This window comes from Haloferax marinisediminis (genome assembly GCF_009674585.1).
Lineage (GTDB): Archaea > Halobacteriota > Halobacteria > Halobacteriales > Haloferacaceae > Haloferax > Haloferax marinisediminis.
Window position 1 is genome coordinate 1 of sequence record NZ_WKJP01000005.1, and the last position, 56854, is coordinate 56854.

Below are 56854 nucleotides of genomic sequence, written 5' to 3' on the forward strand. Positions count from 1 at the left end.
ATGCCTTTCCACGAGCGGGAGTTCATGAGTGGAACCCGCGGCACGATGGCCGTCGACTGGGAACAACGAATCGACGTGAAGCGAATGCGCGAAGAACGCAAAAACCGGGCCTTGAAGCGCATGCGTGATGCTGGACTCAGCAGTATGCTCCTCATCGACGACCCAAACATCCGCTACGTGACCGGTCTGGCGATGACCGGCGGGTCTGGTGCGGACCACTACTCACTCCTCATGGAGGACGGAAACGTCGTCCACTGGGACACCGCAGACCACGCGAGCAACCAGAAGTACAACTGCCCGTGGTTGAACGACATTCGCTACGCCTGTCCCGGACTGGGGAACGTTCCGCGAGCGTCCGGTCGCGATTCGGCCCGGTCGTTCCTCATCGACAAGATGGCGCAGACCGTCGTCGATGCGCTCGACGAGTACGACCTGTCGAACGAGCCAATGGGCATCGATTCAGGCCACACAGGACTCCTCAACGCGTTCGAGTCGGAGGGCATCGACGTTCGTCCCGCCGAGACCGCGCGTGTGATGGAAGACGCCCGCAAGACGAAGACTGAAGACGAAATCGAGTGTCTTCGGCAGGTCGCTGCCATCTGCGAAGCAGGATTCCAAGCTATCGTCGACAACGCGAAACCGGGCAAGCGCGAGTCAGAGGTGTGGGGCGACGCCGTCCGCGAACTCTGGCGACACGGTGCGATGGCACAAGGTGGGTACATTACCTCGGGGCCGAACACGTGGCCCAAACATCAGGCGAACACCACCGACCGAATGATTCGCCCCGGAGACCTCGTCTACGCCGACTTCTACAACATCGGCTACCTCGGCTACCGCTCGTGCTACTATCGGACGTTCTCGATGGGCGAACCGACCCAAGAACAGAAAGACGCCTACGACACCGCTCGTGACAACCTCTACGCCGTCCTCGACGAAATTGAACCGGGGAAGACTACCGACGAGATTGCGATGGCGTTCCCCGACATGGAGGGTGAGCACGCAGACTGGTACGGTGCCGACGAGCACTGGCAGATGACGACGAACCACTGGGCACACGGACTCGGCCTCCAACTGTACGAAGTCCCGCTCATCTGGCGTGGACTCTCGCCAGACCACCCCATCGAGATCGAGGAGGGAATGACGATGGCAGTCGAGACGCAGGAACCCGCTGGCCGACAGGGTGTGCGCGTCGAAGAGATGGTCGTCGTCCGCGACGACGGCGTCGAACTCCTCAGCCAGTGGCCGGTCGAAGAGATAACCGTCATCGACCACTGAGCAATCGGCACTGCTCGGTTCGAATTTCGAGTTTCGAACGGGGTATCGAATTAGGGCGTCACAGATATATTTTATATTTGTCACAGTTAGGTAACTGAGTCTTTTCAAACACAATAGACAACTATACAATTTTTACAATTTGTAAAAATTGTGGACTTATAGTGCCTTTCAACGCGTTTTCACGCACACTCAAAACTGTAGAACGATAGCATAGGCCAGTATATGTATATTTGAATATACTGATACTATTCTGAGTAGTTGCGCTCAATTGTACTGACGATAGAGAACCAACGCGAGTCCAACACCTCCCGTCCCGATCCCGAGAATAGACAGAGCTCGAACGATGTCGGTAAACGAGTCTTCACACTCGACGACGACCGTCTGGTCTTCGTCGTACAATTCGTGGCAGGACTGGACCGCCTGATAGTTCCAGATACCGACCCCTGCACCGAGGAGAACGAACAGGAGATACAGGGTTACCAAGATACCTCGAATGAGTCCCTGAGACGCCATGCTGCCGAATTGTAGTCTCGTTGAAAGTACTTTGTGGTCGTTCAGAACGACGGACTACCGTCTCGTCGAGAGTCGGCCACCTCTACCGCCGAGAGGTCAACTCTTATCCAGACACAGCGAGACGCTCACGCTAATGACTCCACGTCCATCGACCTTCTCTATCGTCGCTCGTGACCCAGCCCAGAACGCCGTCGGCGTCGCCGTCCAATCGAAGTTCATCAGCGTCGGGTCGGTCGTCCCGTTCGTGAGTGCCGACGCGGGCGCTATCGCGACACAGAGTTTCGCGAACGTCGCGTACGGCCCCGACGGACTCGACCTTCTTCGGGACGGTCACGACGCTGCAGAGGTCGTCGAACTGCTCACCGAATCCGACGACGAGGCCGAGAGCAGACAGGTTGGTGTCGTCGGCCAAGACGGGAATGTAGCCGCGTTCACTGGCGACGAGTGTTTCGACGTCGCCGGCGATATTCAGGGTGAGAACTATACGGTCCAGGGGAACATCCTCGAAAATTACGAGACGCTCGAAGCGATGGCCGACGCCTTCGAGACGACCGAGGGCGGATTGCCTGAGCGCCTCCTCGCCGCCCTTCACGCCGGAAACGAGGCTGGAGGAGACAAACGCGGTGAACAGTCCGCCGCGATGTACATCGCCAAACCAGAAGGCGGGTACGACGGTGGCAACGACCGCTGGGTCGACGTCCGCGTCGACGACCACGAGCACCCGATAGACGAACTCGAACGTGTGTTCAAGCTCTACGACATCACGCTCCTCGAACGCGAAGAACCCGACGAGACAGTGTCACTCTCGGGCGACACCGCAGAAGCGGTCTGTGAGACACTCGCGGAACTCGACTTCTACGACGAGACGCCGACTGGCGAGTTCGACGACGCAGCCGTCGACGCGCTCGAATCGTTCCGTGGGATGAACAACTTCGAGAACCACTCGCTCGTCGTCCTCGAAGACGCAATCGCCCGTGGCTGGGACGATGCAAACGGGACAGGCGAAGCGCGACTCATCGAAGCCATCTGGCATGGGCTCTCTCGACTCGACCGAAAGTAGTCGGAGTCACCGTCTTCGTCGGCGAACTGCCGAGACCGATCCAAAACAGTCGAAAGGGGGGAACTGCAACACCACTCGGCGAGCCGTTCATCGCCTCGTTGTTCTCAGACGTGACCGTACGGTCCACGCCCAGCAGCAGCGCCCATCTCTGTAATCTCGCTCATCGTCGCACATTCTGGGCACGCGAACACCTGGTTGTCGTTCGTGCCGAACACGCGAGCGAAATCCACCGATACGTACTGTCCACAGCGATTACACGTTCTCATCGGGTACACCTTGTTACACCCCCATGGCGTGGACAGACGAGTGAGCAAACGCGAGACGAGACCACCACCACATGTTCTCGTATCGACGACTGCCGAGTGTTCGGCACCATCCTCACCACCTGCCACGCGTTGGTGGCACCCAGAGAGAGACACGCAGTACACACAAATGACATTGCTAGTAGTCTAGCCTCTCTGAGCGAGATGGGCCGCTAGATAGCTAGTTTGGATTCACGCCACCAATTTTGTTTGTAGATTCGGTGGCAGAACACAGCCAGTCCAACGGTGGGGGTGGGAGAGTCGACAGACTGCCCGTCTGACTGCCGCTAGCGACGAAGAATGATATCGACAGCGTGGTCACGGCCCACCTCGGCGAGATGGGCGGATTCCAGCGAGAGGGCCATCGACAAATCGACTGCTGTCTTCGTGTACGGACACACTGTACAGCGAATATCGTACGTCACGATAGCTCCTGTCGAGTACGTGCAGACCAACACCGACTGTGTTCGTGCTGGTGACTCCATTCGAGAACTGCCCCGGGAAGTTCGAAGTCCGACTCTACCGAGTGATTGGTCTCGGCATCGACCACCGCAGTGACCAAGTCAACCGTGTCCGACTCCGCACCGAGACGCCGTCCGACCATACAGAGAGGACACTGTCGAGACAGGTAACTTACCACACTAGTCTACTAGTTAGCCGTCGCCCACGCCAACACCCCCAGTTCAGCCTAACGACCGTTCGTTCAGCAGGCTATCGAGCACTCGTCGCGTCGCCTTACGGACGTGGAGGTAGAACGTCGGCGACGAGATGCCCATGACTCGGGCGAGGTCGTCACCAGTCGAAAGTCTGGGCGATTCGAAGTACCCCGCGTGGTACGCCAGTTCGAGTACCTCCAGTTGACGTGCCGTCAGCAGGTCGTCCAACGTCTCACGAGTGGCAGTGAGCGTCGACACTTGCCGGTCGACTGTCCGCTTTGCGACGAGCGTCGTCTCGGCATGTCCCATCATCCCGGCGACGATTTCACGTACATCTGCCTCTGGTGCCACCTCACCGACGACAGTCGTCTGTCCCTCGTCGACGACGACAGAGCGAACGGTCGCACCGTAGTCGAGGAGTGTCGCTGACGGTGCAGTTCGGATGGTACACTCTAGCAATCCCGCCGAGTCACCGTCATCGACGACTCGTGGACACAGTTCTGCAGGCCCGGAGGCGAGTCGGTCACAGACCGCTGCCACGTCGACACCTTCGACACGCACGTAGCAGACGTATCCGTCGTCCCGTGCGGGAGTAATCGTCTCGATGACCAATCGACAGTCGAGGTCGTCGGTGAGGTCGTTGAACACCGAATCTGGGTCTTCAGACTGGAAACTCAGTTCGGTGACCGTATCCGTGTAGAGGAGGTGTTTGTTCTCGATTGCGTTCATCGCGTGACCGATTCGGTTGCCGAGTTCACCGAGGAGCGCGCGCTCGTTCTCGTCGAACGCCGCTGTCCGGCTCGTGTATACGCCGACCACGCCGTAAACGGTCCCTCCGTACCCGATAGGAACTGCGGCCATCGACTGGTATCCCCAGCGGAGTGCGTCCCCGCGCCGGTCCGACTCCTCGTGACTCCCGAGTACGTTTTGTTCCGCCTGTACCGCCTGAGAGTGGACGGCTTGGGCGAATGGATGCCACGACGACTCGCTGGTGAGTCCAGAGACGTCGAACTGGTCGACGAAGTCCGAATCGACACCGGCCCAGTCGGCGGGAATCACCCGACCAACCGCCGGGTTCAACTCCCCGTACCAGGCAAACTGGTACGCATCCGAGAGCGCCAACTGCTCACAGACGAGTCGTCTAACCTCTTCCCGGGTCGAGGCACGGGCGAGTTCTCGGTTGAGCGGTCGAAGACTCTCGGTCACCTGTTGGATTCGTTCGAGTTTGTTTCGGTGTCGTTCGAGCGTCTCTTCTCGCCGTTTCTGTTCCGTGATATCTGCGTTCACAGCGACGAAACGGTCGATTTCGCCGTGTTCGTCGACGACGGGTGCAATCGTCTGGTTGACGGTGTAGCGTTCTCCCGACTTCCGTCGGTTCGTGACCTCTCCGTGCCACACCTTCCCCGAGAGAACCGTCTGCCAGAGGTCGTCGTAGAACGCGTCGTCGTGTTCATCGGCGGTCAGAATACTCGGAGGGTTGCCAACCGCCTCGGTCGCGTCGTAGCCGGTGAGTTCCTCGAAGGCGGGGTTGACGTACTCGAGTATCCCGTCCGTGTCTGTGAGGTACACCGAGTGACCTGCCTGTTCGACCGCCTTCCGAAACGCCTGCAGTTGTCGCTCGTGTTGCTTCTGCTCGGTTACGTCGCGAGCAACGGTGATTGCCTCTTGGACAGTGCCGTCTGGGGCTACGACGGGAGCACAGTTCATCGAAAGCCACCGCTCTGACCCGTCCGGGCCCACGAGTCCGAACTCGGCACCGACCACCGGTTCCCCGGTCTCGAACACTCGCATGACAACGTGGTCGTCGACCGGGATGGGGTCGCCGTCTTCGTCGTGAATGTGTAATTCCAGGTCGGTGTATCGCTTGCCGAGTGGGTTCGAATCCGACACTCCGAGCGCACGCTCGGCACGACTGTTGATTCGCGTTATCTCACCGTCGGAGTTCGTCACCATGGTTCCGGCGGGAATCGTCTCGAGTAAGCGGTCGAACACTGCTCGCTCACGTTCGAGCGCTGCCTCCGCTTCGAGGCGAGAGACGAGGTCCGCCGAAGTCTCTGCAACATCCGTAATGACGAGAGTGACCAGTCTCTCACCCTCGTATGCGTGCTCTTGGACGCGAACTGTCGTCTGTACGTCGTGCCCATCGTGATGTCTGAGCGGGACCGCGACGGTGGAGTCGACCCCGACGGAGTCTGCTCCGACATCGAGTGTTCTCGTGAACAGGCCTGCATCTTCGCAGCGCCACTCGTCGGGAAGCAACGACCATATCGACCTCCCAACAATCTCGCTGGGCGACCATCCGAGGAGTGATTCGACTGCAGGGTTCGCGAAGACGATTCGGTCGTCCTCGTCGGCGGTGACCACCCCATCAGTCACGGCCGTTGCGAGTGGACCGAACAGACTCGTCTCATCGAGGTCGAGTGACGACGGTTCGGTGTTATCGGACCGTCTCCGTCCCATCGAATCGGCCGACTGGTCGTCTTGCCCACCCATCTCGTTTCACCGTTACAAACTTCATTTATAAAAATCGTGATAGATATACGGATTAAATACCAGTCTGTGTGAGAACTCCCCCAGACGAAGACGAGCGACTATCTCAGTGGGGGAATCGAACGGTCAGTCGAGTTTCCCGCCGAGTACTTTTGCGGTTGTGAGAACGGGGTCCCACGTCGGACTGAACGGTGGTGCGTACGCCAGGTCGAAGTATTCGAGTTCGCCGACAGTGGTCTCTGTGTGTAACGCGGCAGCGACGGTGTCGATACGCTTGGAGACGCCCTCACGGCCGACCATCGCTGCACCGAGGACCCGCTTCGAGTCGCGGTCGCCGACCATCGTGAGGTGAATCGGTTTCGCACCGGGGTAGTAGTGTGCCCGTGAGGAGCCAGTGATAGTGACGCTCACTGGGTCGAATCCAGCATCGCGGGCTTCCGCTTCGTCGATGATCCCCGTCCGTGCCACTTCGAGGTCGAACGCCTTTACGACGGCCGTCCCAGCGATATCACCCACAGGCGTCTCGTCGCCGGCCATGGTCTGTCCGATCGCCCGGCCGGCCCGGTTCGCAGTGAGTGCGAGAGGGACGTACGCCGGTTCTCCGGTGACGACGTGTCGCGCCTCGGCGCAGTCACCAGCGGCGAAGACATCCTCGGCGCTCGTTCGGCCGTGCTCGTCAGTTGCGATGGCACCGGTCTCACCGAGTTCGATACCAGCCTCGTCGGCGAGTTCGGCGTTCGGCGTCACACCGACGGCGACGAGGGCGAGGCCGACATCGACCGTTTCGTCACCGACGACGACACCTGTGAGCCGACCACTATCGCCAGTAAACCCATCTACGGCCGTGTCGAGGTGGAGGTCGATTCCCTTCTCGCGCATGTGTTCTTCTACCTTCTCAGAGACCATCTCACCGAACGGGGCGAGAACGTGCGGGAGCATCTCGAAGAGGTGGACGTCGACGTCGTGTTCGGCGAACGCTTCGGCCATCTCGATACCGACGTAGCCACCACCGACGATGCCAACGGCCGAGAGAGAGTTGCCTTCCATCAGGTCGTGGACGGCTTTCGCACTGTCGAGGCTGTGAAGTGTGTGAACGCCGTCGAGGTCCATCCCCTCGAACGGTGGTTCGATTGCTCGAGCCCCGGTCCCGAGAAGTAGTTGGTCGTAGGTCAGTGTGACCTCTCCGTCGGGGGTCTCAGCGGTCACTTCGTGGGCGTCCGTGTCGATAGCGACGACTTCGTGGTGCAAGCGAAGGTCGATGTCGCGGTCTTCGATGAACTCCTCGGGGGTGACCTGGATGAGGTCGTCGAACTCCTCGACAGCGCCTTTGACGTAGTACGGCATCCCGCACGCGGCGTATGAGACGTATTCGCCCTTCTCCAGGACGACGACATCCCTGTCGGGGTGTTCACGCTTGAACTTCGCTGCCGCACTCATCCCAGCAGCATCACCACCGACGATGACAATCGGGTCCATACCCAGTTGTTCTCGGAGGAGCCGTTAATATATTGCCCCTATTCTACAAGAGCAACGTCGAATCCGGGGGCGGAAACCGACGTATATCTAGGAAGAGAGGTCTTCGATGACCGAGCGGAGAACGTCTTCACCGCGCATGCCGACGACGCGCTTTTTCGGTTCGCCATCGGCGAAGAACACGACGTTGGGGACGCTCTGTACTTGATAGGCGCCGGCGAGTTGCTGGAATTCGTCGATATCGACTTTCGCCACGACAGCATCAGTCTCTGCTGCGAGCGTCTCGACGATGGGTTCGAGCATCTTACACGGCCCACACCAGTCGGCGTAGAAGTCGACGAGAACGACGCCCTCGCGGTCGACGACGGCTTTGAAGTGTTCGACAGAGTCGACGTGGATGGGTTCGTCAGCTACGATTTCCGGTTCGGACATGTACGCGTTCGTACTCACCCGTCTACCTTAACAGTATTGTTTAGAATGGACAATCCTACACAGACATCACACTGTGTGCATCAGAAGTGTTCCAGAAGAAGTGTCAGCACGTCGTTCGTCGTGTTCAGCGCGCGCAATCCTCAACGAAAGACCGCGAGAGGAGTGTCGCAACATCCTCCTCAGCCGAGGATGTATTTGAGGGCGGGGCGTTGTCGGACGAACTCCGTCTTCTCGATGATGGCGTCGAGGCCGAGGATGCGGCCCATGGCGAGGGTGCCGATGAGGGCGAACATCATGAGGCCGAAGAGGTCACCGTTGACCATGCCGTGTCCCCAGTCGGCGTTCCCCAGGTAGAAGAACACCATCAGGAAGCCACCGAAGAAGGCGGCAAGCCGGGTGAGTGCGCCGATGAGGATGCCGAGGCCGATGAGGGTCTGGCCGAGCGGAATCATGAAGTTCGTGAATTCGAGCATCCACGGAGTCGCGGCGGCCCACGCGAGGAAGCCACTGATGGGTCCCGTCGAGTTCGCCAGCCAGCCAGCGGCGCTGAACGGTTCTGGTGCAAGGTACTTACCCATCCCTGCGTTGAGGAACCAGTAGCCCGTGATGAGACGGACGAGGACGAGCACGTAGCCCGTCGCACCCTGCGAGTAGTCGAAGTCCATTCTGTTGCCGAATATTTCAATTTGTCCAGTTGCGGCCATTTTAATTCACCTTACAATTCAACAATCGACTGCCAAGAGAATATAAAGAGCGTCTGATTTCCGAATCCAGGGAATTGAGAATCAGCGAAAACGAGAGTGTGAAAACCGCTACACACCATGCTAGTTAATGTATATCCCACTATTCTAGATTAGTGTCGAGCGATGAGCTCACGAAAAATGTCTGTTTCTCGATACACGCTCCCACAGTGTTCGTTGGCGAAAGCTACGGCATCTGACTCCAGTGAGAGTCAGAGTTGGAGTAAAGCGAAACCCGGTCCGATTGAAATCTGGGAGTTGGTTGTTTAGAGGACTCCACAGTCGGTGGCAGACAGTCCACCCAGAGCCTCGACGTGCGCCTATCCCTGTCCGACCATCTGGTCTTCGTCGTCCCACTCGCGCTTGCGAAGTTCGTACTTCTGAATCTTCCCAGTCGCTGTCTTCGGAATGTCTTCGACGAACTCGAACTCACGGATGACTTTGTAGCCCGCGAGGCGGTCACGCGTGTACTCGGTCAGTTCCTCGGCGGTGACACCCGGGTTTTCGACGTCGCCGTTCGCCGGCACGACGAACGCCTTCGGCGTCTCACCCCACTTCTCTGACGGTGCAGGGATGACCGCAACGTCGCCGATGGCATCGTGGTCGAACAGCGTGTCTTCGAGTTCGACAGACGAGATGTTCTCGCCACCGGAGATGATGATATCCTTCTTGCGGTCCTTGATCGCAATCATGCCGTCTTCGTTGACGACGGCGAGGTCGCCAGTGTGGTACCAGCCTTCGCGACGGTCGTTGAGCGCTTCGTCGGTCTCTTCAGGCTTGTTCCAGTACTCTTCCATCACCTGATTACCGCGCACGACGACTTCGCCGATGGTGGTGTCGTCTCGTGGGACTTCGTTCCCATCTTCGTCGACGACACAGAGGTCCGTCCCAAGCGGTGCGACACCCTGCCGCTGCTTCAGTGAGAATCGGAGGCCGCCCTCGTCCGGAATCAGTCGACGAGCATCGGACGTGGCGATGAGCGGCCCCGTCTCGGTGGCGCCGTAGAGTTGAGTGAACTCCCACCCGAACTCGGTTTCTGTGTAGCGAATCGTCGCACTCGGTGCTGCACTCCCGGCAGCAGTCACGCGAATCGGGTTGGCTCCGGTGTACGCAGGGTCGTTCTCTTCGGCGTACTCCCGCAGAATCGAGAGCACGGTCGGCGCACAACAGAAGAACGACACGTCCTCCTCGGTAATCGCGTCGAACACCTGTTCGGCGTCGACACCACGCGTACAGACGTGTTTGGCACCACGACCGGTGATGGCGTAGATGTGACCCCACCCGTTGACGTGGAACATCGGAAGCGTCCAGAGGTAGACGTCGTCGTCGCTGATGTGGTGGTGAATCGTCACCAGTTGGGCGTGCAGCGACTCGGTACGGTGCGTCCGACAGACACCCTTCGGGTCACCCGTCGTCCCCGACGTGTAGTTGATCGTGATGATGTCGTCTTCGGACATCTCGGGACGCTCGTAGTCGTCCGCGTCGACGTCGTCGATGAACTCCTCGAACCCAATCCACTCACCGTCGACGGCGGCGGGGTCGTTGGTCACGAACACCTCTGTCGGCACGTCGTCGCGCACTGCCTCGATTTTGCTCGCGTACTGGTAGTCGGCGTAGACGACTTCCGACCCAGAGTCAGAAAGCAGGTACTCGTAGTCGTCTGGCGTGAGTCGATAGTTCAGCGGGACGTGTATCGCACCAGACTGCATCGAGCCAAACGCGGCTTCGAGGTGGTAGTGCGTGTTCGGGTCCAACACGGCAACACGGTCGGCTTTTCCGATTCCACGAGACTGCAACGCCGCAGAGAACCGGTCGACGCGCTCGCCAAACTCACTGTACGTGAAGCGCTCACCGTTGGTTCCAACGATGGCTTCGTAGTCGCCGTAGTACGTTCGTGCACGGTCGAGGAAGTCCGTCACGAGTAACTGTTTTTTCATTCGTGATAGACCGGGACGTGGAGGCAACTAAACGCACCACTTGCGGCAACATTTCAACGGGCCAAGAGTAGGACCAAAATATAGCGGGGGCAGTCGATTCGAACAGCAGGAGTACGTGAGGTGCGCGACCGAACTCAACACCTTTGAACCGACAGCGCGTGAACGACGATGAATGACGACGCCGACCCTCCTCGTCGCCGGAACCGCGAGTCACGTCGGAAAGAGTACCGTCGCAGCCGGGCTCTGTCGACTCCTCGCTACCCGCGGCCTCACCGTCGCCCCGTTCAAGGCACAGAACATGAGTAACAACGCGCGTGCAGTCGCACGTCACGACGGCGATGGATTCGGAGAAATCGGTGTCTCGCAGTACGTCCAGGCCCGTGCCGCAGGCGTCGTACCAACGACCGACCACAATCCGGTGCTTCTCAAGCCACACGGAGATGGGACCTCGCAACTCGTCGTCCAAGGGCGGGCAGTGAGCGTCAACGCCGCCGGTGACTACTACGCCGACCACTGGCACGACGCCAGAGACGCCGCACAGGAGTCACACCAGCGACTCACCGAGCGGGCAGACATCATCGTCGCCGAGGGTGCAGGCTCGATTGCCGAGATAAACCTCCACGACCGCGATTTGGCCAACGTCGAGACGGCACGGTTCGCCGACGCGAAGATTCTCCTCGTCGCCGACATCGAGCGCGGAGGTGTCTTCGCCAGTCTCGTCGGGACGCTCGAACTCCTCCCAGACGACCTTCGACAGCGTGTCGTCGGAGCGGTCATCACGAAGTTCCGCGGAGACCCAGCCCTCCTCGAATCGGGACTCGATGCCTTCGAACAACGAACCGGTGTCCCCGTCCTCGGTGTCATCCCGTACGACGACCCTGGACTCCCAGAAGAAGACAGTCTCTCGCTGCCATCGAAAGGCGAGCACGCGACAGTCGGTGCCGACGACGGAGTCTCCGACTCTCAATCGGTCACGATCGGCGTCCTGCGCCTCCCACACATCTCGAACGCGACAGACTTCCAACCGCTCGCCGAAACACCGGGTGTTCGAGTCTCCTATCTCCCACTCGATGCCTCACTCGCAGACGTCGATGGCGTCGTCCTCCCCGGGAGCAAGAACACCGTCGACGACCTGCTCGAACTTCGTGCGTCTGGATTCGACGACGAACTCGCCGACTTCGACGGCCCAATCGTCGGCATCTGTGGCGGATACCAACTCCTCGGGGAACGAATCGAACACGCCGACATCGAAGGAACACGTGGAGAAGAGACGGTCGAGGCGCTTGGCTACCTCCCAACAGTCACGACGTTCTCGCTGGAGAAGCGCGTCGAAGCAGTCTCGGTCGAGTTCGAGGGGGCCGGACCACTCGCTGGCGTCTCTGGACCAGTCGACGGCTACGAGATACACCAAGGTTCGACGCGAATCGTGGGTGATGCAACCGAAATCACTGGCGACGGGGCCGCAGTTGGGCGGCTCGCTGGAACGTACATCCACGACTTGTTCGCCAACGAGGCACCTCGGGAAGGGTTCGTGGATGCAGTGTACGAGTACGCAGGGAGAGAGCGTCCTGTGCAAGCAGACAGTGTTTCGAGAGACCCGTACGAACGGACGGCGACACTCGTCGGGTCCAACGTCGACGTTGCACGACTGCTCAGTTCGGTCGGCGTGTAACCGGTGGTCGCGGTGCGACAGTACGTGTGAGCGGCGCAGACGCGTTAATCGTGAACAATATCTCGTGCGGTGACAATATTCATAGTGGTAGAGTCGAGTAGGTTCGGTATGTCTCAATCAGGCGTACTTCTCAAAAAGCTCGGCGACGACGAATGTGTGTACTGCGATGGCGACCTCGTCGAGAGCACGTACAAAGGGAACGATGCGGTCATCTGTGACGATTGCGGCACGCCCGCGATTCAGCTCTGGTAACCGCCAGTATCCCAACTTCGCTGGCTGAATGTTCGACGCGTCCGGGCCTCAGTAGTGGTTGTGATGGTGTTGGTGCCGACCAGAACCGCTGGTTACTGAGTCGCCTCGGTGGCAGCGACACGAATCGCACCGAATCGGACGAGGTCAGCGGCCTCTTCTAATTCGCCATCGAGCGGTCTGTCGTCGTCGAGTGGCGGAACGACAGTCCGAATCGCATCACGGACGGCACCAGTTCCGGTCCCGAGTTTCAAGCCGTCGTCGAGGAATTCGGCCGCCTGCGCACCACAGAGGAGTTCGACACCAACGATGGTCGCGACGTTCTCGGCGACGACCCGCGCGTTCAGCGCACTCTGTCCACTCATGCTCACGTGGTCTTCTTGGCCGCCACTGACGGGTGTCGAATCGAGCGATGGGCGACCAAACGAGCGACACTCGTTGAGCAATGCGGCCGCCGTGTACTGCGCAATCATGTACCCTGAGCGGAGACCGCTGTGTTCTGTCAGGAACGGCGGGAGATACGGTTCCTGCACGTCGGGGTTGAGCATCCGGTCGGTCCGGCGCTCCGAAATTGCAGCAAGTTCTGTCAGCGCACCAGCGGCGTAGTCCAGCCGGAGTGCCAGTGGTTCACCGTGGAAGTTCCCCGCAGAGACCACGGCCGCAACGTCGGTTCCCGGAGCGCGCTCGTCCACGGCGCCCGCCGGGAAGACGAGTGGGTTGTCGGTCACGCTGTTGAGTTCGATTTCGACGGCCTCCCGCAGGTGTTCGACGGCGTCTCTGACAGCACCGTTGACCTGTGGGAGGCACCGAATCGAGTAGGCGTCCTGCACTCGCTCGCAGTGTTTGTGCGACTCCAAGACAGTAGATCCCTCGGTGAGTCGGCGAACCGCGGTAGCACTCTCTTGCTGGCCGGGGTGGGGTCGAACCTCGTGAATCGCAGGGTCACAGTTTGCGGTCGTCCCCATCGTGACTTCCGTCGTGAGGGCGCCGGCCGCATCGGCGGCATCGACGATTCGCTCGGCGTCGACGACGAACAGCGACGCGAGGCCGACGGTGAGTTGCGTCCCGTTGATGAGCGCCAACCCCTCCTTGGATTTGAGCGTCACCGGTTCCAATCCGACCGCGTGTAACGCTTCGGCTCCAGAGAGTCGCTCGCCGTCGACGTGTGCTTCGCCTTCACCGATGAGTACCAGCGCCATGTGGGCCAGCGGAGCGAGGTCGCCGCTCGCACCGAGACTGCCGCGAGACCGGACAGCGGGGTGAACGCCCTCGTTCAACATCGAGACGAGAAGTTCGACGACGGTTGGTCGAATTCCAGAGTATCCCTTTGCAAGCGTGTTCGCCCGCGTGACCATCATCGACCGGACTTCAGAGCGGGTCAGTTCGCGGCCTGCACCCGCGGAGTGACTCCTGACGAGGTTCGTCTGGAGGCGTTCGATGTCCTTTCGGTCGATGTGGGTCTCGACGAGGTGGCCGAACCCCGTGTTGACGCCGTAGACCGGTTCGCCAGACTCCAGGACTGATTCGACTCGTGCGCGCGACTCTCGCATCTGCTCGATTGCGTCCGTGTGCAGTTCGACAGGCGCGTCGTGTCGAGCGACCGCGGCCACGTCTTCGGGCGTCAGCGATGCACCGTCGAGGACCACGATTTCGGGGAGTGACTGCTCACTCATGGACGACCACCCCCGACTTCAGGACGGTCGAAACGGGGTTCGTGTCGAATCGGTACGAGAGATGGGTCGCGGTCGGAACGTCGAGAACGACGGCATCGGCGAGGCTGCCGGGGGTGAGTGTTCCGGTGCCATCAGGTCGTCCGAGTGCGTTCGCGGCAGCGCTGGTGATACCTCTGATAGCCTCGTGTGGCGTCATTCGCATACCGACGCTGGCGAGTGTGGCGACGAACCCCATACTTCGAGCGAAGCAGTTCGGGTTGAAATCTGTGGCGAGGGCGACTTCGTAGCCTGCGTCGAGGAAGGCACGAGCATCGGCGTATTCTGCGCCGAGTCCGAACGCTGTCCCGGGAAGCATGACAGGCGTGACGCCCGCGTCGACGAGCGTCTCTCGCCCCGAGTCGTCGGTGTGCAGCAGGTGGTCAGCGCTCACCGCACCGACAGCGGCCGCAACGTCAGCGCCGCCGATGGCAGCGAACTCGTCGGCGTGAATCTTCGGTGTGAGTCCGTACTCACGACCGGCCTCTAAGATTCGCCGCGACTGGTCTGCATCGAATACGCCTCGCTCACAGAACACGTCACAGAACTCGGCGATTCCCTGTTCAGCGACTGCAGGGAGTTGGTCGGAGATGACATCGTCGACGTATGCTTCGGTGTCCATCCCACGCGGGACGGCGTGCGCGCCCATGAACGTCGGGATGACATCGAGTGGGTGCTCGTCGCCAGCGGCAGCGATTGCGTCGAGCATCCGGAGTTCCGTCTCGGTGTCGAGGCCATACCCGGTCTTCACTTCGACTGTCGTCGTCCCGTGTGCGAGCATCGCGTCGAGGTGGTCGGTGAGGTTCGACACGAGTTCGTCGTCGGAAGCCTCACGAACCGCATCGACAGTTCGGAGGATGCCACCACCCTCGGCGAGTATCTCTTCGTACGTCGCACCGCGGAGTTTCGCGACAAATTCGTCAGACCGGTCTCCGGCGAACAGTGCGTGGGTGTGCGGGTCAACGAAGCCAGGGAGAACTGTCTTTCCAGTCGCGTCGATGGAGGTGTCTGCGTCTTCGAGCGGATATTCCGTGAGGACATCTTCTGTCGAACCAACGGCGACGACGCGTCCATCGACTGCGGCGAACGCTGCATCTTCGACAACGACGATGCCAGTCTCGTCGTCCGGGCCAACGACCAGTTCGGCCGCGCCGTAGACGACGGTCACGTTCTCACCATCCACAGGGTCAGTCTCTGTCCCGGAGTCACGCATCGGTCCTCACCCCCGAGAGGAAGTGGGCCACAGCACGCGCTGCGGCGTCCACAGTTCGTCCGCTGTCGTCGAGTGGCGGCGCACACTCCACGACTTCGAATCCGATGACACGCGAATCGGACGCGACCCGGCGGAGCATCGTGTATAACTCACGAGTCGTGATGCCGCCGGGTGTAGGCGCACTCACACCCGGCGCGGCAGTTTGGTCGAGGACGTCGACGTCGAGGCTGACGAAGACGAAGTCGCACGTTGCCAGCGCATCGAGCGCGAAGTCAGCTGTCTGGAGTGGGTCCCGACTCACTTCGTCGGCCGTCAAGATTGTGCCCCCAACGTCGCCCAAGAAGTCAGCGTACGCAGTCGACGTCTCGAAGTGACGCGCACCGACGACGGAGAGCCGGTCGAGTCCCTCGTCGAACAGTTGACGGTAGGGAGTCCCACTGGACGGACCGTCGAGCGGTACCCGGCAGTCGAGGTGGGCATCGAAACTCACGACACCGACCGACGCATCGAGTGCGAGGAGCGGTCGGACGTTGCCGACCGTCAGTGAGTTGTCGCCACCGAGGAAGACGGGGAACGACCCGCGTTCGTAAACGTCTGCTGTGACGTCGGCGACCATCGACTGGACCTCTGCAACCCCGTTTCGTGTACTATCGAACGAGATGTCACCGAGGTCGGCGAGCGTCGATATCGGGCCGTCGTCGAAGTGGTGGGTCTTGACCGACGCCAGTGCACGCCGAATCGCAGTGGGGCCCTCACGAGCGCCGCGACGGCCGATGACTGCGCCATCGAACGGTTCGCCCACGAACACAGCGTCGTAGTCGCTGACGTCTTCGAGACTCGTCTGCTGGACGACGTGTCCGAACTGCTCGTCGTTCGGGTCCGAAGACGTTCCCTGCCACTCGGGTGGGTCACGAACCGTCATTCGTTCCCTCGTTCTGCGTCGTGTTCTCGCATCGGGATGTGCACGCCCGACTGCGCCGCTTCGTCGAGAGCATCTTCGTACCCGGCGTCGGCGTGACGAATGACGCCCATCCCGGGGTCAGTCGTGAACACCGCGCGGGCCTTTTTCGCCGCGAGGTCGGTGCCGTCGAGGACGACGTGGTTGTTGCTGTGGAGGGAGTTGCCGATGCCGACGCCGCCGCCGTCGTGAACGGACACGATGTCTGCACCAGCGGCCGTGTTGAGCAGGGCGTTCAGGATGGGCCAGTCTGCAACCGCGTCGGTCCCATCGCGCATCGCCTCAGTCTCACGATTCGGACTCGCGACAGACCCTGCGTCGAGGTGGTCCCGCGTGACGACGACAGGCGCGGAGAGTTCACCGGACGCGACGAGGTCGTTGATTTCGAGTGCGAACCGAGCACGCTCGGTGAGGCCGTCGTCGTCGGTGTGGTACCCAAGCCAACACACCCGTGACGGGAGTCCTTGGAACGATACCTGCTCTTGTGCGAGGTCTATCCACCGCATAAGCGACTCGTTCTCTGGGAAGAGGTCACGAATCGCCTCGTCAGTTCGGTAGATATCTTCGGGGTCGCCCGAGAGTGCGGCCCACCGGAACGGGCCACGCCCACGACAGAACATCGGACGGATGTACGCAGGAACGAATCCGGGGAAGTCGAACGCGTGAGACATTCCTCTGTGTGTCTGGACCTGTCCACGGATGTTGTTTCCGTACTCGAAGGCGACCGAACCACGGTCTTGGAGGTCGAGGATGGCCTGCACGTGTCGTTCCATCGTGTCGAGACTCGCCTCGACGTAGGCGTCCGGGTCGTCCTCACGGAGTTGGTCCGCTTCCTCGACACTGTACCCACTCGGGTAGTAGCCCTCCAGTTCGTCGTGGGCACTCGTCTGGTCGGTGACGACGTCGGGTATCTCGTCGCGCGCGATGAGTGCTTCGAGCATGTCGGCAGCGTTCATCTGCACGCCGACGCTGTACGGCTCACCTGCTTCGAGGGCCTCGTGGGCCTTTTCGAGCGCCTCGTCGAGAGAGTCGGCGAACTCCATCAGGTAGTCAGTGTCCACCCGTCGCTGGATACGGTCTGCTTTGACCTCGGCGGCGATGCACACACCGTGATTCATCGTCACCGCGAGCGGTTGCGCACCGCTCATCCCACCGAGACCACCAGTGACGACGAGTTTGCCACGCAGGTCGCTGTCGTACTCCTGTCGGGCGAGTTCGGCGAGTGTCTCGTACGTCCCTTGGATGATTCCTTGCGTGCCGATGTAGGCCCACGACCCAGCCGTCATCTGGCCGTACATTATCTTCCCCTGCGCTTCCAGCTCGTGGAAGTGCTCCCAGTCGTCCCAGTGGCCGACGAGGTTGGAGTTGGCGATGAGTACGCGCGGGGCGCGCTCGTGCGTGGTGAACTTCCCCACCGGCTTGCCGGATTGGACGAGCAGTGTTTCGTCGTCTTCGAGGTCACGTAACTCGGTGAGAATCGCGTCGTAGGCGGCCCACGACCGGGCGGCGCGTCCAGTCCCGCCGTAGACGACGAGGTCCTCGGGGCGTTCGGCAACGTCGGGGTCGAGGTTGTTGTTGAGCATCCGGAGTGCTGCCTCCTGTCGCCAGCCTTTGCACTCGATGTCCGTCCCCGTTGGCGCACCCTGATACTGGCGCCACTGTTCACTTGGTTCACCAAGCCGGTCAGTCTTGGTCGTCGACCGCTGGTCGTGCATACCTCTCACTTGGCGACCACGACGGGTATCGGTTCCCCCACCTCAAGGTGGTTGATTTATATATAGAACCGGCGCGTTGCGTCTCACGTGTACGAGGCAACGTTCCGAATTAGAGACGACAGCGCGTACGCCGCCGCGACGGCGGGGAACAGTGCGACAATCGAACTGTGGTGCAACGAACACTGCGACCTGTTGCACGTGAGTCACGAAGTTGGGACGGACGTCCTCGAACAGGTGCGTGAGACCGTCGGTATCGAAGAGGCAATCGAACAGGGAGACGAACTCGTCGCCATCACTGCAGACTGTCTCCGACATCACGAGATAGACGACATCGAGGGATATCTCCGACGGCACGGCGTCCTCCTGCTTCCGCCACTTCGGTACCAGCGGGGTGCAAAAGTGTGCCGCCTGCTTGCCGTCTCTGCGGCGTCGCTGACGGCGTGTTTCCGTGACCTCGTGGAGAGTGGATACGACGTGAGTGTCGAGTCGAAACGAGAAGTGTCGTTCGCCAGCGGTGATGCACCGCTCTTGGCACCGCTCGATGCGATGCCATCACTCACCGGTCGACAGCGAGAGGCGCTCAAGCTAGCGTACGAACACGGCTACTACGAACTCCCACGAGAGACAAGGACCGACGCAATCGCGACACAGATGGGCGTTTCACGACGAACCGCAGAAGAACATCTCAGGCGAGCAGAGCGCAAGGTGATGGAGTCAGTCGTTCGGTACGTCGTCTAGTCTCGGTGGACGGCAAGGGTCCACCCGTGGGTGGGAAAATATAGAAATCAGGGGTTACAGCAGTTGCTTATTGGTTCTAAACCGTTCTAGAAATGTTCGGACTCAACGAGCTTTCGTGCGAAAGTCCGAGAGTCTGTATGACACTTTTTCAGCGTGTTGGCCACAGAGTTACCTCTCGATAAGAGCGATTTTGATTCTACACCCATGAAATTCCCCGGAAGGTAGCCCCCAAATCGATGGTCAAATGAGGTTGTTCTCCATTAGCCGACAAAAGCCTCGGTCTCCATCCCAGAGAGACAACCTTCGTTTCACGTCGATAACGACGCCAGAGAGACCTCACGAGCGTCAAAACGTAGAAAGAGGAATTGTGGAAATGGGCACTTTGAACAGTCATCAATCCACTCAATAGAGGCAATATCGGAATTCGAAATCGGAGGATACACCCCACCAACGTTGGGGTGTACTAAGGAATCAGCGTTTTTAGAAGACATATCCAGGAGCTTCGTCGAGGCCAATTCCACCTCCGATGGACGCCATCCGAAGAATCGTTTCACAGGGTAGCAGGTCTCTCGTGGGCACCAGCAAGCGAATTTGAATTACCAAAATGCCGAATACAAGAGGCCAATAGTGGCTCGGTTACATCCCTGGTGTGGGTCCGATTCGAGTACACCCTTGCGGGGAAAATGCGTGGGTGTACACCCCTGTAGACCAAGGGTGTAGGGCCCGAGAGCCAGTACAACTGTGAATTCAGGGGTGTAGAATCGCCCCAATTTTGGCCAAGGGTGTACCGGTCAAATCGGCCATTAGTATCAGAATGGAATCTGTATTCGATTAGAAAATCTCTAAGCATCTAACAGAAGGGTGGTGAAAAACACTATTCCAACCTGCATCATCGTCGCCAGACCACCGCTAGCGAACAGCCAGAATCAGTTGCGTTCTGGAGACTCACTTCAAGACGGAAGAGATGTCAAGACTATAGTTCGGCCGCTTCAGTGTTTTCGGCGTCCTCACCCTCTTTCGAAGCCGTGCTGGATGCGGATTCTTCGGTATCTGAGTGTCCTCCGGCATCGTCAGCCTCCGTTCGATCGTCCATCATACCGGGGAGCTGGATTGCTTGACTGAGGTTACTACGCCACACCTTTCCGGTTTCGACGTCGTCTCGAATCTCCGATATTTCGCTGGTGAGTTTGTCGACCTGCGCGTCAAGTTTCCACTCGGAGACGAGTCGCTGGTCGAGTTCGGTGAGACGCTCTTCGAACACCGCTTCGGTTACCAGACTGTCTTCGATGGATTCGACCTGCGCTTCGATGGTCTGGATAGCATCTTTCGACGCAGTCAGAGCCGATTCGAGCTGTTCGATGTCGTCGCGCATCTCGGCCGTCTCAGTCTGCAGGCCATCGATGACCTGTTCAGCGGTCCCGTTTTCGTCGAGGAACTCTTCGAGGGCTTTCGTGTACGCTGCGAGGTTGTCGACGCGGTTCTGGACGTGACTGAGTCGTGCGTCCAGCGACGTCGGCGCCGAAGTTCCCAACGAGTCACGCAGGACTGCCAACTCGTCGTCGGAGAGGTCCCGACTCGAGAGTTCCTCCACGAGAGCGTCGACGATACTTTCGACCTCAGACGCGTCGTGTTCTGCAGGTTCAGATTCGTCGGTGGCGCTCACTTCGGAAGTCGGTGCGTCGGCGTCCTCCGCCTCGGATTCGGCTGTGTCGACATCGTCTTCGACAACCTCAGCTGAATCAACCTCACCGTCTTCGTCGATATCGGGAGTCTCGACGTCTACAGATTCCCCGTCGGGTTCGTCGCTACCGTGGTCCGCTTCTTCTGCGGCGTCCGTGAGCTCCTCAGATTCCTCGTCGACTGCCGTCGAATCACTGTTGTCGGGACTGAGTGTGTCAGTCTCGACGACTGGTTCAGCGGAATCAGACGTCGAAGCTTCAACGGATGAGTCAGCGTCGCCCTCTGTTGGGTCAGCGAGTTCTAGAGAACCGTCGTTGGCGCTAGGACCGTCGTCGCGCTCAGCAGCGTTCTGTGATTTCGACCCGACGAACTGGATGTCCGACGAGATGTCCCTATCTCTCCCTGTCCGACTCGTACTCCAACTCCCGGACGTAGACCGAAGGTCTTCGACGCGTGGAATGCGGCCTTCGAAGTCGTCCCCTGGCTTGAACGTGGTCTCTTGTGCTGTGGTTTCGTCGTCGGGTTCGCTGTTCTCCGCGTTGTCGTTCGTCATAGTAAGTAAGTCGTCGCTGTCGGTCGTTGGTTCGTCACCAGCAGGGTCGATTTCGACCCCCACTTCGGTGAGAAATGATTCGAGGCTGCTCTGAGACAGGCCCTTTATTCCGTAGAGAGTGAACGCCTCTCCTTCGGGAGCGAGTCGGTCGGTGTAGACGAACGCGCCATCGTCGGTCTTCGTCCACTTGTCGCCACCGTACTTTGGGTGTGGTCCGAGATTCTCCATCGGGAAGTCCGATGGGACGGATTCGACCATCCGAAGCCGGACGGCGTCGTCTCTGTCCGACGATATTTCGAACCGGACGACCGAGAGTCCCTCACCGTTCGCCCACACCGACTTTTCGACAGTGATACCGCGGATAGCGGTCGTGAACTTCTCGCTGACGCGCTCCATCTCACGGAAGAGTGGCGTCATCGACCCTTACCCCACGAGTCGATCGTCTGCTCGACAGTCCGTCCAATCGACAGAACCTCCTGCCGTTTGGATGGGAGCGCCCACTGGCTGTGGACCGTCCCCGTGTCGTCGACCAGCCACACACCGCTCCCTCGTGCGTCGAAGTCAGCAGCGTGTGTCTCGGCGACTGAAGGCTGGTTGTCGACGACGACGTGCATTTCGAGCCCCTCGATGAACTGAAGCCACGCGATGTCCGACAGTGGGCTGAAGCAGTCTCCGTCTCCCGGCATGTGCTCTTCGCAGGCAAGGACGAACAACGACAGACAGTTGTCAGTCGTATCCTCACTCGGTGCCCCCGTCAGCGCGTCGGCTGTACGGTCCGAGCTCCTGTACGCCGAGCGACTGAGGTTGTCGGGAGAGATCGAATCAGTCACCACGAATCACCCCTCCGTGGCTTTCGACGAAGCACGTGGTCCCGAGTTGTCGTCGGCGAAGACGGCGTTCGTACCACGTGGTCGACGGAAGTGACCCCCAGTTGCATCGTGCGTGAATCGACCCTGCTCTCGTTCTGTGGGACAGTGCCATCGCGGTGTCCCTCATCACACGACATCGTCGTTCACCTCGCTCCCTGCCCGCTACCGTCGCGTGCTGCCGAGGTGATGTCACGAGGGCATGGTTGCACACCAAGCACACTCGCGTTGGCTCGGAGGTGAACCCCATCACCCCGCGAATACCAGAGTTCCCCCCACTCGAACTCTGGAACATCACTCATTTTGTCAATAGTTTGTCCACCCATACTAGAAATTAATGATTTCCTACATACTTGTAAGTACCGTCCTAACCAGTCCTAAAGCCCCGATTTAATCGAGTATAGAGCTTCTTTCTGTGAGTATCGGGTCTCTTTCAATGCGTATTGGACACCTTTCAGAGGATACATTTCGCCACCAAAGCGATGATTTTCTGAGACATGTGCATTCACAGAAAGTCTTGGATCGACGTATCTACTCACCTACAACCGATTCAGTACCGCCGCTCAGTATTGTGCAGTTTTTAAAATACTATGGGTTCCCCTCGTCGGGTTGTGCTTTCAATTCCAACGTGTATCCAAATGGGTCCGTGACGTACACTGCGGGAGCGACACCGGTCGCACCGAGTGGTTCGAGCTGTCGGTCGACCTCGACTCCCGCCGCGTCGAGATGCTCTTGGAGTTCGTCGATGGTGTGGTCGAACTCGATGGCGACGTGGTCGAAGGCCCGGTCGGTCGGCGGGTGGAAATCTTCTGTCGGTTGGAGGTGGATGATACTCACAGGTGTGAGGCGGACGGAGATGAACGGCTTCTCATCCGACTCGAACAGGTCCCGGTTCTCGATGTCGAATCCAAGTGCATCGCCGTAAAACTCGACGGCGTCGTCGACGGCGTCGTCGGGGATGCGTAAGTTGACGTGGTCTATCGCTGTTGCCTCCATACCCCGGGGTTCGCGGGGGTATCAGGTAAATACTCACTCGGCGGCGAGCGATGCACAGACCGACTGTCAGTTATCTGATTAAACTTATGGTTGTTTATAGTGATGGTTGTTTTCTAACCTAATCTAAAACCTAGATATGGCAGGTTTTTCCAGTATCTCCCCACACTATAATAGTCAAAGCGATTTTTCCATTATATGCTGTAGAATTATGTAAAAGTTTATTATTGTAGTGTGGGCGACTCAGCTGGAAGGTCACTACCTGAGAACGAAACACACCGATTCGGGGGCAGACGAGAGTAAACCGGACCACCAACGATTCCGGAACCGTAATTCATTGGTAGCAGGTCGGCATACGAACCGTGTGGACCAACAGCGTGCATCCGACGGACACCTCCTCGCAGGCTATCGAGGTCGGATGTTGCTTACCGTCTCGCTCGCGTGGGCAGTGCTCCAGGCGGGACGATTCCTCTTATCACCGCTTCTCCCGACTATCATCGAAGATTTACAGATTACCGAAGCGACCGCGGGCCTCGCGCTCGCCCTCTTTCAAGGCGTCTACGCCATCACCCAGTATCCGGGCGGTGAGTACTCTGACCGATGGACGCGAGCGACACTCATCGTGCCCGGACTCGCGTTACTCGTACTCGGATTCGCGACCTTCGGTATCGCAGGCGGCCTCGCGGGGTTCGTCCTCGCCGCCGTCGTGACTGGCCTAGGAAAAGGATTTTTCGCCATCCCCTCTCGTGCGCTCCTCTCAGACCTCTTCGTCGAGCAGCGCGGCCGGGCACTCGGTCTCTACGCAGCAGGCACCGACCTCGGTGGACTCCTCGCGTCTGGACTCGCTATCCTCGCGCTCACCTACGCGACGTGGCGCACGCCGTTCATCCCCATCGCCATCCTCCTCGGCATCCTCACCATCATTTTCGCTATCTGGTCGGCAGAAGGCTACACAGTAGGGTCACCAGAACTCGACGCAACCGGAACGGCTCGGCGACTCCTCGCGAGTCCGAAACAACGTCGGACACTGGTCGCGTTCGGCCTCTTCTACTTCATGGTCGGTGGGTTCATCAACTTCTTTCCGACGTACCTCATCGAGGCGAAAGGGTTCGACCAACAACTGGCGAGTGCGACGTTCGCCGTCGTCTTCGGGGTTGGAATCGCCATCAAGCCCGTTGCAGGCGGACTGAGCGACCGATTCCGAAGAGAATCCATCGCTGTCATCGGCCTCCTCGTCGCCGCCGGCGCACTCGCGCTCCTCGCGTTCGCAGACGCGCGGGCGTTCATCTACCTCTCCGTCGTCGTGTTGGCTATCGGCTACAAGATGGAGTTCCCCCTCGCAGACGCCATCATCTTCGACAATGCACCAGAAGACGACCGAGGGGCCGACCTGGGCGCTGCACGTGCGTTCTTCCTCGGTGCGAACGCAGTCGGTCCAGCGTACGTCGGTATCGTCGCGACGTACCTGAGCTACGTCGCCGCCTTTGCCGGCCTCGCAGTCTGTCTGGTCGTCGCCGCTGGCCTCCTCTACTGGGATGCGAGAATCAGATAAAACCGGAATCCCGTATCGAAACTGCGTGTCAGTGGGTGCCTCTGTGGAAGTCGTCAGTCGATTCGTCTGTGTCGACCGTCGAGTGCCCGCTCAACGGTCGAGTTTGGCTTTCGTGTAGGCTTTCAGCCCTCCTCGTTCGACGAGTGTCTGGAGGAACGATGGAAGCGCCTCGGCATCGTACTGTTCGTCTTTGGTGTGGTTGACGACGATGCCCGCGTCCAGGTCCATGTGAATCTCGTCGCCGTCGTCGATTGCATCCGCACCCGGACAGATAAGCACGGGTAACCCGAGATTGATAGCGTTTCGGAAGAAGATTCGCGCAAACGACTGCGCGACGACGCCCGAGACGCCTGCGCCGACGAGTGAGAGCGGAGAGTGTTCCCGCGACGACCCGCTTCCGAAGTTCTCTCCGGCGACGACGAAGTCCCCGGGTTCGACAGTTTCGGAGAACTCAGGTCTGAGGTCTTCGAACGCGTGTTCTGCGAGTTCGTCCGGGTCAGACGAGACGATAAAGCGCGACGGTGTTATCTGGTCAGTATCGATGTTGTCACCGAACACCCACGCGCGCGCTGGTTCACTCGGGTCTGGGCGAGAAGTGGTGTCACTCGGGTCCGTCATGGAAGAACCTCCGCGAAGATGGTGTCGTCGTAGCGATTCGTCTCGATGTCTCGTGGGTCGGTGATTTCACCGTAGAGCGCACTCGCACCGACGGTCGCCGGACTAGCGAGGTACACCTCCGAGTCCATCGAGCCTTCACGTCCGGGGAAGTTCCGGTTCGCCGTCGCGAGACAGATGTCTCCGTCTCCGAGAACCCCTTGATGGTACCCTGCACAGGGTCCGCAACCGGCGTTTTGGATGATTGCACCAGCGTCGGTGAGTGTCTCGAAGACGCCCGTGTGGAGCATGTGTGTATAGACAGATTTCGAAGCGGGAACGACGACCATTCGAACGTTCGGGGCGAGCGTTTCGCCCGCCAGAATGTCGGCGACGATTTTGATGTCTTCGTACCGGCCGTTCGTACAGGTCCCGACGAACAGTTGGTCGATCTCTGTTCCTTCGACGTCGGTGACGTCAACGGCGTTCTCTGGGTTCGATGGCTTCGACACCTGTGGGGCCAACTCGGTGGCGTCGTAGGTGTGAACCGACTCGTAGTCGGCGTCGTCGTCCGAGTGGAACGCGTCGCTCAGGTCGATGTCGTTCCCGGTCTGTCGCTCGAGGTACTCGGCAGTTCGTTCGTCCGGGGGAACGATGCCCGTCTTGCCGCCCATCTCGATCGCCATGTTCGACAGGACGAGTCGTTCGTGAACCGGGAGTGATTCGATGGTGCTCCCGGTGTACTCCGCGGCTTTGTAGGTACACCCATCGAAGCCAACGTCACCGATGAACCGGAGAATCAGGTCCTTCGCGTAGACGCCGTCTTGCAGGTCACCGTGGACGTCGAATCGCATCGTCTGGGGGACGCGGAACCAGAGTTCGCCGGTCGCGAGCGCAGTCCCGAGGTCGGTCGAACCGACGCCGGTTCCGAACGCGCCAATGCCACCGTAGGTCGTCGAGTGTGAGTCCGCTCCGATGACGAGGTCACCCGGTTTGACGAACCCCTCTTCGACGAGGACAGCGTGGCAGATGCCGTCGCCGACGTCGAACTGATTCGCGCCGTGTTTGGCGGCGAAGTCGCGAACCGCATTGTGGTTGTTCGCAGCCTGCACTCCGTCGGCCGGGGCGTGGTGGTCGATTGTGAAGATGGTACGGTCGGGCGCGAACAGGTCAGCATCTTCGCCCGCCACCTCGTGGAACGTCTGGAACGCGAGCGGACCCGTGATATCGTGCGCCATCGCCACGTCGATTTGGGCTTCGACGTAGTCGCCGGCGCGGGCGTCGGAACCGGACTTCTCCGAGAGGAGTTTCTCTGCGAGTGTCTTTCCTGGCATGGTTCACTTCTCCTGTTGGTCTGACGCGACGGTTTCGAGCACGCGCTCGACCGTCCCTCCCATGAGGACGTGACTGGTCGCTCCGAGGCCGAGTCGATCCGACACGTCGTGAGCGACCGATTCGATGCGGCCGAAGTCGACGCCGTGGCCGACACCCATCCGCGTGAGCATCTGGACGAGGTCCTCTGTCGGCGTGTTGCCAACGCCGGACATCCCCTCTGGGAGGACGACGCCGCCACCGAGACCGCAGACTGACGCGTCGAATCGGTCGACGCCGACTGCCATGGCAGCGAGTGTGTTCGCGAGGCTCATCCCGTTCGTGTCGTGCAGGTGAAGCCCCATATCGAGGTCCGGGTGAGCGTCGAACGCCGCACTGAACCGCTCGGTAATCTCAACCGGATTTGCGAGGCCCATCGTTGTCGCGAGCGTCACCTCGTCGACGCCGGATTCGACGACACTGTCGACGACCGAGAGCGTCTCCTCGGCGTCGATTTGCCCCTCGTACGGGCAGTAGAAACTCGTCCCCATCCCCGCTTCGACTTCGATGTCGTGGGCGTGGGCGAGTTCGACGATGTCGTCCATCTCGGCGAGGACTTCCTCGCGCGTCCGGTTTTGGTTCTTCTTCGTGTACGTCTCGCTCACCGTGACGAGCGCGTTTACTTTGTCGACGTCGGCCTCGACGGCGCGTTCCATGCCGACGAGATTCGGAACGAGTGCCCGATAGGTCACGTCGTCGTAGCGAGTGATTTGCTTCGCCACATCGTCGGCGTCACGAAGCGTCGGGACGGCCTTGGGGTGCGTGAACGACGAGATTTCGATTTCGTCCACGCCAGTCGCCGACAGCGCATCGATTATTTCGACTTTCTCGTCGGTTGGCACGAAGTCGTCGAGACGCTGGAATCCGTCGCGCGGGAGCATCTCGACCACGTGAATCTGGTCTGGAAGGTTTTCGAGTAAGTTCATATTACGCCCTCTGCTTCGAGTTCGCCGAGGAACTCATCGTCGTATCCGAGCCGTTCGCGGAACACGACGTCGTTGTGTTCACCCAAGCTCGGCCCGAGGTACTTCACCTGCCCCGGCGTCTCCGAGAATCTGGGGAATGCGTTCTGGACGACTGCCTCACCGAGGTCGGGGTCGTCGACGGTCAAGAACGCCTCGCGCGCCTGATAGTGCTCGTCGTTCAGGATGTCTTCGACGTTGTACACCGGTGCGAGCGTAGCGTCAGCTTCTTCGAACGCAGTGAGAATCTCTTCGCGAGTGTGCTCGTCCATCCAGCTTTGGATGATGTCGTCAAGTTCCTCCACGTTCTCGACACGGTCTTCGTTCGTCTCGAACCGTGGGTCGTCTATCAGGTCGGGCCGACCGATTGCCTCGAACGTCCGCTCTGCGAGCGGTTGGGCGCTCGCAGAGATAGCGACCCAGCGGTCGTCTCCAGTTCGGTACACGTTCCGCGGGGCAGACGACGTCGAGCGGTTGCCCGACCGTGCCTCAATCTCGCCGAGCTGGTCGTAGCGGAGTGGTTGTGGACCAAGTAACCCGAAGATGGGTTCGATGAGGCTCGTATCGATGTACTGCCCACCACCGCCGTGGACGTCACGGTGGTAGAGTGCGAACATCACTGCGAACGTCGAGAACAACGCTGCGATGTTGTCTGCAAGTCCCGTCGGCGGGAGCAACGGTGGTGAGTCCGGAAAGCCGTTCAAGTAGGCGAATCCCGACATTGCCTCTGCGAGCGTCCCGAATCCGGGGCGTTCGGAGTACGGTCCCGTCTGGCCGAATCCAGACATCCGAAGCATGACGAGGTCAGGGTTCACCGCAGAGAGGTGTTCCCAACCGACGCCCCACCGTTCGAGGGTGCCGGGTCGGAAGTTCTCGATGAGGAGGTCTGCCTCGCTCACGAGATCTTCGAACACCGTCGCCCCCTCCTCGGTGGAGATGTTCAGGGTGACTGATTGTTTGTTCCGTGAGAGGTACTTGTGCCAGAGGCCGACGCCGTCTTTCTGTGGGCCGAATCGTCGGATGTGGTCGCCGAACTTCGGGTGTTCGATTTTGATGACCGTCGCCCCGAAGTCGGCCATGAAGCGGCCGACCGTCGGGCCCGAAATCATCGACCCTGCCTCGAGGACGACGAGGCCGTCGAGTGGTCCGTTCGTGTCGTTTGTCATATCGTATGTGTCTCGTTCGTGTGTATCGTGGTGCGTTCGTCTGCTGGTTCAGTGTCCGTCCGGGGTTGTTCGAGTCGGTTGGTAGTGACCGGTATCCGCTGTGGGTCGGTCGCCTACACTGGTCGGTCGATGTGAGTTCCGAATCCCTTCGTGCCGACGATGTCGCCGTCGTCGTACGCGAGTTGGCCTTTCACCACAGTCTGTGTGGGCCACCCAGTGACGTCGCGACCTTCGTACGGCGAATAGCCACTGACGCTGTGGAGCAGTTCGGGTGTCACCGTCTTCGTCTCGTCGAGGTCGACGACGACGAGGTCGGCGTCGCTCCCCACTCGGATTGTGCCCTTCTTGGGGTAGAGGTTGAACGCCTTCGCAGCGTTCGTACTCGTCACCTCGACGGCGCGTTCGAGAGAGATGCGGCCTTCGTTGACGCCCTCCGAGAGGATGAGCGGGAGCATCACCGGCGTCGAGGGGAATCCGAGGAGACTGTCGCGGATCCCGTCGCCGAACTTGTTCTCGGCGAGGTTGGCACAGTGGTCGGTCCCGATGGTCGAGATGGTTCCGTCGGCGAGTCGCTTCCAGAGTGTCTCCTGGTCGTCTTTCGACCGGACCGGCGGGTTGACTTTCATCCGCTCGTCACACTCCTCGGTGGTCAGCGCGAGATAGTGGATACAGGTCTCGCCCCACGTCTGATAGCCGGCGTCGTGGAGTGCGGCGAGTTCGTCGGCGGTCTGCCCGGCAGAGATGTGGACCGCGTAGAATCGGTCGTCGTAGCCGTGGACCTTCGCGAGGGACGACCCCGCGACCATACTCTGTGTTTCGGCGTATCCGGGGAACTCTTCGACCATCACTTCGTAGCCCTCGTCGGCGTCGGCGTCGGTGTCGTCGGATTCGGAGGTGACGTAGACGTTTCCGCCGGCGAGGGCGTTCGTTATCTCCACGTTCTCCGAGTGGTAGCCGAGCGTCGTCGGGACGTCCTGTTCGGCGAGTTTCTGGATGAAGGCGTCGCCGAAGTCGTCTTTCATGTCGCAGTCGACGCCGAACTTCTCGCGGGCGGCGTACTTGTAGTTCATGTACCACTTGAACGTCGTGATACCGAACTCGTCGATGATGGTCGGAATCTCCTCGACGTGCTCCATCGACAGGAGGCCGAGCGAGAAGAAGTAGTCGTGGTAGTAGTTGGGTTCCGCCTCGTCGAAGTACTCCGGCATGATGTCGGCGTAGGCACCTGCACGGCGGAAGTAGTTGCCAATCGTGGTCACACCGCCGACGAGGTCGGATTTCGACTCAGACTCGGCGTCTGCTTCCAACCCGCGGTAGATGCCGTGGTGTGTGTGCGGGTCGATTGCGCCGGGAAGAACGTACTTTCCAGTCGCGTCGATTTCCGTCTCGCCTTCGAGTGTCCCGGGTGCCGCGATAGCCGCGATGGTCTCACCATCGGCCGCGACGTCTGCGTCGAAGGTTCCGTGTTCGGGTGTGACGACAGTTCCGTTCGTGATGACGAGGTCGTACGTCATAGGGTCTCGACCCACGCTTTCACGTCGTCGGTCTCCAGCACCTCGGCGTACTTCATCCACAGGTCGAGGAGGCCAATCTTGTGTGAGGCCTCGATGCGGTCGAAGATGCACTCCTGTGGGAGGATGACGCTGAACCCGTTTTGCTTCGCGTCCACTGCCGTCGCCCGGACACACCCACTCGTGGAGTTGCCGACGATGATGACCGAGTCGTGGTCACCGCGGACGAGTCGAGAGAGGAGGTCGGTCCCGTAGAACGCCGAGGCGTAGGACTTGTCGATGACGGTGTCGCCTTCCTCGGGTGCGACGGGGTCGACGATGTCGAGGTCCGGGTGGTCGGAGTCGTCGTAACTCGACGGGACGACTCGGGTGTACGTCACCGGAAGTCCCTCCTCGCGCGCGAAGTCGAGGAATGGGTCGATGTACTCGATAGCGTTCCACGCGATGTCGCCCATCGCGGTTCGATACTCCTCGACGGCGTCGAGGATGGGGACGTTCTCGCCGACGATGAGTCGCTGCATGTCGATGACGAGAACCATCGGGTTCTCGCCCATGCCGCGTGACTCCCACGACGAGGCGCCCTCCTTGTCGTAACCAGCCTTCGTGATGACCTGTTTATCCTGTTCAGATAGCAGGTCCTCCCAGATACGGTCTGTCATGACTCGCTTCGACTGAGATGCGATGGCATCCAGCATAAAAGTACGGCACGAACAGGGACAGTCATGTTACGGTGCAAACACCTCCAGCGTTCGCGCAACCCAGTCTCTGTCGACACCACCTGGCGCGCGGACGATGGGAAGGTCGACACCCATCTCGCGGAGTTCGGCGAGCCGGCCACGGGCTTCGTCTGGTGTACCGACGATTGCGACGAGGTCGAGGAAGGCCTCGGAGATTTCTTGCGCACCAGCTTCGGTCGTCGATGCCGCCCGAACAGCCGCGACGTCGTCGCTGAACCCTGCCTGCTCAGCCGCACGGTCGTAGTAGCCCGGAACGTCACGCAAGTAGTATGCGACGTGTTCGGCCGCCGCACGTCGCGCCTCATCGGGGTCGTCGTGAACTGCGGTGAGGACGTACATCGCGACGTCGATGTCGGCGACAGCGCGCCCGGCGCGGTCGGCTCCCGTTTCGAGCCACTCTAGTGCCTCGTCGAACTGTGGACGCGGATAGAGGTTGGGAACCCACCCATCGGCAACCTGCCCGGTGAGTCTGACGTTCCCCGGGCCGAGAGCGCCGTTGTAGATTGGGACCTCCTTACGAACGGGTTCGAACGCATCCCAGAAACTCGTCCGCTCGGGTGTGAAGAATTCCCCGTCGAACGAGTCGGCATCGCCACGGAGGTACCGGCGGACGAGTTCGACGTACTCGTGCATCCGCGCGAGTGGGCGCTCGAACGGGACCCCGTGGAACGTCTCGACGACGCCGGGGTGAGCGACGCCGAGTCCGAGAATCGCACGACCGTCCGAGTGGGCGTCGAGTGTCGCTGTCGCCGCTGCGAGCGTCGCTGGTGTGCGGGAGTACACGTTGACGATGCCGGTCGCGAGGCCGATTTCTTCTGTGTGGACAGCCCACCGTTCCAGTTTTCCGAACGCGGTCATCCCCTGGCCCTCGGCGGCCCACGCCGACTCGTATCCCAGTTCCTCTGCGCGAACGACGAGCGATGGGTCGTCTCGAAGCGCGAAGAGAACACCCGTTCTGGCGGTCATTCCTCCTCGCTCGGCACGTCCGCCTCGACACTGTCGGTCGACGTCTCCGGTTCGACGGCGACGACACCATCCGCCGCCAAGTCGTTCCAGATGTCGAGTCGTTCGATGAGTCCCCGGCGGACTTCGTACACGTCGACGTACCGCACGTCTCCGAACTCGACGCCATCGTTGTCGACGCCGTAGAGGCTCCCGATACTGACGACGGTGTCACCCGCCTCGATCCAGCGGTCGAACTCTTTTGCGGCCCACTCGTACCGCGGTGCGAGGAAATCGAGGAACTCGTAGGCTGCGGTCGGCCCCTCAAACGTCGCACCAGGGAGCGTGATAACTGCGTCCTCGGCGAACAGGTCGCCGACGGTGTTTCTCCTGTCGTCCTCCATCCGGTCGAAGAACTCTTCGACGATGACTCGTGGTGAGTCCATGGTACCAGCGTGTTCCCAAACACCATAGCCTTCACTCCCGTCAACCCCTGTAATCTGGTTGCCTTGTTTTTCACACGCGTACGCGAGCGGGAGGCAGCAGCTGGCGGTAGTTTTACGAGAGAGTCTGACTAGCAGGGTCCATGGATGAGCAAGCCAAGCGAACACCCAGCGATAGCGTCGCCGAAGTCGTCTCGGCAGCTGATGTCGACTGGGACATCGACACCGACGTTCTCGTCGCCGGCGGAGGAGGGACCGGGTTGGTCGCCGCGCTGGCGGCCAGTGAGAACACAGACATCCGTGTGACTGTCTTAGAAAAGGCACCACACTGTGGCGGCAATACATCGCTTTCGACGGGCATGATTCCCGCCGCGGGGACGCACCTCCAACGGGACGCAGGCATCGAAGAGACACCCGCCGACATGGCCCGGGACATTCTGGAGAAAAACGGGTATCAAGCAGACGAAGACCGCGTCAGGTATCTCTGCGAGGAGAGCGCGAACCTCATCCACTGGTTGGTCGACGACTGGGATATCACCCTCCACCTCGTCGACGACTTCAAGTATCCCAAACACTCCGAGTACCGGATGCACGCCCCCGACGGGAGGAACGGTGAGAACCTCGTCGCAGAACTCGTCGAACGTATCGAAACGACGCCGAACATCGAACTCTTGACGAACGCACCCGTGACGAAACTCGTCGCTGAGGACGGCGCTGTACGTGGCGTCGTCGCTGGACTCACCCGCGATGAAGCAATCGAAGCGAAGAAGGTCATCCTCGGAACCGACGGATTCGCCGGGAACCGTGAGATGGTCACAGAGTACTGCGAGGAGGATATCGAACGGGCACTTTACTTCGGGTCGGATGGGAACACTGGCGACGGTGTGCGCTTCGGCGCAGAACTCGGCGGCGAACTCGCCTGTATGGACGCCTATCAGGGGCACGCGACCGTTGCGAGCCAGACGGGCATGCTCTCTACCTACGCAGTCACGATGAACGGTGGCATCCTGGTCAACGAAGACGGCGAACGGTTCGGCGACGAGTCGTCTGGATACAGTGAGTTCGCCATCGACGTGTTGAAACAACCCGGTGGGCAGGCGGTGCAACTGTTCGACGAGCGCATCTTCCAGAAGCTACAGGGTGAATTCGACGACTTCGACGAAGCAGTCGAACACGGGACGTACCACAGCGCCGACTCAGTCGAAGCACTCGCAGACCGTCTCGGGAGTGATGGGGAACGGGCCGCAGAGACCGTCGCCGCGTACAACGAGGCCGCCGCAGCGGGAGAACCGGACGAGGTGGGCCGAGTCGATGGGTCCCACCCACTCGAAGCCCCGTTCTACGGCACCAAAGTGACGGGGTCGCTGTTCCACACGCAAGGCGGTTTGGTCGTAGACGAGCACGCGCGAGTCCTGAGAACAGACGGCAGCGTCGTTGCGAACCTCTATGCCGGCGGCGGAACCGCCTGCGGAATCAGCGGTCACGGGGCGGGCGGGTATCTCTCTGGTAACGGACTGACGACGGCACTCGGATACGGCCGACTCGCAGGGATCCACGCGAGAGAGTCACTCGAATAACGCGCTGTTTTCGGGTGCATTCGCGTCGCTCTTCACCGGTTGTTCTGGGGCGAATCGATACGTGTTAGCTATCGACATGGGACATCGTTGGTAGAATATGAAATATCGAAGACTGAAGCACTATCGATGCCGAATTCAACATATCCAGAAGGTGAACGTCCGCAATACCTGACAAAGTAGGTATACGAGTATTTATTATGGTGAACCGCTAACCCCGAGAACGATTGCCATGGGTAAGACTCTCAAGTCTTCGACGAGCAACAGGCGACGCTTCCTCAAAGCAACGGGCGCGAGCGTCGCGGCACTGACACTGGCTGGATGTACGAGCGACGACGCTGGCGGCAGCGGCGACTCGGGCGGGTCTGGCGGCGATTCGGGTGGTTCTGGTGGGTCCGGCGGCGGCCAGGGAACCACGACCAGCGCTCCGCAACAATCAGTCGACGAGATTATCATCGGTTCGAACCACCCGCTCTCCGGTGGCCTCGCTGCCACGGGTGTCGGGATGAGTAACGCCATCAAACTCGCCGCGATGCGGAAGAACGAGGAAGGTGGCATCGAATCGCTCGATGGCGCACAAGTGAAAGTCATCGAAGGTGACAACCAGGGGAAACAAGAACTCGGTGGACAGGTGAGCGAAGAACTACTCAGTGACGGCGCACACGTCCTCACCGGATGTTACTCCTCCCCGGTTACGACGGCGGCGACGCAGGTCGCAGAGCGACAGGGCGTCCCGTTTGTCGTCTCGATTGCCGCGGCGGACAACATTCTGCAAGGCCGTGGATTCAACTACGTCTACCGACCACAACCCCCAGCACGACGGCTGGCGAGCGACTACGCGGACCTCGTTCCGAAAGTCATCCGCGATGGTGGCGGCACAGTCGACACAGCGGGACTGTTCTACATCAACAACAGTTACGGCCAAGCGATTCGCGATGGCCTTCGGGAGTTCCTCCCAGAACAGAACGTCGAAATCGTCGAAGAGACGGCCATCGAGTTCGGCGCGTCGAACGCGAACACGCAAGTCTCGAAACTACGCAGTGCCGACCCCGACACAATTATCGCCTCGACGTACGTCGCCGGCGGCGTCCTTCTCGCACAGGCACTGCAGGACCAGGACTACCGTCCGCCGTACCTCACTGCCTCCGCGTCGGCGACGTTTACCGACGACAAAGCCGTCAGCGACATCGGCGACTTCGCAAACGGTGTGATGGACAACAACTACGCACTGAACCCGACCATCGACAAGACCCAAGAAGTCCGGTCACAGTTCCTCGACAACTACGAACAGGAGTTCTCTGCATCCGTGGGGATGGCCTACACGGCAGCAGAGGTCATCATTCAGGCACTCGAAGAAGCTGGGAGCGACGACCCAGACGACATCAACGAAGCGCTGAAGAACCTCAGGTACGACGACCACATCTCCGCGATGGGTGCCATCGAGTTCAACGAAGAGGGTGAGAACGTCAACGCCCTCGGCCCAGTGAACCAGGTGCAAGACCTCTCGGTCAAAGTCGTCTATCCAGACGAGTACGCAGAGGCCCCGCCACAGGTCTAAATCAGCGTACACGTCAACGAATCACCTCAATAAAAGATGGATACCTTTTATGGCAGTTGCCAACAACCCACGAGCGTAGAAACCGCATGCGACACCTAGTCACATCGGTCGCCCCACTTCCCTTACAAGGAGGTGGCATCGACCGGTTCATAGAACCCTTTGCACAGTTCCTGACCGACTTCGCCAACATGGAGCCCGTTCTCCTCCAGTTGCTCGCGTTCGGCCTCCTCCTCGGAGGCGTATACGCGCTCACGGCACTCGGCCTGACGATGATATTCGGCGTCATGGACGTCATCAACTTCGCCCACGGCGTGTTCCTCGTCGTCGGGATGTACACCGTGTGGCTGGTCTCGACTGCCATCGGAATCAGCCCCTTCGTCGGCATTCCAATCGCTGCTGCCGTCCTGTTCGTGTTGGGCGTCGGCGTCCACATCCTGACAGTCGAGCCGATTATCGAAGCACCCCAACAGAACCAACTCATCGCGACACTCGGTGTCTTGCTGATAATCCAGTCCGCCATCGAGATCATCTTCACGCCCGACCCACAACAGGTCGACCTCTCACTAGGGTCGCTTCAGGTTGGTGGCGTGTTCATCCCACTCGGGCAGTTCTATGCCCTCCTCATCGCTCTCGGGACGATGCTCGGTGTCCGTGCGTTCTTGAACCAAACCGACCTCGGTCGGAAGATTCGCGGTACGGCCGACAATCGTGACGGTGCTCGCTACGTCGGAATCAACGTCCCGCAGATCAACTACCTCACGTTCGGCATCGGCGCCGCCCTCGCAGGTGTCGCTGGCGGTTCGATTGCGCTGTTCCAGCGGTTCGACCCCTTCACTGGCGAGACGTACCTCATCAACGCGTTCGTCATCGTCATCCTCGGTGGTCTCGGGTCGTTCCCCGGAGCATTCGTCGGCGGACTCATCGTCGGCATGATTCAGGTGTTCGGCGGGTACTACCTCCCCGGAACGACCTCGCAGATACTCATCTTCCTGCTGTTCATCTTGACACTCCTCGTGAAACCCGAGGGCCTCTTCGGAGGTGCTAACGCATGAGCACGCTCGACTCAGTCCGCGAAGGGTACCAGACGTTCGACGACCAGCGATTCGCACCGGTCGTGAAGGGTGCGGCACTGTTCGGTCTCCTCGCGGCACTCCCCTACATCATCGAGATCGACATCGCCGGAATGGAACTCGCGGCGACACTGAGCCTCAAAGTGCTCATCCTCACCATCATCTACGCGTACACCGCGCAGGCGTGGAACATCATGTCCGGCTACACTGGACAGTTCTCCTTCGGGCACGCCGCATTCTTCGGTATCGGTGCGTACGCGACACAGTTACTCCTGGTCGACATCGGGCTCAACCCCTGGCTCGGAATGCTCATCGGGGGTGTCATCGCAGGGCTGTACGGCCTCGTGATTGGTGCACTCTCGTTCAGATTCAACCTCAAGGGCCACTACTTCGCACTGGCGACGCTCGCGTTCGCCGAACTCCTTCGGTTCGTCGTTACCAACATGTCCGAACTGAACGGCGCAAATGGCTACTTCAAGCCGTTCCCCCGTGACTATGGGGCGGAGTACGGACTCGCTGCCTTCCAGTTCCAGACCGATCTCCCGTACTACTACGTCATCCTCGGATTCCTGTTCGTCGTGACACTCGTCTCGTGGGCCATCAAGAACTCGTGGGTTGGACTCTACTTCTTCGCCATCCGTGAAGACGAACGGGCCGCCGCGAGCGTTGGCGTGCCATCGTTCCGATACAAACTCATCGGTATTGCCGTGAGCGCCTTCTTCACTGCCCTCGGCGGTGCGTACTGGTCGATGTACTTCAACACGATTCGCCCCGACACCGTCTTCGCGCTGTTCAAGAACGTCGAGATACTCCTGCCCGCCGTCGTCGGTGGGCCGGGGACGCTTATCGGCCCCATCGTCGGGTCCTTCATCGTCACCCCCGTCAGCGAAGTCGCGCGTACGACGTTCTCCAACATCAACGGTCTCGACCGCATCATCTACGGAGCGTTCCTCGTCGCCATCGTCATCTACTCCCCACAGGGTGTGGTGAGTTGGCCGAGTCGCGCCAGAGCGCTCTGGAATCGTGTCCGCAGTGACGAGGAGGTGAGTGAGTGATGGCAGCAGCTGACGACGATTCGTTCGAACGGGATGGAGAGACGCTCCTCACCGTCGAAGGTGTCGGGAAGCGCTTTGCAGGGCTGCAAGCGCTCGATAACGTCGACATGACCGTCAAGCGCGGCGAGATTATCGGGCTCATCGGCCCCAACGGGGCGGGTAAGACGACGCTGTTCAACTGCATCAGCGGGGTCTTTCCCCCCACCTCAGGAACAGTCACACTGGAGGGAGAGGACGTCTCGGGAATGCCCTCCCACAAGATTGCGCGGGCGGGACTTGCACGAACGTTCCAGATTACGCGCCCGCTCGAAGAACTCACCGTCGCCGAGAACGTGATGGTGGGAGCACACATTCACACTCGCCGCCGTGGAGAGGCGCGCGACATCGCCATGGAGAGTCTCGAATTCGTCGGTCTCGCAGATCGCGCAGACGAAGAGGCAGGCGAACTCACTGTAGGCGCGCAGAAACGACTCGAACTGGCCCGCGCAATCGCGACGCAGCCGTCGATTCTCCTCCTCGACGAGATTATGGCCGGACTCACCCCACAAGAGTCGAAGCAGATGCTTGGGCTGTTCCGTCAACTCCGCGAGCGCGGGACGAGCCTCCTCATCATCGAACACGACATGAAAGCAATCATGAACATCTCGGACTACGTGAAGGTACTCGACCAAGGACAGGGAATCGCCTTCGGCAAACCCGCGGAAGTCGTCGAAGACGACCGTGTCATCGAGGCGTACATCGGAGGGTTCGACGTCGATGCTTGAACTCGAAGGTGTCCGCGCCGGCTACGACGAAATCGAAGTACTCCACGGCGTGGACATGCACGTCGGCGAAGGCGAAATCGTCGCACTCATCGGCTCGAACGGTGCGGGCAAGACCACGACGATGCGAACCATCTGCGGTATCCTCTCGCCGAGTCACGGAACCATCACCTACCGGGGAGAGGAGATTCAACGGGAGCCTTCGCACGAAATCGTCGAGCGCGGCATCGTGCAGGTTCCGGAGAATCGCGACCTCTTCACCAACATGACGGTGATAGACAACTTGCTCCTCGGGGCGCAAACGGACGAAGCAAAGGAGAATCGTGAGGAGAACCTCGCCGAGATGCTCGACCTCTTTCCCCGACTCGAAGAGCGCAAGAAACAGCGGGCAGGGACGATGTCTGGCGGTGAACAGCAGATGTTGACGCTCGCACGCGCCCTGATGGGCGAACCAGACTTACTCATCCTCGACGAGCCGTCGATTGGACTCGCACCACAGCTCGTTCAGGAAGTGTTCGACGTGGTCGAAGAGATTCACCAACAGGGAGTCACTGTCCTCATGGTCGAACAGAACGTCCAACAGACGCTTCAGCTGGCCGACCGCGGGTACGTCATGGAGAACGGCCGAATCAGTATGAGTGCGAGCGGTGACGAACTCCTCGAAGACGACAGCGTCGTCGAGGCGTACCTCGGGGTGTGAGATGAACGAAGCGACGCTCGCATCGTTCGTCTCGGCACTCGACCGAGAAGATATTCCGGACGACGTCGCCGACCGTGGGTCACTCGTCATCGCGGACACGGTGGGCGCCATCCTCGGCGGGGCGTCCGACCCTGCAGTGTCGTCGCTCACCCGAGCGTGGGCAGCCGAAAACGGGGGACAGGCGACGCTCATGGGGACGGCAGGCGAACGAACGTCTGCGTACCGTGCAGCGTTCATCAACGCGACTTCCGGGACTGTCCTCGAACTGGACGAAGGCCACCGATTTGCCGCGGGTCACCCGGCGATTCACGTCTTACCAGCGCTCCTCGCCGACGGTGAGTCGTCGTACCGAAGCGGCGACGAACTCCTGACCGCATTCGTCGCCGGGTACGAGACAGCGGTTCGCGTCGCCGAGATGGTCGTCCCGTTGGCAGACGGCGTCCATCCCCACGGTGTGTGGGGTGGCGTCGGAACTGCTGCAGCAATCGCTAGACTCCGCGAACTCGACGCCGAGACGACACTCAACGCGATGCGTATCGCCGCGAACTACGCACAGCACACGCGGTTCGAAGCGGCAACCGACGGTGCGACGGTCCGAAACAGTTACGCAGGCATGAGCAACCTCTCGGGGATTATCGCCGTCGAACAGGCCGAAGCAGGGTTCACCGGTCTAGAAGACGGTATCGCACTCCACCTCTCGTCGGTTGCTGCCGGCGAACCAGAGCGGGCCGCCCTCTCCGATGGCTTGGGCGACCGATGGGAGATTGAACGGGGCTATTTCAAAGTTCACGCAGCGTGTCGATACACACACGCAGTCCTCGACGCAGTCGAAACAGTCGCCAGTGAACAGGACATCGGCGCTGCCGACGTCGAGGGAGTGTCCGTCGAGACGTATCCTGCAGCAGCGTCGCTGTCGAACACCCGTCCGAAGAACACCTTACAGGCGAAGTTCTCGGTTCCCTTCGCCGTCGCTTCGGCGTTGACGACCGGTGACACCGGGAAACTCTCGTTCACCGACGAAGCACTGACCGAAGAAGCGCTCACGCTCTCCGAACGTGTCGAGGTCACCGCCACCGACGAATTCGCCTCGCGCGTCCCTGACGAACGCGGGGCACGGGTGACTATCGAGACGGTCGACGGCGACGTATTCTCCCACGAAGTGCGGGCCGCACGCGGTGGTGAGCACGACCCGTTCACCGAATCTGACCTCAGAACCAAATTCGACCAACTCGTCGTACCCGTCGTCGGCGACGAGAGCGTCGACGGCCTCTGGACGGCTGCCCGCGAACCCGCCGCTCCCCGCGTTCTCTGTGCCCTGACCCGGGCCTGAGACACTCCCCCTCCTCATTCGACCCAAACCATGATACCACAGACAGCAGTTCGAGATTGGGAACGACAGGTGTACGACTTTTTGAACAACGAGGTCCCACCCGATGTCCGAGCGACCGGACAGCGTGTCGTCGCGGACGTACTCGCAGCCACCGTGGCGGGTTCCGCGGCACCACAGAACGCATCGGTCTTTCGAGAGGTGACACTCGCGGACGGTCCAGCCTCCGTCCTCGGAACCGACCGGCGCACAGACCCAGCGCAAGCGGCCCTCCTGAACGTGACTGCCGCGATAACACAAGAGATAGAAGAAGGCCACAACCGAGGCGGCCACGTCGGTGCGAGCATCGTCGCCGGCGCCGTCGGCGTGGCGGAGGCGTTCGACGTCGACGGAGAGACGTTCGTCGACGCGTGTATCAGGTCGTACGAACTCTGTACCCGCTTCGAATACGCCATCTTCGCGATGAAGGCCAGACTCAACGACGCGGTTCCGTGGCTCGTCCGAGACCCACACTCGACGTGGACGACCCTCGGCCCGGCGTTGACTGCCGCCGTCTGCATGGGCCACTCCCGAGACGAGGTGCGCGAAACAGTCCGGACGGCGTTGAATCTCGCCGTCGTCTCGATGCACGACCCTTTCGCAGAGGGAGCGCCATCGCGGAACTTCACTGCGGGGTTCTCTGCACAGGCGGGTGTGAGTGCCGCGACACTCGCCGGAGCCGGTCTCCGTGGTTCTGCCGCGGCGATGGAAGCGGTGTACGACCCCTTCGAGACGCTGCTCGGCGACGGCGAGTTCGTCGACCTCTTCGACTCGCTCGGAACGGAGTGGTGGATAACGGAAGTGTACCACAAGCCGTACCCCTCCTGTCGGTACACCCACGCCCCACTCGACGCCCTGCGAGACGCCGGGGCCGATGGTCTCGGTCCCGAAGACGTCGACCACATCGACGTGTACACCTACCGGAACGGCGTCGACATGGGCCACACGCGTCCGGACACGCTGACTGCAGCAAAGTTCTCGACACCGTACGTCCTCGCCAGATGGGTCGCCGACGGAGAACTCACGCTCGACCACTTCCTCGACGATGCACTCGAAGAGGAGACAGTACAGGCACTCTCAGAACGCGTTCACCTCTACGCAGACAACGCGTACGAGCGAGCGTTCCCGGAGAAGTGGGGTGCGCGCGTTGAAGTGGTCGCGAACGACGGAACGCAGTACGTTGGAGAACGAGACGTCCCGCGTGGCGACTACAGGGACCCGCTCACAGAGACGATTCTCACCGCTCGTAACCGCGACCTGCTCGTGTATGGTCTCGGCTCGGACGACGTCGACGACGCGGTTGATGCGCTCTCGTCGATGGATTCGAAAACAGTCTCGGCGATTGTAGATGGGCTGACGGCGTAAGACCGAACAATCGTTCTGCACTGCCGAACCCAATCCGAACAATTATTGCGAATCTCGCTAACTGGTACCATATGGATACAGGCGAGCCCGGTGGGAGCGGATTAATCGGCGCTACGAAAACGTCGTTCGGCATCGTCGAACACCTGCGTGAGGAAGGTACCTGTGGTGTCTCTGAGGTCTCTGCGGAGCTCGGGATATCGAAGAGCACTGCACACAGCCACCTCCAAACGCTCGCACACCTCGGTTACGTCGTCCGGGTCGACGGGGAGTACGCGTTGAGTCTCAAATTCCTAGACCTCGGAGACCACGCACGGACGCGACACGCACTCTACCACGCCTCGATTGGAGAGATGGACGAACTGGTCGACGCGGTTGGAGAGCGCGGGCAGGTGATGGTCGAAGAGAACGGACGCGGTGTGTACATCTACCAAGTGAAATCAGAACAAGGACTCCAGACGGACTCGCACATCGGGACTACCGTCGACCTCCACACGACTGCCGTCGGAAAGTCCTATCTCGCCTTCTGCGACGAAGCGCGCCGAGACGACATCCTTGCCGGCGACCTGCCACAACTCACGTCGAAGACCATCGACGACCGGGAGGCCCTCGAAACCGAGTTGGCAGCGATTCGAGAGCGTGGGTACGCCTTCAACGACGAAGAACGAATCACCGGAATGCGGGCCGTCGGCGCACCAATCCTCTCGGATGACGAGACCATCCTCGGTTCGATTAGCGTGTCGGGCCCGACCACCCGAATGAAAGGTGAGTGGTACCACAAAGACGTTCCAGAGATGGTGACGCAGGCCGCTCGCGTCATCGGTATTCGAGCGACGTACTCGTAGTTCGGCCCTGCCGAACACCCGTTCTGTACCGGTCGTTTGGTGAACGGTTCATGGAGACAGTGCTTCGTACGGTTTAGACGGTGTTCGTCGTTCGAATCAACTCGGGAACCATTACACGACTACAGTTGTAACATCTTTAGTCCACCACAGTCCGCTCCCCCTCGTCTACACCCTCGAAATAGACTCGGTGACACTGAAACATATAATATAGACTTCATAGTAAATTTTTAGATACTATTGGAAGAACGTGTGAGAAGCAAGTTCTGTACGAACAAATCGTTCTCGATGGAGACGTCGCAACGAGATAGCCATATTGCACGGATACAAGCGTCATGTGGTGCCAGAACACGAAGCAATCTGCAGGATTTGGTCGAATCCCAGGACAGTCGTATCGAGGTCGAGATTTCGGACATACAGGTACCGTATTCCTAGCGATTTGACTGGCTTTGGTAGATCTAGCTCCAATTACACACTCTCGAAGGAACAGAGGCACAATCGTCACAGAGATATTACTGTTTGCAATATTAGTAATATTATTGAAATAGTCAGCCACCGACACCTGAGAACGGCGCAGCTCGTGGGAGCGCTCCGCAGTGTCGACACGGGCGAGACAACCAGCGACCAAAAACAGTGACGGTGAATTAACGCGGTCAGTCGGCGAGTGGCGCGTGCACGTCGCGTTCACGTTCGTCGGCTGTCTCGCCGGCGGATTCTTCCGTGAACACGACGCCGTGTGCACCCTCGCGTTCCTTCGCGCTCGCGGCGACACGGACGAAGGACGCGTTCTCGCGGGCAGCAGCTATCGTGTGGCCACCGCAGTAACTCACACCAGATCGAATGCCTGCGAGGAACTCCTCGACGAGTGGTTCGACGGGGCCTTTGTACGGAGTCAGTGCTTCGACGCCTTCGCCCGTGACGACGTCGCTCTGTTTGTCGTCGCGGTCGGACGCCGCCTCGGTCGAGGCCATCCCACGAGACCGTTTGTACGCATCGCCCCCAACTTCGACGACGTGTCCCGGCGCTTCGTCAGTCCCAGCGAAGAAACTGCCCATCATCACGGTGTCCGCGCCCGCCATGAGTGCCTTCGCCGCGTCGCCCGACGTGCGGATGCCGCCATCGGCCATGACGTGGATGCCGAGGTCGTGCGCTCGCTCGGCGCAGTTCGAGACTGCAGTCAGTTGCGGGAATCCAGCACCGGCGACTTCACGCGTCGTACAGTGAGACCCGGGGCCAACACCAACTTTCACACATCCAGCGCCAGCCTCCCAGAGGTCTTCGACGGCAGCAGGTGTGACGACGTTGCCAGCGACGATTTCGGGGTCGAACTCGTCGCGAATGTGAGCAACTGCATCCAGACACCGTTCCATGTGGCCGTGTGCGATGTCCATGACGATTGCGTCGGCACCAGCGTCGAGGAGTGCCGCAGTCCGTTCGAGGTACGCTTCGTTGATGCCGACTGCGCCAGCGACGGTGCCACCGTTCTCGGCGACCTGTCGCACCTGAGCTGCCTGCTCGTCGATGTCGAGGAACCGGTGGACGACACCGAGACCACCACAGTCTGAGAGCGTGGTTGCGAGTTCAGTTTCGGTGACGGTGTCCATCGCCGCACTGACGAGTGGTGCCTCCAATTGCAAACTCGGCGTCACGTTGGTCGAAAGTTCCACGTCGCTTCGGCTGTCGACCGGTGAGCGCTGTGGAATCAGCAATACGTCTCCATACGAGAGTCCTGTGCGAATCTCCATCGTAACCCTCCACAGCGGATGGGACGTGCCGATATAGTTCCGAGGGAGGCGGCCGCTGTCGCCGTGGAACGAAACTATTACCACCTCGCTTCCGTCTGTTTAGCAACACACGGGACCGCGTCCAGTGCGAATCTCCAATCAATCGTAACCCCAACGTATTCGCCGCTCGCGGTCCGTGTGGTTCAAACTCTCCTGAGCGGTTGCGCTGCGCGAGTCCGGTATAACCTGAGTGATATCGAGGTATTATCCGGAACCGTTATTTCTCTTCAAACGTGACAACGTATTGCCGGACCAGCCGTCCCCTCATCGGTAACGGTAGATTGACAGAGGCACCCTACTACAGCCGTCGTCTCGCTAGTCCCCCTCTCCTCTCTCGGACTATCCGGAGGCAAAGAAATTTCCTTCACGCAGAGCGTTACCTAAGCATGCAAACCGTCATCCTCGCTGCCGGGCGTGGGACCAGAATGCGCCCACTCACCGACCGACGGCCGAAGCCGATGCTTCCGGTCGGTGACAAGCCGCTCGTCGCACACACTGCGGACGCCGCAATCGATGCAGGTGCGTCGAGTCTCACACTCGTCGTCGGGTACGAAGCCGACGACGTCCGTTCGTACTTCGGCACAGAACGAAGAGGAATCCCAGTCGAATTCGCCGTCCAAGAAGCACAGCGTGGGACTGCCGACGCCGTTCGGGCCGCGGCGGCACACCTCGACCCCGAAGGACCCTTCGTCGTCCTCAACGGTGACGCACTGTACGACGTACCGTCACTGACCGAACTGTATGACGGAGGGCCGGCCGTCGGGTCGTTCAGAGTGGACAACCCAAGTTCCTACGGCGTCTTAGAAACCGACGGCAACGACTTCGTCACCGGCGTCATCGAAAAACCAGAAAATCCACCCTCTGACCTCATCAACGCCGGGTCGTACGTCTTCCCTGCTGAAGCCCAAGCATGGCTCAACGTCGCCGAGAGCGACCGTGGCGAACTCGAACTGACCGACGTGCTCTCGCGAACCTGCGACGAGTACGACGTTCGCGGCATCGCCTTCGACCGATGGCTCGACGTGGGACGCCCGTGGGAACTGCTCGAAGCCAACGAGTGGAAACTCGGTGAGATGGAGTCGCGTATCGAAGGCGATGTCTCCGAGAGCGCAGAGCTAAACGGACCTGTCGTCGTCGAAGATGGAGCGACAGTTCGCTCGGGGGTGGTCATCGACGGGCCAGTACTGGTTCGACGAGGCGCCTCGATCGGGCCAAACGCCTACGTCCGCGGTCACACGCTCGTCGGAGAGGGTGCAAAAGTCGGGCACGCCGTCGAAGTAAAGAACAGTGTGTTGATGGAAGGTGCAACTGTCGGCCACCTCTCGTACGTCGGCGACAGTCTCCTCGGTCGCGACGTCAACTTCGGTGCAGGAACCAAAGTCGCCAACCTGCGGCACGACGGCGAGCCGGTTCGACAGATGCTCAAAGGCGAACTCATCTCCTCGGGCCGCCGAAAGTACGGCGTCGTGCTCGGCGATGGCGTCAAGACGGGCATCAACTCCTCGCTGAACGCCGGTGTCCGACTGCCGACCGAAGGAACAGTCAAGCCCGGCGAATCCGTCCTCTACGACCGGGTCGACGACGCCCCCGACACGAGCGACGACTAAGTCGGTCGCACCCTCTACGAGACACCACCGCCACGGTAGTCAACGAGTCAGACGGTCTGTCGAGACAGCACGTGCGGATATTTCCAGAATTACTGGTTCCCTGTCCACTCAACGGCTGAAAGTTTCGTGGTCCGCCCGACTCTGTTGCAGGAAACGAAGAGAACGGAGATTCCGGTCGATATCGGGGACCCGAGCGCCTCACCGTGAAATCTAAAATGGGCGTAGAACGAATCAGAGTATATGTCGAACAGCAGCCGATTCGTCGTCGCAACCCACGTGCTCACGAACCTGGCCGTGCAGAGCGACGAACGGCTGTCTTCCGACCGCCTCGCCTGGAGCGTCAACACGAATCCGGTCGTAATCCGCCAGCTGCTCTGTTCGCTCCGAGAAGCGGACCTCGTCGACTCGAAGCGCGGCCCAACTGGTGGATTCACGCTCGCGCGTGACCCCGCAGCCATCTCACTTCGAGACATCTACGAGGCGGTGGAAGACGGAGAGCCATTCTGTTTCCACGCGAACGAACCGAACGACGAGTGCACGGTCGGCGAACACATCCAACCGGTGCTCGGCGAACTATTCGAACCAGCTATTCAGGCGATGCTCGACGAACTCGACGCCATCACCGTCGCCGACGTCCACGAGACGGTGTTCGACGCCGCAGACGTCGACCCAATGGAAATCTGAGCCGCTAAATCGTCGATTCGGCGGCTTCGGCCTCGACAGACGGGCCTTCGATTTCGAGCCACTCGTTTGCCCACTCTTCTATCTCGTCGAACACGGGGCACAACGAGACGCCCTTGTCGGTCAACGAGTAGTAGGTCGCGACGGGTGCATCTTCTTCCAGACGCCGGTTGACGAAGCCCGTCTCCTGAAGGTCGTCGAGGACGCGCGAGAGCGTCCGAGAACTCGCGCCGGTCGAACGCTTGAGCTCGTTGAATCGTTTCTCACCGTCCTGTAAGTCGTGGAGGACGATGAGTCGCCACTGTGACCCAATCTGTTTGAGTGAGTCGATGATGGGACACGGTGCATCGTCGACAGGGAGTTCGGAGGCCATACCCTGGTCTGGGACCCGACCGACTTTAGTAGTTCGGTTATTTTACCTACTTTCACAACGTTACCTGAGTCGGATAGTAACCAACTGACATCGCTGTGAACTATCGGCAGGATGGAACTGCAGCACACGACCTGGCGAGTGGTCGTCTGCCGGGTGAGCGAAGCGGTTCTGCTGTTGTAACGCGTAGAGTACGTATGCACAGGCCTCGAACATTCTCGGTGACAGTCGTGGGCGAGAACGACACCACGGGCGGTGGTGTCTTCGAATTCGATGCATCGGTGTTGCTCCTTCGCAGTGAGCACCTCAGTCTCTGGGTCGGTGACGACCACTTCGTCGTAGACCCGGAAGGAGATGTCCAACGAGGACAGTACGTACTCGTGGAGAGACCATCGTCTGGGTGTGTCGCACGTATCGTCGAAGTCGATTCCGGCGATGCACCGGACTCCGAACACCGCATCGAGGTCGAATGTTGTTGTCGGTGGGACGCCACTCACGTCGAGACAGACCCGACCATCGAATACTGGACGCAGGACATGGTCGAAGCGGGAAGCAGGAAATCGGAGCGTCGAACGAGAAGCGGACACAGAGAGAGTGAGAAGGAGGGAGAGACGGTTACGTTCGTTCGACCGACGATGCGCTGAGACAGCCCGATACTCGAAACGTGGGGTCGTCAGGCGAGGAGTCGAGAGAGCAGCAGAAAGACGCGCTTGAGGTTCTCAGAGAGGCGCGACTGATTCTCCGAGTAGAGAACGACTTCCTCGTCGAGTGCGTGGACGACGACTGCCCGTCCACGGTTCGTCAAGTCCATCAGTTCGATACCACGAATCGCGTCGAGTGGAACGATAAGATAGCGGAACTCTTCGTCTTTGATATCTGCGTTACACTGGTCCCCGAAGATGTGTACACTGTGTTCTGTGACCCCGATTTCGTACCCGATGTAACTCATGCCAGATATCTCCGCGCCGGCGCGGCCACCCTTTACTTTCCCCTTCAACTGTGAGGAGTCCAGCAGGATTCCATCGACCATACGGTCCGGTTTCCACCCCCTACTGGTAAGTGTTCGCGCCTAGTTCTCGCCGTTGATTTTCACCCACAGGCGGGACACACGACGCGTGGTTCCTTCAGTTCAACTGCGCTTCGTGGCGCTCGAAGGAGTACCTGACATATCGTGTCCGTCTCCATCGGATTCGATGATGGAGTACGTCGTCTGCAGATGGTTGCGGATGTAGTCCACAGTAGACGGGTCGTACGTCCAAAAGCCCCTGAATCCCGGTGCGTCTGCTCGCTCTTCGGCGACGAGGGCACACTTGTAGTCGTCGACCCCGTTTCCGTCGTAGACGACGAACCACGACCGGCGAATCTCTTCGGAACGGGCGAGGTGGAGTAAGAACTGCTCGACTTTCGGGACGTCGTCGCTCGGGTAGATGTACGCGTGGACAGAGAGGTCGTCGCGACCGCCGAGTCGGCGATACGACTCCAGTTGTGGGCGCAGGTTCGCGCCCGTCTGGAACCCAGCGTGCAACTCACCAGCACCGACACGCCACGCTCGGTCTTCTATCTCACGTGTCGCATTGAGCATCCGTTCGCGGTCGTAGGAGGTAAAGAGCGTCTCGTCGAGGTGGTCGAGAATCGGAACGTAGGACTCTCGTTCGAATCCGGGTTCGACGTCCGCGGCATCCTTGAGGACGTCGGTGACGTCGACTGCAGTGTGGAACTGCGTCCCGGTTCCGAGCACTGCGTAATTCGATGGTCCGACGTCCGACATCGCCGCTTGGACCGAGACGTTCCGGTCTTTGAAGTGTTCGGCGAGACGGTCGACTGCGCCATCCCGCGGGTTAAATACAGTGAGTGTCCGCTCAGCGGCGGCGACACCGGCAATCAATTCGCTGAGGGACATAATCGATTGATGAAGAGGTGAGACCGGTATATCATTCTTTTCATAAATCAAATTGGATGTATGAGCCTTCAGAGTACTCGAAAATGAGTTTCCTGGGGACATATTGGCCACGTTATCTCATATCACGGATTCCTAACTATGGGCATGGGGGTCGTATAGTCAGTATGATTTCCGGATCCGACCGGTCAAATCCGCACACCGACAACGTCGGAAACGGAGTCCACACGTGGTTCGCCCAAGAGGCCCCAAGCATCGTCGCCGGCCTCGAAGCATCTCACCTCATCGGACCGTTGACCGCTGCGACGGCGTGGAAACTCATCGCTGCAGGCCGCCCGACAGAGGCGGTCGAGCTCGTCCTCGAAGAAGTAGACGAGTCGTGGCGACAGTGAGGGTGGCCGAGTAGATTGGCATCGGCACCCACTCACTGGACCCGACATCGTGGATTCACTAGCAGGTAGTGGTACAGCGGACTGTTTTTGAAAGAGAGACAGAGTGCGTTCGCGATGGCAGTTACTGGTCGCGCGAGTTCGTATCGCGAATGTACAGTTCGACGAGTGCGTCGAGGAGATGTGGCGCCAACTCGAACCGCACGTCGACGCTGTTTTCTTCACGTTCGTACGACAGGTGTTGAACGTCGATGGCTGCGAGGAGTGTCCGCATCGAGTCGACGACGTAGTTGCTCGCTCCGGCCTCGACGCGGAGGTCGTCACCGAGGTGGATAGACAATCCATCTACGACCGTCTCGTAACAGGTCTTGTTCGGTGAGTCCACCCGTTGGCTTCGTTTGACGAGGCCGAGCGACGAGAGCGTCTCCAGCCGACGGTAGATGGTCGACTCAGAGACGTCGCACTTCTCAGCGAGTTCCTCGGCAGTCATCGGAGCGTGTTTACAAGCGAGCAAAACCTCACGAGAGACGCTATCGCCGAGTGCATCGAGGAATTCTTCGTCAGTCGAGTCGGGTGGAACGTCACTGCTCGCCGCGGGGGCAACATCCTCTGCCTCGTCTGTCAGGGGACCACCTGGGTCGTCTGACGACGACAGAACGTCGTCCACCAGGTCTCGTCGGGTCATCGTATCCTACCAGACGTTGTCAAACAATATGTAATCGGCGCCTACAGTAATCGTATCATTTCAGTTATTCTGAAACGTCTTCTGCACCACTTGAACAGGCAGGGGACGTGGAAAATCGACTGACGGGAGTGGTTAGTGAGAGGAAAATTAGAGACCAATCGAGGTGAGCAGGTTCGTCAGTCCGCCAGAACAGCGGACACGGCGGTGTGGGTCCGCGACGGTGTCGTGCTCACTCGACAGTGACACACTTCGCGAGATTGCGTGGCTTGTCGATTGGCCGTTCGAGCAGGTTCGCCGCGTGGTACGCCACGAGTTGGAGTTGGACGTTCGCGAGGATACCAGCAATCTCTGGGTGCGTCTCCGGGATCGACAGGACGTGGTCGGCGAATTCGACGACTTCGCTCGACCGGTCGCTCGTGACGGCGATGACTGGAGCACCCCGTGCCTGAACTTCCTTCATATTGCTCAGCGTGGCCTCGTCTTCGTGGCCGGTGAAGATGGCGAACACCGGGGTGATGGGTGTGACGAGTGCGAGCGGGCCGTGTTTGAGTTCTGAAGCGGCGAACCCTTCGGCGTGTTCGTACGAGATTTCTTTGAACTTCAGCGCACCTTCGAGGGCAACGGGGTGGGCGGGCCCCCGACCGATGAAGAAGTACGCATCGCTTTCTTCGTACTCGATTGCAATCTCACGCGCAGTCGACGTGTCGAGGATCTCCTGAACGTCGCCGGGGAGCCGAGCCAGTGCCTCCATGAGGTTCCGGGCGTCAGATGACCTCACGCCCGTGATGTCCTCAGAGATGCGCTCCGACAGGAGCGCGAGTGCAGTCACCTGTGACGAGAACGTCTTGGTCGCTGCGACACCGATTTCCGGACCGGCACGGAGCAGCAACTCGTCGTCACACTCGCGAGTCATCGACGAACCGACGACGTTCGTGACGGCGAGTGTCTTCGCACCTGCTGCACGAGCGCGGCGCACGGCGTCGAGTGTGTCGGCCGTCTCACCGGATTGGCTGACCGCGATGACGAGCGTGTTCGGCGTCACCGGTGGCTTAACCACAGAGTACTCGCCCGACATGAACGCGAAGGCGGGAATGCCACGAGCGTTCAGGAGGGACGCCGCGTACATTCCTGCGTGGTGGGACGTTCCCATCGCGACGAGGTGGATTTGCTCGACGTCGGCGAAGGTTCCCGGTGGGAACTCGTCTAACTCGACACCGCCGGTGTGGGTGTTCAGCCGACCCTGTGTCGTGCGTCGAAGCGCGCCGGGTTGCTCGTTTATCTCCTTGTACATGAAGTGCTCGTAGCCACCTTTCGTTGCCGTCTCTGGGTCCCATTCGATGTGCTCGACTGGCCGGTCGACAGAGCGCCCCGCAGAGTCGGTAATCGTGTAGCCGTCAGAGCGGGTCACGACGAAGTCTCCGTCGTGGAGGTAGACGACGTTCTGGGTGTGCTGGATAAACGCCGGAACGTCACTCGCGAGGAAGTACTCGCCATCGCCGACACCGAGGACGAGTGGCGACCCGGAGCGAGTCGCGTAGATTGCTTCCTCGTCGTCGATGATGGCTGCGATAGCGTAGCTTCCCGAGAGGCACCCGATAGCCGCGCGGAAGGCTTCTTCGGGGGTCGCGCCGGCACGAAGGTTCTCTTCGATGAGGTGCGGTACGACTTCGGTATCCGTCTCGCTGCTGAAGGAGTGACCCTTCGATTCGAGGTCGGAGCGAAGCGACTGGTAGTTCGAGATGATGCCGTTGTGGACGACTGCGACGCGACCTGCCTCGTCAGTGTGCGGGTGCGCGTTGCCGTCCGTGACACCACCGTGAGTGGCCCAGCGAGTGTGGCCGATTCCGTACGATCCAGCGATCGGGTTCTTTTCGACTGCCGCGACGAGTTCGGAGACTTCGCCGACGCGCTTGGTCATCGAGATGCCAGTCTGGTTCTTGACGGCGATTCCGGCCGAGTCGTAGCCACGGTACTCCAGACGCCGGAGTCCCTCGACGAGTGAGCCGACAGAGTCGTCTGCTCCGATGCAGGCGGTGATTCCGCACATCAGTGCGTCACCTCCACGCGTTCGCGCACGTCACCATGTAAGACGGTTCCTGCGCCGACAACGGCTTCGGCACCGACGCGGCTCCCCGGCGAGAGCGTCACGTTGGCACCGACGACAGCGCGGTCACCGACGATACTCCCGAGTTGGCGGTCGGTGTACAGTCGGCCTTCGAGGATGACGTCTGCGCGGCCACCGGGCGAGACGACGCCATCGCCAATCTTCGCACCGGGTCCGACGACTGAGTCCCGAAGGATTGCACCGGCGTCGACGTGCGCGTCGGTCGAGAGGATAGACCGCTCGACGACGCTGTTAGCGCCGACGACGACGTTGTTCTGGAGACAGCTTCCAGCACCGATGACGGCACCAGGACCCACGTTGCAATCGTCGCCGATGACGACGGGGTGTTCGAGTACAGCGAGGTCGTGGATGCGAGCAGAGTCGGAAATCGACGAAGAGTCGAGGCGTGCGAGTAGGGTCTCGGTCACCGAGAGTAGTCCCCACGGGTGCGAGGGGTCGAGCCAACCGCCGTTGACCGTGACCGACGAGACGTAGCCGTCCAGATAGTGGATGACGTCTGGAAGTCGGGTTTCTCCGTCGTACGATGGCGTCCGCCGAAGCGCATCGAAGACAGACGAATCGAAGACGTAGACGCCGGCGTTGACCAAGTAGCCACTTTCGGCGCCGTGTTCGTCGATATCGGAGATCCGGCCGTCGTGTTCGACCACCACACCGTACTCTTCGGGTGTGTCGGAGCTCGCGACAGCGAGCGTTGCCACGGAGTCAGTTACCGAAAAGCGCTCCAGCACTTTGGAGACGATGTCCGCGTCGATGACGTTGTCACCGTTGCAGACCACGAATTCGTCCCCGACGTACCCCTCTGCTTGGAGGAGGGCGTGGCCGCTTCCGAGTCGCGAATCTTGGCGGACGAAGTCGATATTTGCGTCCGGGTAGCGCGCAGACAAGTGTGTCTGAATACGCTCAGAGCGGTAGCCGACGACGACCACGACGTGTTCGATGCCACACTCGAAGAGAGAGTCGAGTACGTACTCGACGACCGGCCTGTTAGCCACCGGAAGCATGGGCTTAGGCTGGAACGTGGTCAACGGTCGGAGTCGACGACCCTCCCCAGCAGCGAGGACGACAGCCTCGTTGATTCGGTGGCTCATGCTCGCCCTCCCTCGACGAGAACGCGTGCAGAACGGGTCCGTGATCGGGTGTAAATCATACCAGAGATTGGGGGAGCGATGGGGATTGTTATACAGACAATTCTCGAAACTGGGAGGAAGTTAGGGTCTCATGTGCCACAGAATAACATGGCCCAACACCGGTGGTACCTCCCGATTCGACGGTATGAGTACACCTAATCGGTGACTTTCAGCGTGCGGAACTAGTACGATACTGGACGAAGACGAGGCCGGACACACAGAGCGACGGTTCGGACGCATCGAGAGCAGTGTCGTCGTGCCAGTCTGATACGCCGGCGTTGACACTCACGGAGAAAGCGTTTCGAACAAAGGAACCAACCCAGGGAGTCCCTGAGTTAGTAGTCAAAAACTGAGATGAGGACGCGTATCCGTCAGCTCACGCGTGGAGACGGTCTTTGTACGACTCCATCGCGGTGATTGCCATGAGCGTCGCGGTGCTCAGGACGGCCCATCCAGCAGCGGGAATCTGTTCGAGGCCAGGGACACCGAGGAGACCTGCAGAGACTGTGGCCGCCACGCCGGCGGCGATCGTGAGGTTCCGCTTCGGCGTCGACGCGAGGCTCGGAGCCTCTTCGGCCGAGTCCGAAGAGGGAGAGACATCACCGTTGAGGTACGTCTCGAGTTGGTCCGCTGCATCGAGGAGCGTGATGTCTCCCCGGTTCTTGTCGAATTCGACGATGCCAGCCGAGTCCATCTTCGGGAGGTGGCACTGGTACAACCCGATGTAGACACGCTTGCGCTGACTCGAAGAGAGTGCTTTGACGTCGATGTCGTTTTCTTTTGCAGCGATGAACTCGGCCATATCACCGAGCTTCGCTTCACCGTCGTTCTCTTTCAAGTAACGGAGGGCGTCACGGCGGCGCTGGTTCTTCAGAATCTCGAAGACGATATCCTTCGAGAGAGATTCTGGGACTTGTTCAGAGACTTCAGTCGAGCCTCCGGTCGTTTCGGCGATCTGTTCCGGTGCCGTCTGTTCGACAGCTTCAGAGTTGGTTTGTAGTGAATCGGTAACCATTGTTCCTTCCTCCCCCACTCGTTTAGTCACGCGATGTCGCTCATCGACGGACGAATCTGTGGCAGTTCGCGTGGCAATAAGGTGATTGCCACGACACAGATACGAACCACAGCGTTGGGTCACTCCACCAGGTGCGACCCGACACACGAGGGTTATCGAAACTATACGGCAGATGAGGATATATATCTGCCTGACAATCCCACACTCTGATTTGTCCGAGCGTTAGGGTCTCAAAATGTGCGAGTAAAGTGGTTGTAACAATCTATAGTAACTCAGATTTTCAATAAGGTCGACAGAACGTTACGAGGGTCGGTGAGGCCCCGGTGCACTGATTATTGTGAGTGTACCGAGATACAGAAACAGATATTCAGGATTCCTGATTACTTCGAGAGTCAACTTGGAAAATTAGTGATGGCAAAATCTGAGAATACCAATTAGATATGCTCACACATAACACATCTGTGGCGAGTCACCCCGTACTATCCTATTCGACGAGAGCTTCGAAGGCATCTGGCGGGGCGCCACTCTGCTCTTCGAGGAGATACTGCGCGAGAACCAAGACGACGAGCGCTGTCGAGACGAAAATGGCGACTGCAGCCCACGAGAGAAGTGAAAACACCGGGAGTCCGGCCCAGAGTCCGAGAATCAGTACCCACCCGAGGATCCCGAGCGCGCCATAGTACTTACTCCACGAGCGGCCATCCTCGGACTGCATCCAAAAGAATCCTCGAGTAGCAACGTCAGAGACGAGCGAGACGCTCCGTTCTTCTTCGTCGTAGCGAACTAAGCCCGCCGACTCGAGTTTGGGGAGATGTGTTTGATACAACGAGATGTACACCCGTTGTCGCTCCTCGTCGGTCACGTCCTCGACCGGGGTTTCGTTCTCCCTGGCGGCGACCATTGCAGCGAGTTGTTTCAACGAGATGGGCTCATCTGCTCGGTGGAGGAAATATAGAATTTGCCTCCGACGCGAGTTGCTGAGGATCCTGAACAGCTCGTCTTTGGATAGAGATGTCATCGGTGTGTGCGGGTGGTCCCGCGCACGCCGCGCGTAAGGACCAAACTCCGGTTAATCTGAGTACACCACATGTGACCTTTGTTATCGTGACATTTCTGCGATGCACTGGACTACTACTGGCCGAAAATTAAGTTCAGCTTCACCAGAGGTTCTGTTGGGGAGAGACGGTCAGTGCCCCGGTTCTGTCTCGGAAATCGGGCTGGTTACTGGTGTGAGTGGGTATTGAAATAAGTCAGGAGGATAGAACGAGCCCAATATCGCGTCTCGGGCGGTAATGCTGGCAATTATCCAGTATAGAGGTGGCTAACAATACCAGAGTACGGCGATAATATGAGTTGAGACTACATGTTCGAATTGACTGGCTTCCAGCGCGACCTTCTGTACGTCATTGCCGGGGCGGAGCGACCGTCCGGCCAAGAAATCAAAGAGATGATCAGCAAGGACGTCGGCGAAGTAAACCATGGACGGCTCTACCCGAACCTCGACGCGCTCGTAGAACAAGGGTACGTGAACAAAGGGCAACACGACCGACGAACAAACTTCTACGAGATGTCCGAGAAAGGACGAGAGTCGATTCTTGCCCGACGAGAGTGGGAAGATCAACACGTTAGTTTCCTCGAGTAAGCCACCTTCAGTGAGTTTCCGACACGGCAGTAGGTCGTGAAATCGTCACTTCGAACAGCTACCGGACTGGTAGTTTTCGTCCGAGTGGGCTCTTCGTACCACAGAAACCAATCAGAACGAGCCCCTGCGATCTCGATTTCTCCCGACTTCAGATCTGTTCGTGAGCGCAGCTGCGGCACCGTGGTCACGTCCCTTCCCTCGACGACGCTGTAATCCTCCGTTCGATTCGTTCGCGGACGAACGGTTGTCACTTCTCAGCGGTCGAGAACACGGCTCGACGCACTGAACGTGCAGTTCCAGGCAACGCGCTACGGTTTGCACACGACATAGACCCGCGAACACACAGAACGCGAACACACAGGACGCGAACCGCGGAAAGTCGACCATCCCAGCACCGGAGACATCGACAGTAGCGCAGCGAGAAATCCATCGGCAGAACCAGTCGACGCGAGAAATTTGTGACCGTGAGTGAGAGTCGTAAGACGACGAAAGCCACGTCTGCCTGATTACGGTCGGAACCGAGAGCGCCTCGTGCGAGTGACCCATCAAATCGCATCACGTCGTCCCACTTCACCCGTCTGTGAAATCGTGGTGTTCCACCTATCAACGAGGGCTGACGCCACCGTTTTTCGGAGAATATGGGCACCCTTCACAGAGAGGTATCACATTTTGAGACATTGGCTTGGCCCCAAATATTTCAGAATTTTTACCCAGTTTCGACCATCCCGAATTTGGCGATTAA

At 59.8% G+C, this 56854-nt stretch carries 51 protein-coding genes; 20 read left to right on the forward strand and 31 right to left on the reverse strand.

The features are described from left to right. Positions 1 to 24 precede the first annotated feature (24 nt). Positions 25 to 1275, forward strand: a complete 1251-nt coding sequence (locus GJR98_RS15825; protein WP_151139709.1) for a M24 family metallopeptidase — start codon at positions 25 to 27, stop codon at positions 1273 to 1275. A 264-nt stretch (positions 1276 to 1539) separates the two neighbouring features. Here GJR98_RS15825 and GJR98_RS15830 read toward each other — a convergent pair whose 3' ends face one another. Continuing rightward, a complete protein-coding gene (locus GJR98_RS15830; protein ID WP_151139710.1) occupies positions 1540 to 1788 on the reverse strand; it encodes a hypothetical protein in 249 nt (82 codons plus the stop codon). Positions 1789 to 1921: 133 nt separating this feature from the next. On the opposite strand from GJR98_RS15830, the gene GJR98_RS15835 reads away from it, so the two are divergent. Continuing rightward, a complete protein-coding gene (locus GJR98_RS15835) occupies positions 1922 to 2848 on the forward strand; it encodes a DUF1028 domain-containing protein (protein WP_151139711.1) in 927 nt (308 codons plus the stop codon). Positions 2849 to 2952: 104 nt separating this feature from the next. Here the strand turns inward: GJR98_RS15835 and GJR98_RS17880 are convergent, their stop codons facing one another. The 6 genes from GJR98_RS17880 to GJR98_RS15860 form a co-directional block, all read right to left on the reverse strand. Then, entirely contained in the window at positions 2953 to 3114 is a 162-nt protein-coding gene (locus GJR98_RS17880) for a DUF7563 family protein (protein WP_191965513.1), read from the reverse strand. 719 nt (positions 3115 to 3833) lie between these two features. Beyond that, on the reverse strand, positions 3834 to 6299 hold the full coding sequence (locus GJR98_RS15840; RefSeq protein WP_151139712.1) for a PAS domain S-box protein: 2466 nt from the start codon (positions 6297 to 6299) through the stop codon (positions 3834 to 3836). Positions 6300 to 6422: 123 nt separating this feature from the next. Then, positions 6423 to 7772 carry an FAD-dependent oxidoreductase gene (locus GJR98_RS15845; protein WP_151139713.1) on the reverse strand — a complete coding sequence of 450 codons (1350 nt, stop codon included), beginning with the start codon at positions 7770 to 7772 and terminating at the stop codon, positions 6423 to 6425. Between the two features lie 87 nt (positions 7773 to 7859). Then, complete coding sequence (gene trxA / locus GJR98_RS15850) at positions 7860 to 8201, reverse strand: thioredoxin (protein WP_151139714.1); 342 nt, start codon at positions 8199 to 8201, stop codon at positions 7860 to 7862. Positions 8202 to 8380: 179 nt separating this feature from the next. After that, complete coding sequence (locus GJR98_RS15855; RefSeq protein ID WP_151139715.1) at positions 8381 to 8905, reverse strand: DoxX family protein; 525 nt, start codon at positions 8903 to 8905, stop codon at positions 8381 to 8383. 356 nt (positions 8906 to 9261) lie between these two features. Next, on the reverse strand, positions 9262 to 10878 hold the full coding sequence (locus tag GJR98_RS15860) for a long-chain-fatty-acid--CoA ligase (RefSeq protein WP_151139716.1): 1617 nt from the start codon (positions 10876 to 10878) through the stop codon (positions 9262 to 9264). Positions 10879 to 11050: 172 nt separating this feature from the next. Between GJR98_RS15860 and GJR98_RS15865 the strand changes: the two genes are divergently transcribed. Both GJR98_RS15865 and GJR98_RS17565 read left to right on the forward strand, forming a co-directional pair. Next, positions 11051 to 12550, forward strand: a complete 1500-nt coding sequence (locus GJR98_RS15865; protein WP_151139717.1) for a cobyric acid synthase — start codon at positions 11051 to 11053, stop codon at positions 12548 to 12550. 108 nt (positions 12551 to 12658) lie between these two features. After that, a complete protein-coding gene (locus GJR98_RS17565; RefSeq protein WP_191965514.1) occupies positions 12659 to 12802 on the forward strand; it encodes an HVO_A0556 family zinc finger protein in 144 nt (47 codons plus the stop codon). 92 nt (positions 12803 to 12894) lie between these two features. Here GJR98_RS17565 and hutH read toward each other — a convergent pair whose 3' ends face one another. The 4 genes from hutH to hutU are packed head-to-tail and all read right to left on the reverse strand — an operon-like array spanning position 12895 to position 18394. Beyond that, positions 12895 to 14472, reverse strand: a complete 1578-nt coding sequence (gene hutH / locus GJR98_RS15870; RefSeq protein ID WP_151139718.1) for a histidine ammonia-lyase — start codon at positions 14470 to 14472, stop codon at positions 12895 to 12897. Next, entirely contained in the window at positions 14465 to 15721 is a 1257-nt protein-coding gene (gene hutI, locus GJR98_RS15875) for an imidazolonepropionase (protein ID WP_151139719.1), read from the reverse strand. The genes hutH and hutI overlap by 8 nt, the downstream gene beginning before the upstream one ends. Continuing rightward, positions 15714 to 16643, reverse strand: coding sequence for a formimidoylglutamase (gene hutG / locus GJR98_RS15880; RefSeq protein ID WP_151139720.1), 930 nt, complete (start codon positions 16641 to 16643; stop codon positions 15714 to 15716). The genes hutI and hutG overlap by 8 nt, the downstream gene beginning before the upstream one ends. After that, on the reverse strand, positions 16640 to 18394 hold the full coding sequence (hutU, locus tag GJR98_RS15885; protein WP_151139721.1) for a urocanate hydratase: 1755 nt from the start codon (positions 18392 to 18394) through the stop codon (positions 16640 to 16642). The genes hutG and hutU overlap by 4 nt, the downstream gene beginning before the upstream one ends. Positions 18395 to 18481: 87 nt before the next feature. Between hutU and GJR98_RS18020 the strand changes: the two genes are divergently transcribed. After that, the gene (locus GJR98_RS18020; protein WP_151139722.1) at positions 18482 to 19132 is read left to right on the forward strand and encodes a helix-turn-helix domain-containing protein; all 651 of its coding nucleotides are present in this window, start codon (positions 18482 to 18484) and stop codon (positions 19130 to 19132) included. Between the two features lie 973 nt (positions 19133 to 20105). Here the strand turns inward: GJR98_RS18020 and GJR98_RS15895 are convergent. From GJR98_RS15895 to GJR98_RS15905, 3 genes are all read right to left on the reverse strand, one after another. Beyond that, positions 20106 to 21782, reverse strand: coding sequence for a hypothetical protein (locus GJR98_RS15895; protein WP_151139723.1), 1677 nt, complete (start codon positions 21780 to 21782; stop codon positions 20106 to 20108). After that, positions 21779 to 22195 (reverse strand): hypothetical protein, encoded by a 417-nt coding sequence (locus tag GJR98_RS15900; protein ID WP_151139724.1) that lies wholly within the window; start codon positions 22193 to 22195, stop codon positions 21779 to 21781. The genes GJR98_RS15895 and GJR98_RS15900 overlap by 4 nt, the downstream gene beginning before the upstream one ends. Positions 22196 to 22819: 624 nt before the next feature. Next, entirely contained in the window at positions 22820 to 23227 is a 408-nt protein-coding gene (locus GJR98_RS15905; protein ID WP_151139725.1) for a VOC family protein, read from the reverse strand. A 415-nt stretch (positions 23228 to 23642) separates the two neighbouring features. On the opposite strand from GJR98_RS15905, the gene GJR98_RS15910 reads away from it, so the two are divergent. Further along, the gene (locus tag GJR98_RS15910) at positions 23643 to 24776 is read left to right on the forward strand and encodes an MFS transporter (protein ID WP_151139916.1); all 1134 of its coding nucleotides are present in this window, start codon (positions 23643 to 23645) and stop codon (positions 24774 to 24776) included. Positions 24777 to 24866: 90 nt separating this feature from the next. Here the strand turns inward: GJR98_RS15910 and GJR98_RS15915 are convergent, their stop codons facing one another. The 8 genes from GJR98_RS15915 to GJR98_RS15950 all read right to left on the reverse strand — a co-directional run bounded on the left by GJR98_RS15915 (position 24867) and on the right by GJR98_RS15950 (position 32505). Then, positions 24867 to 25394: a 3-isopropylmalate dehydratase small subunit gene (locus GJR98_RS15915; protein WP_151139726.1), complete on the reverse strand. Its 528-nt coding sequence runs from the start codon at positions 25392 to 25394 to the stop codon at positions 24867 to 24869. Next, positions 25391 to 26704, reverse strand: coding sequence for a 3-isopropylmalate dehydratase large subunit (locus tag GJR98_RS15920; protein WP_151139727.1), 1314 nt, complete (start codon positions 26702 to 26704; stop codon positions 25391 to 25393). The genes GJR98_RS15915 and GJR98_RS15920 overlap by 4 nt, the downstream gene beginning before the upstream one ends. Before the next feature lie 3 nt (positions 26705 to 26707). After that, a complete protein-coding gene (locus tag GJR98_RS15925; RefSeq protein ID WP_151139728.1) occupies positions 26708 to 27667 on the reverse strand; it encodes a hydroxymethylglutaryl-CoA lyase in 960 nt (319 codons plus the stop codon). Then, positions 27664 to 28869: a CaiB/BaiF CoA transferase family protein gene (locus tag GJR98_RS15930; RefSeq protein WP_151139729.1), complete on the reverse strand. Its 1206-nt coding sequence runs from the start codon at positions 28867 to 28869 to the stop codon at positions 27664 to 27666. The genes GJR98_RS15925 and GJR98_RS15930 overlap by 4 nt, the downstream gene beginning before the upstream one ends. A 113-nt stretch (positions 28870 to 28982) precedes the next feature. After that, positions 28983 to 30383, reverse strand: coding sequence for a dihydroorotase (locus GJR98_RS15935; RefSeq protein WP_151139730.1), 1401 nt, complete (start codon positions 30381 to 30383; stop codon positions 28983 to 28985). After that, entirely contained in the window at positions 30380 to 31039 is a 660-nt protein-coding gene (locus GJR98_RS15940) for an isochorismatase family protein (protein WP_151139731.1), read from the reverse strand. Before GJR98_RS15940 ends, GJR98_RS15935 begins: the two co-directional genes overlap by 4 nt. 66 nt (positions 31040 to 31105) lie before the next feature. Continuing rightward, positions 31106 to 32083 (reverse strand): LLM class flavin-dependent oxidoreductase, encoded by a 978-nt coding sequence (locus GJR98_RS15945; RefSeq protein ID WP_151139732.1) that lies wholly within the window; start codon positions 32081 to 32083, stop codon positions 31106 to 31108. Next, positions 32080 to 32505, reverse strand: coding sequence for a nuclear transport factor 2 family protein (locus tag GJR98_RS15950; RefSeq protein WP_151139733.1), 426 nt, complete (start codon positions 32503 to 32505; stop codon positions 32080 to 32082). The genes GJR98_RS15945 and GJR98_RS15950 overlap by 4 nt, the downstream gene beginning before the upstream one ends. A 140-nt stretch (positions 32506 to 32645) precedes the next feature. Here GJR98_RS15950 and GJR98_RS15955 point away from each other — a divergent pair, with 140 nt between their 5' ends. From GJR98_RS15955 to GJR98_RS15995, 9 genes are all read left to right on the forward strand, one after another. After that, positions 32646 to 34079 carry an FAD-dependent oxidoreductase gene (locus tag GJR98_RS15955; RefSeq protein ID WP_151139734.1) on the forward strand — a complete coding sequence of 478 codons (1434 nt, stop codon included), beginning with the start codon at positions 32646 to 32648 and terminating at the stop codon, positions 34077 to 34079. A gap of 229 nt (positions 34080 to 34308) precedes the next feature. Further along, complete coding sequence (locus GJR98_RS15960) at positions 34309 to 35634, forward strand: ABC transporter substrate-binding protein (RefSeq protein WP_151139735.1); 1326 nt, start codon at positions 34309 to 34311, stop codon at positions 35632 to 35634. 86 nt (positions 35635 to 35720) lie between these two features. Then, entirely contained in the window at positions 35721 to 36686 is a 966-nt protein-coding gene (locus tag GJR98_RS15965; RefSeq protein ID WP_151139736.1) for a branched-chain amino acid ABC transporter permease, read from the forward strand. Next, positions 36683 to 37759, forward strand: coding sequence for a branched-chain amino acid ABC transporter permease (locus tag GJR98_RS15970; RefSeq protein WP_151139737.1), 1077 nt, complete (start codon positions 36683 to 36685; stop codon positions 37757 to 37759). The genes GJR98_RS15965 and GJR98_RS15970 overlap by 4 nt, the downstream gene beginning before the upstream one ends. Further along, a complete protein-coding gene (locus GJR98_RS15975; protein WP_151139738.1) occupies positions 37759 to 38523 on the forward strand; it encodes an ABC transporter ATP-binding protein in 765 nt (254 codons plus the stop codon). The genes GJR98_RS15970 and GJR98_RS15975 overlap by 1 nt, the downstream gene beginning before the upstream one ends. Beyond that, positions 38516 to 39220, forward strand: a complete 705-nt coding sequence (locus GJR98_RS15980) for an ABC transporter ATP-binding protein (protein ID WP_151139739.1) — start codon at positions 38516 to 38518, stop codon at positions 39218 to 39220. Before GJR98_RS15975 ends, GJR98_RS15980 begins: the two co-directional genes overlap by 8 nt. Position 39221: 1 nt before the next feature. Continuing rightward, positions 39222 to 40550, forward strand: a complete 1329-nt coding sequence (locus GJR98_RS15985) for an MmgE/PrpD family protein (RefSeq protein ID WP_151139740.1) — start codon at positions 39222 to 39224, stop codon at positions 40548 to 40550. A gap of 30 nt (positions 40551 to 40580) precedes the next feature. Beyond that, positions 40581 to 41951, forward strand: a complete 1371-nt coding sequence (locus GJR98_RS15990) for an MmgE/PrpD family protein (protein WP_151139741.1) — start codon at positions 40581 to 40583, stop codon at positions 41949 to 41951. A gap of 71 nt (positions 41952 to 42022) precedes the next feature. Continuing rightward, a complete protein-coding gene (locus GJR98_RS15995; protein ID WP_151139742.1) occupies positions 42023 to 42793 on the forward strand; it encodes an IclR family transcriptional regulator in 771 nt (256 codons plus the stop codon). 650 nt (positions 42794 to 43443) lie between these two features. Here the strand turns inward: GJR98_RS15995 and GJR98_RS16000 are convergent. Next, entirely contained in the window at positions 43444 to 44535 is a 1092-nt protein-coding gene (locus GJR98_RS16000; protein WP_151139743.1) for a guanosine monophosphate reductase, read from the reverse strand. 425 nt (positions 44536 to 44960) lie between these two features. Here GJR98_RS16000 and glmU point away from each other — a divergent pair, with 425 nt between their 5' ends. Both glmU and GJR98_RS16010 read left to right on the forward strand, forming a co-directional pair. Beyond that, positions 44961 to 46181 (forward strand): bifunctional sugar-1-phosphate nucleotidylyltransferase/acetyltransferase, encoded by a 1221-nt coding sequence (glmU, locus tag GJR98_RS16005; RefSeq protein WP_151139744.1) that lies wholly within the window; start codon positions 44961 to 44963, stop codon positions 46179 to 46181. A gap of 240 nt (positions 46182 to 46421) precedes the next feature. Next, complete coding sequence (locus GJR98_RS16010) at positions 46422 to 46865, forward strand: Rrf2 family transcriptional regulator (RefSeq protein ID WP_151139745.1); 444 nt, start codon at positions 46422 to 46424, stop codon at positions 46863 to 46865. Between the two features lie 4 nt (positions 46866 to 46869). On the opposite strand, the gene GJR98_RS16015 is transcribed toward GJR98_RS16010, so the two are convergent. Continuing rightward, positions 46870 to 47235 (reverse strand): winged helix-turn-helix transcriptional regulator, encoded by a 366-nt coding sequence (locus GJR98_RS16015; RefSeq protein WP_151139746.1) that lies wholly within the window; start codon positions 47233 to 47235, stop codon positions 46870 to 46872. A gap of 194 nt (positions 47236 to 47429) precedes the next feature. On the opposite strand from GJR98_RS16015, the gene GJR98_RS16020 reads away from it, so the two are divergent. After that, positions 47430 to 47876, forward strand: coding sequence for a hypothetical protein (locus GJR98_RS16020; RefSeq protein ID WP_151139747.1), 447 nt, complete (start codon positions 47430 to 47432; stop codon positions 47874 to 47876). Between the two features lie 29 nt (positions 47877 to 47905). Here the strand turns inward: GJR98_RS16020 and GJR98_RS16025 are convergent, their stop codons facing one another. After that, on the reverse strand, positions 47906 to 48262 hold the full coding sequence (locus tag GJR98_RS16025; protein ID WP_151139748.1) for a hypothetical protein: 357 nt from the start codon (positions 48260 to 48262) through the stop codon (positions 47906 to 47908). A gap of 99 nt (positions 48263 to 48361) precedes the next feature. Next, positions 48362 to 49132 carry a DICT sensory domain-containing protein gene (locus GJR98_RS16030; RefSeq protein ID WP_151139749.1) on the reverse strand — a complete coding sequence of 257 codons (771 nt, stop codon included), beginning with the start codon at positions 49130 to 49132 and terminating at the stop codon, positions 48362 to 48364. Positions 49133 to 49296: 164 nt separating this feature from the next. Here GJR98_RS16030 and GJR98_RS16035 point away from each other — a divergent pair, with 164 nt between their 5' ends. Continuing rightward, on the forward strand, positions 49297 to 49521 hold the full coding sequence (locus GJR98_RS16035; RefSeq protein WP_151139750.1) for a harpin-binding protein: 225 nt from the start codon (positions 49297 to 49299) through the stop codon (positions 49519 to 49521). A gap of 121 nt (positions 49522 to 49642) precedes the next feature. Here the strand turns inward: GJR98_RS16035 and GJR98_RS16040 are convergent, their stop codons facing one another. From GJR98_RS16040 to GJR98_RS16060, 5 genes are all read right to left on the reverse strand, one after another. Continuing rightward, the gene (locus GJR98_RS16040) at positions 49643 to 50203 is read right to left on the reverse strand and encodes an ArsR/SmtB family transcription factor (protein WP_151139751.1); all 561 of its coding nucleotides are present in this window, start codon (positions 50201 to 50203) and stop codon (positions 49643 to 49645) included. A 229-nt stretch (positions 50204 to 50432) separates the two neighbouring features. Beyond that, positions 50433 to 52250 carry a glutamine--fructose-6-phosphate transaminase (isomerizing) gene (gene glmS, locus GJR98_RS16045; protein ID WP_151139752.1) on the reverse strand — a complete coding sequence of 606 codons (1818 nt, stop codon included), beginning with the start codon at positions 52248 to 52250 and terminating at the stop codon, positions 50433 to 50435. Beyond that, positions 52250 to 53416, reverse strand: coding sequence for a sugar phosphate nucleotidyltransferase (locus tag GJR98_RS16050; RefSeq protein ID WP_151139753.1), 1167 nt, complete (start codon positions 53414 to 53416; stop codon positions 52250 to 52252). Before GJR98_RS16050 ends, glmS begins: the two co-directional genes overlap by 1 nt. A gap of 415 nt (positions 53417 to 53831) precedes the next feature. Next, the gene (locus GJR98_RS16055; RefSeq protein WP_151139754.1) at positions 53832 to 54470 is read right to left on the reverse strand and encodes a DUF7344 domain-containing protein; all 639 of its coding nucleotides are present in this window, start codon (positions 54468 to 54470) and stop codon (positions 53832 to 53834) included. A 484-nt stretch (positions 54471 to 54954) separates the two neighbouring features. Continuing rightward, positions 54955 to 55488: a DUF7344 domain-containing protein gene (locus GJR98_RS16060; RefSeq protein ID WP_151139755.1), complete on the reverse strand. Its 534-nt coding sequence runs from the start codon at positions 55486 to 55488 to the stop codon at positions 54955 to 54957. Between the two features lie 345 nt (positions 55489 to 55833). On the opposite strand from GJR98_RS16060, the gene GJR98_RS16065 reads away from it, so the two are divergent. Then, positions 55834 to 56112, forward strand: coding sequence for a PadR family transcriptional regulator (locus GJR98_RS16065; RefSeq protein WP_151139756.1), 279 nt, complete (start codon positions 55834 to 55836; stop codon positions 56110 to 56112). The last annotated feature ends 742 nt before the right edge of the window (positions 56113 to 56854 follow it).

What these genes read in the sequence shown, in the direction of transcription:
- GJR98_RS15825 (WP_151139709.1), top strand. Translation starts at nt 25, where the DNA reads ATGAGTGGAACCCGCGGCACGATGGCCGTCGACTGGGAACAACGAATC.
- GJR98_RS15830 (WP_151139710.1), bottom strand. Translation starts at nt 1,788, where the DNA reads ATGGCGTCTCAGGGACTCATTCGAGGTATCTTGGTAACCCTGTATCTC.
- GJR98_RS15835 (WP_151139711.1), top strand. Translation starts at nt 1,922, where the DNA reads ATGACTCCACGTCCATCGACCTTCTCTATCGTCGCTCGTGACCCAGCC.
- GJR98_RS17880 (WP_191965513.1), bottom strand. Translation starts at nt 3,114, where the DNA reads ATGAGAACGTGTAATCGCTGTGGACAGTACGTATCGGTGGATTTCGCT.
- GJR98_RS15840 (WP_151139712.1), bottom strand. Translation starts at nt 6,299, where the DNA reads ATGGGTGGGCAAGACGACCAGTCGGCCGATTCGATGGGACGGAGACGG.
- GJR98_RS15845 (WP_151139713.1), bottom strand. Translation starts at nt 7,772, where the DNA reads ATGGACCCGATTGTCATCGTCGGTGGTGATGCTGCTGGGATGAGTGCG.
- trxA (WP_151139714.1), bottom strand. Translation starts at nt 8,201, where the DNA reads ATGTCCGAACCGGAAATCGTAGCTGACGAACCCATCCACGTCGACTCT.
- GJR98_RS15855 (WP_151139715.1), bottom strand. Translation starts at nt 8,905, where the DNA reads ATGGCCGCAACTGGACAAATTGAAATATTCGGCAACAGAATGGACTTC.
- GJR98_RS15860 (WP_151139716.1), bottom strand. Translation starts at nt 10,878, where the DNA reads ATGAAAAAACAGTTACTCGTGACGGACTTCCTCGACCGTGCACGAACG.
- GJR98_RS15865 (WP_151139717.1), top strand. Translation starts at nt 11,051, where the DNA reads ATGACGACGCCGACCCTCCTCGTCGCCGGAACCGCGAGTCACGTCGGA.
- GJR98_RS17565 (WP_191965514.1), top strand. Translation starts at nt 12,659, where the DNA reads ATGTCTCAATCAGGCGTACTTCTCAAAAAGCTCGGCGACGACGAATGT.
- hutH (WP_151139718.1), bottom strand. Translation starts at nt 14,472, where the DNA reads ATGAGTGAGCAGTCACTCCCCGAAATCGTGGTCCTCGACGGTGCATCG.
- hutI (WP_151139719.1), bottom strand. Translation starts at nt 15,721, where the DNA reads ATGCGTGACTCCGGGACAGAGACTGACCCTGTGGATGGTGAGAACGTG.
- hutG (WP_151139720.1), bottom strand. Translation starts at nt 16,643, where the DNA reads ATGACGGTTCGTGACCCACCCGAGTGGCAGGGAACGTCTTCGGACCCG.
- hutU (WP_151139721.1), bottom strand. Translation starts at nt 18,394, where the DNA reads ATGCACGACCAGCGGTCGACGACCAAGACTGACCGGCTTGGTGAACCA.
- GJR98_RS15895 (WP_151139723.1), bottom strand. Translation starts at nt 21,782, where the DNA reads ATGACGCCACTCTTCCGTGAGATGGAGCGCGTCAGCGAGAAGTTCACG.
- GJR98_RS15905 (WP_151139725.1), bottom strand. Translation starts at nt 23,227, where the DNA reads ATGGAGGCAACAGCGATAGACCACGTCAACTTACGCATCCCCGACGAC.
- GJR98_RS15910 (WP_151139916.1), top strand. Translation starts at nt 23,643, where the DNA reads ATGTTGCTTACCGTCTCGCTCGCGTGGGCAGTGCTCCAGGCGGGACGA.
- GJR98_RS15915 (WP_151139726.1), bottom strand. Translation starts at nt 25,394, where the DNA reads ATGACGGACCCGAGTGACACCACTTCTCGCCCAGACCCGAGTGAACCA.
- GJR98_RS15920 (WP_151139727.1), bottom strand. Translation starts at nt 26,704, where the DNA reads ATGCCAGGAAAGACACTCGCAGAGAAACTCCTCTCGGAGAAGTCCGGT.
- GJR98_RS15925 (WP_151139728.1), bottom strand. Translation starts at nt 27,667, where the DNA reads ATGAACTTACTCGAAAACCTTCCAGACCAGATTCACGTGGTCGAGATG.
- GJR98_RS15930 (WP_151139729.1), bottom strand. Translation starts at nt 28,869, where the DNA reads ATGACAAACGACACGAACGGACCACTCGACGGCCTCGTCGTCCTCGAG.
- GJR98_RS15935 (WP_151139730.1), bottom strand. Translation starts at nt 30,383, where the DNA reads ATGACGTACGACCTCGTCATCACGAACGGAACTGTCGTCACACCCGAA.
- GJR98_RS15940 (WP_151139731.1), bottom strand. Translation starts at nt 31,039, where the DNA reads ATGACAGACCGTATCTGGGAGGACCTGCTATCTGAACAGGATAAACAG.
- GJR98_RS15945 (WP_151139732.1), bottom strand. Translation starts at nt 32,083, where the DNA reads ATGACCGCCAGAACGGGTGTTCTCTTCGCGCTTCGAGACGACCCATCG.
- GJR98_RS15950 (WP_151139733.1), bottom strand. Translation starts at nt 32,505, where the DNA reads ATGGACTCACCACGAGTCATCGTCGAAGAGTTCTTCGACCGGATGGAG.
- GJR98_RS15955 (WP_151139734.1), top strand. Translation starts at nt 32,646, where the DNA reads ATGGATGAGCAAGCCAAGCGAACACCCAGCGATAGCGTCGCCGAAGTC.
- GJR98_RS15960 (WP_151139735.1), top strand. Translation starts at nt 34,309, where the DNA reads ATGGGTAAGACTCTCAAGTCTTCGACGAGCAACAGGCGACGCTTCCTC.
- GJR98_RS15965 (WP_151139736.1), top strand. Translation starts at nt 35,721, where the DNA reads ATGCGACACCTAGTCACATCGGTCGCCCCACTTCCCTTACAAGGAGGT.
- GJR98_RS15970 (WP_151139737.1), top strand. Translation starts at nt 36,683, where the DNA reads ATGAGCACGCTCGACTCAGTCCGCGAAGGGTACCAGACGTTCGACGAC.
- GJR98_RS15975 (WP_151139738.1), top strand. Translation starts at nt 37,759, where the DNA reads ATGGCAGCAGCTGACGACGATTCGTTCGAACGGGATGGAGAGACGCTC.
- GJR98_RS15980 (WP_151139739.1), top strand. Translation starts at nt 38,516, where the DNA reads ATGCTTGAACTCGAAGGTGTCCGCGCCGGCTACGACGAAATCGAAGTA.
- GJR98_RS15985 (WP_151139740.1), top strand. Translation starts at nt 39,222, where the DNA reads ATGAACGAAGCGACGCTCGCATCGTTCGTCTCGGCACTCGACCGAGAA.
- GJR98_RS15990 (WP_151139741.1), top strand. Translation starts at nt 40,581, where the DNA reads ATGATACCACAGACAGCAGTTCGAGATTGGGAACGACAGGTGTACGAC.
- GJR98_RS15995 (WP_151139742.1), top strand. Translation starts at nt 42,023, where the DNA reads ATGGATACAGGCGAGCCCGGTGGGAGCGGATTAATCGGCGCTACGAAA.
- GJR98_RS16000 (WP_151139743.1), bottom strand. Translation starts at nt 44,535, where the DNA reads ATGGAGATTCGCACAGGACTCTCGTATGGAGACGTATTGCTGATTCCA.
- glmU (WP_151139744.1), top strand. Translation starts at nt 44,961, where the DNA reads ATGCAAACCGTCATCCTCGCTGCCGGGCGTGGGACCAGAATGCGCCCA.
- GJR98_RS16010 (WP_151139745.1), top strand. Translation starts at nt 46,422, where the DNA reads ATGTCGAACAGCAGCCGATTCGTCGTCGCAACCCACGTGCTCACGAAC.
- GJR98_RS16015 (WP_151139746.1), bottom strand. Translation starts at nt 47,235, where the DNA reads ATGGCCTCCGAACTCCCTGTCGACGATGCACCGTGTCCCATCATCGAC.
- GJR98_RS16020 (WP_151139747.1), top strand. Translation starts at nt 47,430, where the DNA reads ATGCACAGGCCTCGAACATTCTCGGTGACAGTCGTGGGCGAGAACGAC.
- GJR98_RS16025 (WP_151139748.1), bottom strand. Translation starts at nt 48,262, where the DNA reads ATGGTCGATGGAATCCTGCTGGACTCCTCACAGTTGAAGGGGAAAGTA.
- GJR98_RS16030 (WP_151139749.1), bottom strand. Translation starts at nt 49,132, where the DNA reads ATGTCCCTCAGCGAATTGATTGCCGGTGTCGCCGCCGCTGAGCGGACA.
- GJR98_RS16035 (WP_151139750.1), top strand. Translation starts at nt 49,297, where the DNA reads ATGATTTCCGGATCCGACCGGTCAAATCCGCACACCGACAACGTCGGA.
- GJR98_RS16040 (WP_151139751.1), bottom strand. Translation starts at nt 50,203, where the DNA reads ATGACCCGACGAGACCTGGTGGACGACGTTCTGTCGTCGTCAGACGAC.
- glmS (WP_151139752.1), bottom strand. Translation starts at nt 52,250, where the DNA reads ATGTGCGGAATCACCGCCTGCATCGGAGCAGACGACTCTGTCGGCTCA.
- GJR98_RS16050 (WP_151139753.1), bottom strand. Translation starts at nt 53,416, where the DNA reads ATGAGCCACCGAATCAACGAGGCTGTCGTCCTCGCTGCTGGGGAGGGT.
- GJR98_RS16055 (WP_151139754.1), bottom strand. Translation starts at nt 54,470, where the DNA reads ATGGTTACCGATTCACTACAAACCAACTCTGAAGCTGTCGAACAGACG.
- GJR98_RS16060 (WP_151139755.1), bottom strand. Translation starts at nt 55,488, where the DNA reads ATGACATCTCTATCCAAAGACGAGCTGTTCAGGATCCTCAGCAACTCG.
- GJR98_RS16065 (WP_151139756.1), top strand. Translation starts at nt 55,834, where the DNA reads ATGTTCGAATTGACTGGCTTCCAGCGCGACCTTCTGTACGTCATTGCC.